The sequence below is a fragment of the Ideonella sp. sgz306126 genome, assembly GCF_056032705.1.
Genome location: NZ_JBVYWP010000005.1, coordinates 1 through 56,916 on the forward strand (window position 1 = coordinate 1; position 56,916 = coordinate 56,916).

General features: G+C 67.3%; 53 protein-coding genes and 1 tRNA gene (1 of these 54 only partly in view). 15 read left to right on the top strand and 39 right to left on the bottom strand.

Annotation, left to right across the window (positions count from 1 at the left end; all coding sequences use genetic code 11):
- From AC0N04_RS15145 to AC0N04_RS15195, 11 genes are all read left to right on the top strand, one after another.
- Positions 1–2,940: Ig-like domain-containing protein (locus AC0N04_RS15145; RefSeq protein WP_474283084.1), on the top strand; the 2,940-nt coding region annotated here is incomplete at its 5' end.
- A gap of 392 nt (positions 2,941–3,332) precedes the next feature.
- Positions 3,333–4,790 (top strand): tyrosine-type recombinase/integrase, encoded by a 1,458-nt coding sequence (locus AC0N04_RS15150; RefSeq protein WP_474283085.1) that lies wholly within the window; start codon positions 3,333–3,335, stop codon positions 4,788–4,790.
- 664 nt (positions 4,791–5,454) lie between these two features.
- Positions 5,455–5,757, top strand: coding sequence for a helix-turn-helix transcriptional regulator (locus AC0N04_RS15155; RefSeq protein ID WP_474283086.1), 303 nt, complete (start codon positions 5,455–5,457; stop codon positions 5,755–5,757).
- Between the two features lie 611 nt (positions 5,758–6,368).
- Complete coding sequence (locus AC0N04_RS15160) at positions 6,369–6,632, top strand: hypothetical protein (protein ID WP_474283087.1); 264 nt, start codon at positions 6,369–6,371, stop codon at positions 6,630–6,632.
- A gap of 49 nt (positions 6,633–6,681) precedes the next feature.
- Positions 6,682–8,949, top strand: a complete 2,268-nt coding sequence (locus tag AC0N04_RS15165; RefSeq protein ID WP_474283088.1) for an AAA family ATPase — start codon at positions 6,682–6,684, stop codon at positions 8,947–8,949.
- Between the two features lie 643 nt (positions 8,950–9,592).
- On the top strand, positions 9,593–9,775 hold the full coding sequence (locus tag AC0N04_RS15170; RefSeq protein WP_474283089.1) for a helix-turn-helix transcriptional regulator: 183 nt from the start codon (positions 9,593–9,595) through the stop codon (positions 9,773–9,775).
- The gene (locus AC0N04_RS15175; protein ID WP_474283090.1) at positions 9,772–9,975 is read left to right on the top strand and encodes a hypothetical protein; all 204 of its coding nucleotides are present in this window, start codon (positions 9,772–9,774) and stop codon (positions 9,973–9,975) included. The genes AC0N04_RS15170 and AC0N04_RS15175 overlap by 4 nt, the downstream gene beginning before the upstream one ends.
- Positions 9,972–10,268 (top strand): hypothetical protein, encoded by a 297-nt coding sequence (locus AC0N04_RS15180; protein WP_474283092.1) that lies wholly within the window; start codon positions 9,972–9,974, stop codon positions 10,266–10,268. Before AC0N04_RS15175 ends, AC0N04_RS15180 begins: the two co-directional genes overlap by 4 nt.
- Before the next feature lie 228 nt (positions 10,269–10,496).
- Entirely contained in the window at positions 10,497–10,835 is a 339-nt protein-coding gene (locus AC0N04_RS15185) for a terminase small subunit (RefSeq protein WP_474283094.1), read from the top strand.
- Positions 10,832–11,383: an HK97 gp10 family phage protein gene (locus AC0N04_RS15190; RefSeq protein WP_474283096.1), complete on the top strand. Its 552-nt coding sequence runs from the start codon at positions 10,832–10,834 to the stop codon at positions 11,381–11,383. Before AC0N04_RS15185 ends, AC0N04_RS15190 begins: the two co-directional genes overlap by 4 nt.
- Positions 11,376–13,751 (top strand): phage tail length tape measure family protein, encoded by a 2,376-nt coding sequence (locus AC0N04_RS15195; RefSeq protein WP_474283098.1) that lies wholly within the window; start codon positions 11,376–11,378, stop codon positions 13,749–13,751. The genes AC0N04_RS15190 and AC0N04_RS15195 overlap by 8 nt, the downstream gene beginning before the upstream one ends.
- A gap of 26 nt (positions 13,752–13,777) precedes the next feature.
- Here AC0N04_RS15195 and AC0N04_RS15200 read toward each other — a convergent pair whose 3' ends face one another.
- The 11 genes from AC0N04_RS15200 to AC0N04_RS15250 all read right to left on the bottom strand — a co-directional run bounded on the left by AC0N04_RS15200 (position 13,778) and on the right by AC0N04_RS15250 (position 23,082).
- Complete coding sequence (locus AC0N04_RS15200; RefSeq protein ID WP_474283100.1) at positions 13,778–14,299, bottom strand: hypothetical protein; 522 nt, start codon at positions 14,297–14,299, stop codon at positions 13,778–13,780.
- A gap of 230 nt (positions 14,300–14,529) precedes the next feature.
- Positions 14,530–14,606: transfer RNA gene (locus AC0N04_RS15205), tRNA-Pro, on the bottom strand.
- Positions 14,607–14,641: 35 nt separating this feature from the next.
- Complete coding sequence (locus tag AC0N04_RS15210; protein ID WP_474283102.1) at positions 14,642–15,085, bottom strand: MerR family transcriptional regulator; 444 nt, start codon at positions 15,083–15,085, stop codon at positions 14,642–14,644.
- Positions 15,086–15,119: 34 nt separating this feature from the next.
- On the bottom strand, positions 15,120–15,449 hold the full coding sequence (locus AC0N04_RS15215; protein ID WP_474283300.1) for an integration host factor subunit alpha: 330 nt from the start codon (positions 15,447–15,449) through the stop codon (positions 15,120–15,122).
- Between the two features lie 107 nt (positions 15,450–15,556).
- The gene (pheT, locus tag AC0N04_RS15220; protein WP_474283104.1) at positions 15,557–17,980 is read right to left on the bottom strand and encodes a phenylalanine--tRNA ligase subunit beta; all 2,424 of its coding nucleotides are present in this window, start codon (positions 17,978–17,980) and stop codon (positions 15,557–15,559) included.
- Positions 17,981–18,014: 34 nt separating this feature from the next.
- Positions 18,015–19,070, bottom strand: a complete 1,056-nt coding sequence (gene pheS, locus AC0N04_RS15225; protein WP_474283105.1) for a phenylalanine--tRNA ligase subunit alpha — start codon at positions 19,068–19,070, stop codon at positions 18,015–18,017.
- Between the two features lie 111 nt (positions 19,071–19,181).
- Positions 19,182–19,538 (bottom strand): 50S ribosomal protein L20, encoded by a 357-nt coding sequence (gene rplT, locus AC0N04_RS15230; RefSeq protein ID WP_474283106.1) that lies wholly within the window; start codon positions 19,536–19,538, stop codon positions 19,182–19,184.
- Between the two features lie 26 nt (positions 19,539–19,564).
- Positions 19,565–19,768: a 50S ribosomal protein L35 gene (rpmI, locus tag AC0N04_RS15235; RefSeq protein WP_144734192.1), complete on the bottom strand. Its 204-nt coding sequence runs from the start codon at positions 19,766–19,768 to the stop codon at positions 19,565–19,567.
- A gap of 111 nt (positions 19,769–19,879) precedes the next feature.
- The gene (gene infC, locus AC0N04_RS15240) at positions 19,880–20,431 is read right to left on the bottom strand and encodes a translation initiation factor IF-3 (protein WP_474283301.1); all 552 of its coding nucleotides are present in this window, start codon (positions 20,429–20,431) and stop codon (positions 19,880–19,882) included.
- Positions 20,432–20,514: 83 nt separating this feature from the next.
- Positions 20,515–22,434, bottom strand: a complete 1,920-nt coding sequence (thrS, locus tag AC0N04_RS15245) for a threonine--tRNA ligase (RefSeq protein WP_474283108.1) — start codon at positions 22,432–22,434, stop codon at positions 20,515–20,517.
- 186 nt (positions 22,435–22,620) lie between these two features.
- Positions 22,621–23,082: an outer membrane lipoprotein gene (locus AC0N04_RS15250; protein ID WP_474283110.1), complete on the bottom strand. Its 462-nt coding sequence runs from the start codon at positions 23,080–23,082 to the stop codon at positions 22,621–22,623.
- Positions 23,083–23,455: 373 nt separating this feature from the next.
- Between AC0N04_RS15250 and AC0N04_RS15255 the strand changes: the two genes are divergently transcribed.
- The 4 genes from AC0N04_RS15255 to AC0N04_RS15270 all read left to right on the top strand — a co-directional run bounded on the left by AC0N04_RS15255 (position 23,456) and on the right by AC0N04_RS15270 (position 27,267).
- Positions 23,456–24,808 (top strand): NAD(P)/FAD-dependent oxidoreductase, encoded by a 1,353-nt coding sequence (locus tag AC0N04_RS15255; RefSeq protein WP_474283112.1) that lies wholly within the window; start codon positions 23,456–23,458, stop codon positions 24,806–24,808.
- A gap of 79 nt (positions 24,809–24,887) precedes the next feature.
- Complete coding sequence (locus AC0N04_RS15260) at positions 24,888–25,721, top strand: MipA/OmpV family protein (protein WP_474283114.1); 834 nt, start codon at positions 24,888–24,890, stop codon at positions 25,719–25,721.
- On the top strand, positions 25,718–26,473 hold the full coding sequence (locus AC0N04_RS15265; RefSeq protein ID WP_474283116.1) for a lysophospholipid acyltransferase family protein: 756 nt from the start codon (positions 25,718–25,720) through the stop codon (positions 26,471–26,473). The genes AC0N04_RS15260 and AC0N04_RS15265 overlap by 4 nt, the downstream gene beginning before the upstream one ends.
- Positions 26,470–27,267 carry a glycosyltransferase family 2 protein gene (locus tag AC0N04_RS15270; RefSeq protein WP_474283117.1) on the top strand — a complete coding sequence of 266 codons (798 nt, stop codon included), beginning with the start codon at positions 26,470–26,472 and terminating at the stop codon, positions 27,265–27,267. Before AC0N04_RS15265 ends, AC0N04_RS15270 begins: the two co-directional genes overlap by 4 nt.
- 69 nt (positions 27,268–27,336) lie before the next feature.
- On the opposite strand, the gene fabG is transcribed toward AC0N04_RS15270, so the two are convergent.
- The 28 genes from fabG to AC0N04_RS15410 all read right to left on the bottom strand — a co-directional run.
- The gene (gene fabG / locus AC0N04_RS15275) at positions 27,337–28,068 is read right to left on the bottom strand and encodes a 3-oxoacyl-ACP reductase FabG (protein ID WP_474283119.1); all 732 of its coding nucleotides are present in this window, start codon (positions 28,066–28,068) and stop codon (positions 27,337–27,339) included.
- Positions 28,065–28,553: a hotdog family protein gene (locus AC0N04_RS15280; RefSeq protein ID WP_474283121.1), complete on the bottom strand. Its 489-nt coding sequence runs from the start codon at positions 28,551–28,553 to the stop codon at positions 28,065–28,067. The genes fabG and AC0N04_RS15280 overlap by 4 nt, the downstream gene beginning before the upstream one ends.
- Positions 28,553–29,398: a beta-ketoacyl synthase chain length factor gene (locus AC0N04_RS15285; protein WP_474283122.1), complete on the bottom strand. Its 846-nt coding sequence runs from the start codon at positions 29,396–29,398 to the stop codon at positions 28,553–28,555. The genes AC0N04_RS15280 and AC0N04_RS15285 overlap by 1 nt, the downstream gene beginning before the upstream one ends.
- A complete protein-coding gene (locus tag AC0N04_RS15290) occupies positions 29,395–30,609 on the bottom strand; it encodes a beta-ketoacyl-[acyl-carrier-protein] synthase family protein (protein WP_474283124.1) in 1,215 nt (404 codons plus the stop codon). The genes AC0N04_RS15285 and AC0N04_RS15290 overlap by 4 nt, the downstream gene beginning before the upstream one ends.
- Positions 30,606–31,487 (bottom strand): polysaccharide deacetylase family protein, encoded by an 882-nt coding sequence (locus tag AC0N04_RS15295; protein WP_474283125.1) that lies wholly within the window; start codon positions 31,485–31,487, stop codon positions 30,606–30,608. The genes AC0N04_RS15290 and AC0N04_RS15295 overlap by 4 nt, the downstream gene beginning before the upstream one ends.
- Before the next feature lie 68 nt (positions 31,488–31,555).
- Positions 31,556–33,943, bottom strand: a complete 2,388-nt coding sequence (locus tag AC0N04_RS15300) for an MMPL family transporter (protein WP_474283126.1) — start codon at positions 33,941–33,943, stop codon at positions 31,556–31,558.
- The gene (locus tag AC0N04_RS15305) at positions 33,940–34,524 is read right to left on the bottom strand and encodes a LolA-related protein (protein ID WP_474283127.1); all 585 of its coding nucleotides are present in this window, start codon (positions 34,522–34,524) and stop codon (positions 33,940–33,942) included. The genes AC0N04_RS15300 and AC0N04_RS15305 overlap by 4 nt, the downstream gene beginning before the upstream one ends.
- Positions 34,508–35,452 carry an LpxL/LpxP family acyltransferase gene (locus tag AC0N04_RS15310; protein ID WP_474283128.1) on the bottom strand — a complete coding sequence of 315 codons (945 nt, stop codon included), beginning with the start codon at positions 35,450–35,452 and terminating at the stop codon, positions 34,508–34,510. The genes AC0N04_RS15305 and AC0N04_RS15310 overlap by 17 nt, the downstream gene beginning before the upstream one ends.
- Entirely contained in the window at positions 35,449–35,781 is a 333-nt protein-coding gene (locus AC0N04_RS15315) for an ApeI family dehydratase (protein ID WP_474283129.1), read from the bottom strand. Before AC0N04_RS15315 ends, AC0N04_RS15310 begins: the two co-directional genes overlap by 4 nt.
- Positions 35,778–37,175 (bottom strand): AMP-binding protein, encoded by a 1,398-nt coding sequence (locus tag AC0N04_RS15320; RefSeq protein ID WP_474283130.1) that lies wholly within the window; start codon positions 37,173–37,175, stop codon positions 35,778–35,780. Before AC0N04_RS15320 ends, AC0N04_RS15315 begins: the two co-directional genes overlap by 4 nt.
- A complete protein-coding gene (locus AC0N04_RS15325) occupies positions 37,172–37,813 on the bottom strand; it encodes a COG4648 family protein (protein WP_474283131.1) in 642 nt (213 codons plus the stop codon). Before AC0N04_RS15325 ends, AC0N04_RS15320 begins: the two co-directional genes overlap by 4 nt.
- A 6-nt stretch (positions 37,814–37,819) precedes the next feature.
- Complete coding sequence (locus AC0N04_RS15330; RefSeq protein ID WP_474283132.1) at positions 37,820–38,128, bottom strand: phosphopantetheine-binding protein; 309 nt, start codon at positions 38,126–38,128, stop codon at positions 37,820–37,822.
- Positions 38,129–38,189: 61 nt separating this feature from the next.
- Complete coding sequence (locus AC0N04_RS15335; protein ID WP_474283302.1) at positions 38,190–40,631, bottom strand: Tex family protein; 2,442 nt, start codon at positions 40,629–40,631, stop codon at positions 38,190–38,192.
- A 78-nt stretch (positions 40,632–40,709) separates the two neighbouring features.
- The gene (locus AC0N04_RS15340; protein WP_474283133.1) at positions 40,710–41,615 is read right to left on the bottom strand and encodes an SDR family oxidoreductase; all 906 of its coding nucleotides are present in this window, start codon (positions 41,613–41,615) and stop codon (positions 40,710–40,712) included.
- On the bottom strand, positions 41,612–42,124 hold the full coding sequence (locus AC0N04_RS15345; RefSeq protein WP_474283134.1) for a GNAT family N-acetyltransferase: 513 nt from the start codon (positions 42,122–42,124) through the stop codon (positions 41,612–41,614). Before AC0N04_RS15345 ends, AC0N04_RS15340 begins: the two co-directional genes overlap by 4 nt.
- A 52-nt stretch (positions 42,125–42,176) precedes the next feature.
- Positions 42,177–43,199, bottom strand: coding sequence for an NADP-dependent oxidoreductase (locus AC0N04_RS15350; RefSeq protein WP_474283135.1), 1,023 nt, complete (start codon positions 43,197–43,199; stop codon positions 42,177–42,179).
- 13 nt (positions 43,200–43,212) lie between these two features.
- Entirely contained in the window at positions 43,213–43,644 is a 432-nt protein-coding gene (locus AC0N04_RS15355; RefSeq protein WP_474283303.1) for a PaaI family thioesterase, read from the bottom strand.
- Between the two features lie 102 nt (positions 43,645–43,746).
- Positions 43,747–44,538 carry an SDR family oxidoreductase gene (locus tag AC0N04_RS15360; protein WP_474283136.1) on the bottom strand — a complete coding sequence of 264 codons (792 nt, stop codon included), beginning with the start codon at positions 44,536–44,538 and terminating at the stop codon, positions 43,747–43,749.
- Positions 44,539–44,613: 75 nt separating this feature from the next.
- The gene (locus tag AC0N04_RS15365; RefSeq protein ID WP_474283137.1) at positions 44,614–46,446 is read right to left on the bottom strand and encodes an acyl-CoA dehydrogenase; all 1,833 of its coding nucleotides are present in this window, start codon (positions 46,444–46,446) and stop codon (positions 44,614–44,616) included.
- Positions 46,447–46,592: 146 nt separating this feature from the next.
- Positions 46,593–47,768, bottom strand: a complete 1,176-nt coding sequence (locus tag AC0N04_RS15370) for an acetyl-CoA C-acyltransferase (RefSeq protein ID WP_474283138.1) — start codon at positions 47,766–47,768, stop codon at positions 46,593–46,595.
- Between the two features lie 142 nt (positions 47,769–47,910).
- Positions 47,911–50,007 carry a 3-hydroxyacyl-CoA dehydrogenase NAD-binding domain-containing protein gene (locus AC0N04_RS15375; protein WP_474283139.1) on the bottom strand — a complete coding sequence of 699 codons (2,097 nt, stop codon included), beginning with the start codon at positions 50,005–50,007 and terminating at the stop codon, positions 47,911–47,913.
- Positions 50,008–50,185: 178 nt separating this feature from the next.
- Positions 50,186–50,881: an ABC transporter ATP-binding protein gene (locus AC0N04_RS15380; RefSeq protein ID WP_474283304.1), complete on the bottom strand. Its 696-nt coding sequence runs from the start codon at positions 50,879–50,881 to the stop codon at positions 50,186–50,188.
- An 8-nt stretch (positions 50,882–50,889) separates the two neighbouring features.
- Positions 50,890–51,678 (bottom strand): ABC transporter ATP-binding protein, encoded by a 789-nt coding sequence (locus AC0N04_RS15385; protein WP_474283140.1) that lies wholly within the window; start codon positions 51,676–51,678, stop codon positions 50,890–50,892.
- Entirely contained in the window at positions 51,675–52,937 is a 1,263-nt protein-coding gene (locus AC0N04_RS15390) for a branched-chain amino acid ABC transporter permease (protein WP_474283141.1), read from the bottom strand. Before AC0N04_RS15390 ends, AC0N04_RS15385 begins: the two co-directional genes overlap by 4 nt.
- 19 nt (positions 52,938–52,956) lie before the next feature.
- The gene (locus AC0N04_RS15395; RefSeq protein ID WP_474283305.1) at positions 52,957–53,928 is read right to left on the bottom strand and encodes a branched-chain amino acid ABC transporter permease; all 972 of its coding nucleotides are present in this window, start codon (positions 53,926–53,928) and stop codon (positions 52,957–52,959) included.
- Between the two features lie 152 nt (positions 53,929–54,080).
- Entirely contained in the window at positions 54,081–55,319 is a 1,239-nt protein-coding gene (locus AC0N04_RS15400; protein WP_474283142.1) for a branched-chain amino acid ABC transporter substrate-binding protein, read from the bottom strand.
- 290 nt (positions 55,320–55,609) lie between these two features.
- Positions 55,610–56,347, bottom strand: coding sequence for an acetoacetyl-CoA reductase (gene phbB / locus AC0N04_RS15405; RefSeq protein WP_474283143.1), 738 nt, complete (start codon positions 56,345–56,347; stop codon positions 55,610–55,612).
- A gap of 90 nt (positions 56,348–56,437) precedes the next feature.
- A protein-coding gene (locus AC0N04_RS15410; protein ID WP_474283144.1) for an acetyl-CoA C-acetyltransferase crosses the window boundary here: on the bottom strand, positions 56,438–56,916 show its final stretch. Its footprint extends 700 nt past the window's final position; 479 of the gene's 1,179 nt are visible here — the last part of the coding sequence; the start codon falls outside the window, past its right edge; the stop codon is at positions 56,438–56,440.

The following is a 56,916-nucleotide window of genomic DNA, read 5'->3' on the forward strand; positions in this document are numbered from 1 at the left end:
AACAACGACGGCTTCATCAACGCCGCCGAGCAGGCCACGCAGGTCGCCGGCCACGATGCGGTCTCGATCGGCCTGCCCGCCGGCGCCCAGGTCGGCGACACGCTGACCATCACCGACGGCGTCACTCCGCAGACCCATGTGCTGACTGCCGCCGACCTGACGGCCGGCGTCTATGTCACTAGCTTCGCCGAGCCGGCTCAAGGATCGACCCTCACCGTCAGTGCCACGCTGACCGACGCTGCCGGCAATGTCTCGGCACCGGGATCGGACTCGGCCGTGATCGACACGGTGTCGCCCACCATTGTCGTCAGCAGCAATGTGACGCAATTGAATACCGGTGGCACCGCCACCATCACGTTCACGCTGTCGGAAACCAGCACGACCTTCAACGCGAGCAAGGTCACTGTGACTGGAGGAACCCTGAGCAACTTCAGCGGCTCCGGCACCACCTACACGGCGACCTTCACACCCGACGGTACGAACCCGACCGGCACGATCATCGTGCCCAGCTACGCCTTCACCGATCTGGCCGGCAACGCCAACACGGACGGTGCCGACGCGAACAACTCCGTGACCTTGTCCGACAACGTGGCGCCCATCGTCTCGGGACCGGTCACTGGCAGCGGTATTGAAAACCAGGCGGTTCCGAGCACCCTGAACTTGCTGGCCAACGCCACCGACGTCAATGGCGATGCCTTGAACGTCGTGGCAGGCTCGGTGACCTACGCGGTGAATGGCGTAGCCAGCGGTCTGCCGGCAGGCGTGACGCTCAACGGCAACTCCCTAACGATCGATCCCAACAACCACGCCTTCGACCCGTTGGCCGTGGGTGAAGTGGAGACCATCACCGCGACCTACACGATCAGCGACGGCCGCGGAGGCACCGTCACGGAGACCGCCACCTACACCGTCACCGGGATCAACGACGCACCGGTCTTCACTGGCAGCGCGTTTAACACGTCGGCTGGCGACGGAACCCCGTTCTCTGACACAGTGCAGTTGACCACCTACAGCGGAAATGTGAACGGCGCCAAGGCGACGAACGAGATGACGGTGTCCGACAGCGGGATCACCGGCAGTGGCTTCTACATTGCTGCCAACTCGGGTTCCAACTGGGGCAATTATTGGAGCTCCGGCGGCATCTTGATGGCGAACGTCCCTGCCAACACGCCCACCGGCAATACCGTCAGCTTCGCCTTCAACGCCAATGCCCAGTCGTCCAATCATGTGACTTTCACCATCAACGACATTGACGGTGGCGGTGCGGGCAACGCAAACGGCAACTACCAGGACTGGGTCCTGATCACGGCGGTGGACACCAAGGGCAATGCGCTGCCGAGCTCGGCATTCAGCTACACCGTGCTGGTCAACGGCTATCTCACCAGCACGCCGACGACCAACGGCCTTGCCTTGCACGGGATCAAGCCCGCGGGTGCGATCGGCGACCTGGATCCGACCTACATCACGGTCGACTGGGCCAATCCGATCGCCAGCATGAGCATCAAGTACTACACCCCGGCCGGTAGCACCGTAGCGACCGGCGTCATCGCAATCAGCCCGATTTCCATCTCGGCCGTTGGACAGAACTTCGGCAACTTGACGACCTTCCTGCCCAGCGTCACCGACATCGACCACGGCAGCAGTGTGAAGGGCTACGCCTTCACCAGCGCGGGCGCCGACGCGTCAGGACACCATTGGCAATACAGCGCCGATGGCGGCACCACCTGGGTCAACATGGACAGCGCCTCCACGACCGCCGCACTCTTCCTGGCCCCAACCGACCTGATTCGGTGGTCCGGAGCCAAGGGCAGCAACACGCCCTTGTCTGTGGTCGCCGTGGACAACACCTCGACCGCAGCTTACGACACCACAGGCACCGGGCATCTGAACGTCAGCACCACCGGCGGCAGCACGCCGTACAGTGCGCCGGTGACCTTGGCCGCCAACATGGCACCGGTGGTGCTGGACATGAACCATGACGGTCATATCAGCTACACCACACAGCTGATGGACGTACAGGGCAACGGTCACCTCTACAGCACCGCCTGGGCAGGCAGTGGCGACGGTGTGCTCGTGTGGAACGAATATGGTGATGGCCGTCTGCACAACAGCACCCAATTCGCCTTCAGCCAATACGGCGCCCTCGGCAGCACCGACCTTCAGGGCCTGGAGGCCAAATTCGACACCAATCACGACGGCAAGCTGAGCAGTGCCGATGCACAGTTCAGCCAGTTCGAAGTCTGGGTTGATGCCAATCACAACGGCGTGGCCGACCCTGGCGAAATGCATACCCTGACCAGCCTGGGGATCACCTCGATCAACCTGACCAGCGACGGCGTCGTGAGTCACCCCTTCGCGGGTGTGACCGAGGCCGGTACCAGCAGCGCCACGCTTGCCGACGGCAGCAGCATGGTGGTGGCCGATGCCAGCTTCAGCTACACGACCCCGACGTCGTCATTCGATGCCTCGGTAGCGCCTGCATCGCATACGGTGGACGTGGCCTCGGGCAATGCCCACCTGACAGGCTCTGCCTTGGGCGCAGCCGGTGCCGACGTGTTCGCCTGGCATCTGGGTGACGCGGGTGGTGCAGGAACGGCTCACACCGCTGCGGTGATCACCGATTTCAATACGGCGTCGGTGTCCGCTGGCGGGGATGTCCTGGACCTGCACGATCTGCTGCAAGGCGGCGTACACGGCAGCACCGATGTGGGCAATCTGGATCACTATCTGAGCTTCCAGACCGTCGGTCAGGACACGGTGATCCACATCAGTTCGACCGGCCAGTTCAACGGCAGCAACACGACAGCAGTCGAAGACCAGACGATCACGCTGAGCCACGTGAACCTGGGCGCGGCCTTCGCCATGCCTGGTGCCAGCGATGCACAGTTGATCCAGGCACTGCTCGATCACGGTAAGCTGATCACCAGTACCCACGGCTGACCCATACGAGGTGCGGTGGCACCTCGCTTGAATCGAACCAAGCGGTGCTCTCTCGAGCACCGCTTTCGACACCCTGAGAAGCCGCAACGAAGTCGGCAACTTCCAAGCAAAAAGCCCGGTGTCTTGTGGACACCGGGCTTCAGCTGTTTTTGGTCGGGGTGGCGGGATTCGAACTCGCTACCCCTTGCACCCCATGCAATAACTTATAGCAGCACATAGGGTTTCTACTGACTACATAGAAAGCAGAAATCCATTGTAAATCAACGACTTATAAAAACTTAGCTCCAGATAAGACCGCCAAGATACACTCGCAGCTAGCAACATACGGGCACCGAACGGGCACCAGACGGGCACCGGTGCCCGTTTCTCGCGGTTCTAGCAAAGGGGTAGCGGTGGCGATCATCTCCGACAAGGCGATGCAAGCGAAGCCAGGCGCGAGCGACGTTTGGCTGATCGAAGACGGCGCGCGGGGGGCCGGGCGATTGGTGGGCCGGATCTCACCATCTGGCGCGCGATCGTTCTACTACCGCTATTCAGCCGCGGGTGGCGCTCGCGTGCGCCTGCCGATCGGTTCCTACGATGCCCGCGGCGACGGCCGTGCGACGTTCACAGTGGCGCAGGCACGGGACAAGGCGCGAGACCTGTCGGCTTTGTACCGATCGGGGGTCAAGAACCTGCGCGAGTATTTCGACCAACTGCGCGCCGACGCTGCCGCGGCCGAAGCGGTCACCCGGCAGGCCGCAGAGAAAGCCGCCAGCGTGGCAGCGCGCCGGCTGACGGTGCGCAAAATGTTCGACCAGTGGCGAGCTACCGACCTGAAACCGTCCACCTTGGCAGACGGCACGCGGCGGGGACGCAAGGACGGCGGCCAGTACGTGGCAGAACAGTTTGAGCGCCATGTGTTCCCCTCGATCGCGGATCGCGCGATAGAAGACGTGCGCAAAGCTGACCTGCTGGCACTGATCGATGCGCAGAAGGCCAAGGGGCAACTTCGCACGGCGGCGGTGCTGCTTTCCGACCTGCGCCAGCTTTGGAACTTCGCATTGGACCGGGAGATCGTCACCAGCAACCCGCTGGCCAGTCTCAAGAAAAGCCGCACGGTCGGGGCGGCTGCAGAACGCACGCGCGCGCTCACGGAGGACGAGATTAAGTCCCTGGCCGGCGCACTTCCTCGTGCGCGTATGAACCCGCGCAGCGAGGCCGCCATCTGGATCGTGCTGGCGACCGGGGCGCGGGTGGGGGAGTTGATGGGTGCGGTGTGGAGTGACGCCCTGCCCTCCGACGCGCTCCAAGCCCGCGAGCGCCTGGCCGAACTGCAGGCACAGGCCGCAGGGGACGGCGCCAAAGTCGGCATCGTCAACCTGACGGGCCGCACCTGGCACCTGCCCGACACCAAGAACCAACGAAGCCACACCATCCACCTGTCCGACTTCGCACTCGCCCAATTCAGACGATTGGGTCAGTTGCGCGCGACGTTGCCCGACTCTGACACTCTGTCACCCTGGGTGTTCCCCGCGCGGGACACTGCGCACCCGGTCTGCGTCAAGAGCTTCGGAAAACAACTCGCGGACCGTCAGAGACCGCCCGAACGCCGCATGTCGGGACGAAGCAAAAACACTGACTCCCTGAGTCTGACCGGCGGCCGGTGGACTGCGCACGACTTGCGCCGGACCGCGGCGACCCTCATGGCCAGGCTGCGCGTGCCGTCCGACGTGGTCGACGAGTGCCTGAACCACAAGATCGAGTCTCGAGTGCGCCGCACCTACATTCAGGACCGGCGCGAGGACGAACAGCGGCAGGCCTTCGACACGCTCGGCGCACACCTCGCGCGACTGGTGGGTGACCAATGAAGCCAACGCTCCCGGGACCCGGCGCGGGTTCCGCATGGGTCGAGGCGCCCGCCGTCCAACGTGCCGACCGGCTCAAGGCCGTTGTGGAGCTACGCGCAGTGGGATTGGCGCCTCTTGAGATCCGCCGTCTGCTGCGACGCATCGCCGTCGAGGCCACTGCAGGGCGTGTGATGGCTGCGTGGCCCACTGTGGCGCAGGACCGAGCCACGCTCCAGGCCGCGGCCGGCATGGCGCGCGATCTGTCCAAAATGCTACGCGACGCGTCGCCCCGTGCTTTGGCAGAGATGGCCACGGGGGCGCTGCAAGGGCTGGGAGACGTGAGCTACCCCAGGCGCGCCGCGGGGGATCTGGCGAAGTTCGCGGTCGCTTTGCAATCGCGCGTCGAAGCCATGCCGGCTCAGAGCCGAAGGGGGGCACCTACAGGCGTGCTGCGAGGACTTCTGAGCATAGCGGGGCACAAGCTGGGCGCTGCGACCACCTGGCCCGAGTCGCATTTTCGTCGTGCCGCCGTGGCGGCGTTCACGCTGGCGGGCACCCCCGGCTCGCCCGATCGAGCGATCAAGCGGCTGAACGATAGGGCAGCGGGAACCGCAGGCAAACGGCCTTAGACCGCCGGGGTGTTGCGCGGAATAGTGCGAGGCATCGACACCGCATGAGACCGCAAATGACCCCCCAAACGCACATACCCGCAGCGCTGCAAGACGTGGCCCTGATCGACGGCCCAACCGCCGCCGCGGTGGCCGACATGAGCGTATCGCAGTGGCGCCAGATGGTGGCAGATGGTTCCGCCCCGGCCCCGTTCGTGCGCCGGTCCAGGTTTACTCGCTGGCGGGCGGCGGACGTGCGCGCATGGATTGAGGGACTCCCCGGCGCGCTGCCTGCAGACCCCAGGGTAATTGACCGGGCCAAACTCGGTCGGGACGCAGCCAAAAGAAAGCGCGAAGAAAACCCTAATGGTACGTTTTAACGTACTGCCTCGGATTACCACCCCATAACGCAACGATACCACGCTTAGCGCCATTGGTGAACGCGCCAATGGTGGGCCGCTGCATCGCCTGAGATAGTAATGCCAACGCAACCGAAGGAGAGAATATGCACATCGGCACACCGACTGCCCACGGGTGGTATTTGGGGTCGACCTATCGAGCCGGCTCGGTTCCGCCCGAGCCCACCACCGCGAGATACTGGGACGGCCGCCGGTTGTCCGCCCCCATCGACGTGCGCGACATGGGCGACCCGGTGCGGCTGGATCGCGCCAAGAATACGCCCTCCGAAACGCGGAGCCGCAGGTGGGCGTTCGCATGGGGTCGGCGCTTGGAATTGCCCACGGTTGCGCACCAAAACCAGTGAATCTCAGCGCCTGTCAGTAATGGCCCGCCATGTGCGGGCCTTTTTGTTTCTGGTCTGACGCATTTACAAATTGTTACTTGTAACGAAACCGTCAACGGCGCGGCCCCTATTCATGCGGATTTCAGGGTTTCCATGTTGGGAATATGGCGAGATTGGGAAGATGACTTGACGACATCGTCAAGAATTATTCCGTAGGATGGCGTAATTCCATCAAGAGGAGTTCCAAATATGGCCCGCATCAAGGGATTCATCCCTGTGGAGGCGCATAGCTTTCACGGTCTACCCAATGAGGCCTTTATCTCCGCTGCGGAGTTGCTGGCGAGTGGAGTTTGCCCCTTCTCAGCCTCCCTGCTCGGGTATGTCTCGCCCAGGCGGTGGCCCCGTGCGCACACGTTCGGAAGTCGGCGGGCCTGGAGCGTGGGCGAGATCCGGGCGCAACTCGTCAAGGGCACCGGGCTGGAGCTGGTCGAGGCCGAGGACGACGACGAATGAAAACGGCGCTCAGGGTACGCACCTGAGCGCCGAATTGAGGAAACAAATGATGCAAGAGAATTCTATAGCCAACGCCAATGGCGTGCAATACGGCCCTCACTCGGTCGCCCTGTATAAGCGCGCAACGGGGAGGAGCGGCCATCTTGTCAAAGCGTGGACCGCGCCCGATGAGGCGAAGCGAGTGGCCGAAGCCCTGAAGGCCAAAGGTGCCACGGGATCCACTCACCCCCTGCCCTTTCATTACGAAACTGAGCTTCGAAGCGTCGCCACACCGGACGATCTGGTGCGCTTGCTTGACGAGCTGGCCGACCGTGACGACGTGGCGCTTGTGCTGGGCGAGGAGCCCCGCCCTGCGGTCAGTGGTTCGGGCCACGTTCAAAGGGGCACGGGACACAGCGACGAGCGCAAAACGTGCCTGATGCCGTTTGATATCGACGCGGCCGAATTGCCCTTTGATCCGCTGAGCCAATGGCACAAGTGCTGCGAATTCGTAGCAGGGTTTATCGCTGGAGCACTGGGGGGCTGCGACGTGGTGTTCACTCCCACGGGCAGCGCGGGCAGTCCGCACAAGGATCGCAGGCTTGCGCGGATGCGTGCGTTTGTCGTGCTCGATGAGCCCGTGTGGCTGAGCCAGCAGGGCGCGTTTGCCGCGTTGCTCCCACCCTCGCTGAAGTTGGACCGGGGCATATACGGCCGAGCGCGAGCCCTGTTCGTGGGCCGCCCCGACACGTCGGGCGCTATCGACCCACGGGTTTACGAGCGCGCGGGGCTCGCACCCATCGCGGCCACGCCCTTACCGGATCCGTTCGCCCACCTGCGCCGCGCCTACGTCGTGCGGGGCGCCGGGAGGGTTTTGGCAAGCGCGGGGATCGTGATCGCGGCCAAACCTGAAGCCCGCGCACGGGAACGGGCCAGCGGGGCGCCGGGTGGCGATCTGCCACTGGTGCAGGCTCTCTACGCCGCCGGCATGGTAAAGGGGTTCGATGAGCGCGGGCGGCTCAATATCGTTTGCCCGTGGGCCGAGCGGGGCGACATGCCGCACGACGAGACGCACGACGACGACGGCCCCGACACCGATACGCAAGTCGGGCTCCCCGAGTGGGAAGGTCGCAAGGCGGGCGCGTATTCGTTCAGTTGCTTTCACGGCAAGTGCTCGGGCCGCGATCGAGGCGTGCGCGACTTGTTCACTCGTCTCTATCTCGACGGGCACGAACCGTGGGGGCACATCCCCTTCGGCGTCGAGGCTGTGCAAACGCAGGTAGTTGGCACGGCCGCCAATGCGCCGCGCTTCCAACTGCTGAAGCCGGCCGACCTTATGGGGCGGCCCGTCGCACCGTGGCGCATCAAAGGACTTCTGCCCCAATCGGGGATCTTTGCGATTTACGGTCCACCCGCCTGCGGCAAGTCTTTTCTAGGCCTGGACATGCTGGCGGCAGTAGCCAACGGCTCGCAGTGGTTCAGGCTCAAGACTCGCGCCACTCCTGTGGTCTACGTCGCGCTTGAGGGGGAAGGCGGGGTGCGTCAACGATTGGCGGCACTGGCCACGCGACGCCCGCTTGGTGACGGGTTTTCCGTTGTGCTGGGTCCGCTCGCGCTGGCAAGTGCGGCAGACGTGCAAGCGCTGGCCGCCAACATCCCGCAAGGGAGCGTGGTGCTGATCGACACCCTGAACGCGGCGAGCGCGGGCCTGGACGAGAACGCTTCGCGGGACATGGGGCAGCTGATCGACGCGGCAAAGCAATTGCGCGACCTGACGGGTGGTCTAGTGGGGCTGGTCCACCATGCCGGCAAGGATGGATCGCGAGGGCTGCGGGGGCACTCAAGCTTGCTCGGAGCGCTGGATACCGTGATCGAGGTTAAACGCACCACGGATGGCCGAGCCTGGTCGATCGCCAAGTCCAAAGACTCGGCGGACGAGTTCGGGAGCCCCTTTGAATTGCGCACCATACAGCTGGGCGTCGACGAGGACGGCGACCCGCTCACGAGTTGCGCCGTTGACGAGGTGTCGCACCGGGAAGCCGCGGCGATGGCAGGGGCGCGGGAGGCCATCGCGTCGCAGGGGGGAGGAGTGCGCCAAACCACGGCGCGGCGCATCGCGTTGGAGATGCTGAGCAAGTCGCCCGACGGCGTCGACTTCGCGGACCTCACGGTCGCCGTGGCCGTTGCGCTCACAAATATCGACTCACGGCGGAGAAAAACAGTCGCACGCGAAGCGGTCAATGGTTTGGTCGATCGTGGGGAATTTATAAATTTGGCGGGAAAAGTGTCTTTGCCATCGGATTGGGCACAAAGGACCGGAAAGACCGAACCCCCCTAAAGGGGGGGTGGTTTCGGTCCTTTTTCCGGTCCTCCATGAGTGCCGGAAAAGGACCGGATTCGGTCTTTCCGGTCTTTCCGGTCTTTCCGGTCCTCCTGCACCCCACCCAAATTAGTACATGCCGTTACATATCGGAGCGATAAAACATGACCTCACCAACCATCATCTTGTCCGGCGACCCGCGTGCCGCCCGGAAAATATGCCAGTCCTTCGGCTACCGCAGCGTGCGTGCCTTCCGACGAGCATCCCATCCGTCGGGCGTGTGGCGGCAGATCCCCGCCTGCCTTGGCGGTCGGCCCGTTGTAGTCACTGGCGAGCCACTGACCGCCGACGAGGTTGCGCCCGGGGTGTCTTTGTGGCGCGTCGGGTGGCTGAACGGCCACCCGCACGCCGTACACGTCAGCGGACCGGCGGGCGCGTTCGAGAGTTTGCTGCGAAAGCGGCTGAACCCGTAGCCACCCCCACGTGGCCGCCGAGCTCGAAAAGCCCCACCGGCCAGCACGGCCTGCCAGCGGCCACCTCGAGCACCACCGGCCAGCGCCACCACGGGCCAAGACGCCCAATGACTTCATCGAGCAAAGGAAAACACCTATTGCAATGAAGTCGTTTTCGGTATATTTCGGCAATCCGAAACGGAGGCCCAATGACCAACACCCCCCTGGACCCCGGCCCGATTTTTGAGCGTGCCGCCGAGCGTGCCGCGCGATTGGGCGTATCTGAGCGCACGCTGAGAAATTGGGTCGTCGCGGGGCTTCACCCGCCCCCCGTCAAGTTCGGATATCGCACCATCCGATTCCCCGTCCTGCCCGAGGTGCCGAAACCATGACCCGCCGCCCCAGCGACGCCACCCGCGAGTGGATCGCCTGCGTGTCCCGCGACGACTCGCTGCCCGTGGCGACTCGACTCGCCGCTTTAGAACTCGGGATCCTCGCCACGGCGGGCCGGCCCGATGACCCGGACCGAGCGCGCGTGACTTTCAGCGATGCCGATCTCGCGGCGGTGCGCGATCTGGAGCGCCATTCATGAGCCGCGGTGGCGCACGCCCCGGCGCCGGCCGGCCGAAGAAGCCCCCGCCGGGCATCGCCCCGACTGCCGACCCCGTCGCGTTCCTATCCGCGGTCTGGAATGACCCGGACGTGGCCATCGGCCTCAGGATCAAAGCTGCAGGGCTCGCCGCCGGCTACCTGAAGCAAAAGTTACCCGTCCTGAAGCCTGCGACGCAGAGGGAAGTGGACGCGCTGGACCTATCCAAGGCGCGCGAAAACGCACGGTTCACCACGACACGACCACCGCTGCGAGCGGTCGGGAACGGGTCGTGAGGCCCGCCCCCTCGGGTCAAGCCGCCCACGTATCGGCCGCGTTGCGATCGTGGCGCCACGGGCCGACAGCGGCCCGCGCTGGGGCTGCTGCGGAGGGGGGTAAGGGGTCGCATCGTACGGGCGAAACGGTCATTCAACACGCAGGTCCACACGCAGACTTTTAAAACTGTTCGGCTTTTGGTCCAGCGGATTTCATGCCCTACGTTTTGACGAATTCTTGTTAACCAAATGCACTTCGTTGACGCGTACTTACGAGAACCGAACGGGGCTCAGGCCGCAATCGCGGCCGGCTATTCCGAGAAGGGCGCGAAGGTAGCAGCGAGCCGATTGTTAACCCACCCCCACGTGGCCGCCGAGATGGTCATCGCCAAGGTCAAGCCACCGGAGGGGGTAAGGGGGTCGCATCGTACGGGCGAAACGGCCATTCAACACGCAGGTTTCCCGTTACGGACCGCGCCGTCTCGGGGCGATTCCAAAAATCAGACGCGCCATGTTGAGGTGGCGCGGACGCAGCCAGGAATTCAAACGCCGCACCCCGACGCCAGGCAGTACCGAGGGGTCGCATGAGCGATATGGAGTTCACGCTCGACCTCGGGCAACTGCGTGAGTTCCAGGCCGAACTGAGAGCCCTGCCCGAACTGCTGCAAACGCGTGTCGTCCGCGGCGCAGTGGCCACCGGGGCGAGCGTCGTCCGCAACGAGGCGAAGCGCCTCGCCCCGGTCGGAGTCCACTTCGAAAAGTGCGTGGGGTGGACGCCCGAGCGGCTGAAAAATGCCATCTATCAGGTGCGCATGCCCGACAAATGCACCTCGACGCTTGAGGTGTTCAAGGTCGACGTTCGCCTGACCGGCCCGAACGGCGCCTGGTACGGACCGCTGGTCGAGTTCGGCCACTTCGCCCGGGTGAGCCGGAAGGAAGGTGCCACGCGGCGCCAGCGTCGCGCCATCGCGCAGGCCGCGGGCAAATGGGTTCCGGCGAAGCCTTTCATGCGGCCCGCTGCGGACGGCACACGCGCTGCGGTGCGCGCTGCGATGCAGGCCTATCTGGACGAGCGCATCGCAGACGCCACCGTCGCAACCAAATTCTTCAACGCCACGAGGATCCTGCATGGCTGACATCTCCGTAAAACTCGGCCTCGATACCACCTCGGGGCAGGTATCGGTCACCAACCTCGCGACCGTGACCGAGCGCGAGATGGCGCGGGTCCAGCGCAGCCTGCGCGACGTGAACGCGCTTCTCAAGCAACAGGCCGGCGCGCAGAAACTCGCAACGGACGCCGCGACGGGCATGGGCGAGGCGGCGCGGCACATGGAGCGGTTCAGTTTTGGCACCGCTGCGGCAAAGCGTGAGCTCCTGGTGCTTGCTCACGAGGCGAGCCAGGGGCGGTGGAAAAACTTTGGCTCAAGCCTGCTTGTGCTGGGTGAGCGCACCGACGCACTCGGGGCCGTCATGAGCGCGACGGGCCTCGCCGTGGGGGCCACCGCGGCGACGGTCGGGCTTCTCGGATACGCGGCCGTGGAGGGCGCGCGCCATCAAGAAGCCCTGGCTCGCGCGCTCAAATTCACCGGCAACGCGGCCGGCGAGACGCAGGACAGTCTGCGCCAGGTGGCTGCACAGGCGGCCTTGACCACAGGTGCGAGCCAAAGCGCTGCAGGCGACGTGGCGCGAGGCCTGGCTGGGTCGGGCGCGTTTCCAGCCGCTGTGATCCAGAAGGCGACCGAGGCGGTTTTGAACTACGCACGGGCGACAGGCACGACGGCTGACGAGGCGTCCGCGCATTTTGAAAAGATGCGCGACGGCGTGACCAAGTGGGCACTGGACGCCGACCGGGCGGCGCATTTTTTGACGGCGAGCCTGTACGAGCAGATCCGCGCGGCTGAAAAGGCGGGCGATTCAAACACTGCCATGGCGCTGACCCTGGATGGGCTCAAAAGCCACACCGACCCAGCCGCTGCATCGGCTGGCTACCTGGCGCGCGCGTGGCGCGCCACTGCGGATGCGATCGACTCGGCCAAGCGTGCCGCGATGCACCTCGGGGAGGCCGACACGCTGGGCGACAAGATCGTCGCTCAGCAGTCGCGTATCCAGGCGAGCAAAGAAGCCTTGATGCGCCAGGCCGGCAACGCGCAGGCCGTCGCCAATATCCAGGCCCTGCTGATCCAGCAGCAAAACGAGATGACCCGGCTGCAGAGCGCGGCCGCGGCCGAGTCGACCAAGGCGGCGGCCGACGGCAAGGCGGCGGAAGTGAACGGCCGAGCCGTGGCGGCGCGTGAAGGGCTCGACGCGCAGTTGGAGCGCATCAAGAACACCCGGAACATGTCCGCCGCGCTGGCGGATCTGAAGCGCAAGTTCGACGATGCCGCCGCGGGCGGAAAGGCATTTACCGCAGCGGAGAAGGCCGCACTGATCCAGGAAACACGCGACAAATTCACGCCCAAGACCAAGGCGGATCGATACCCGCTCACCGCGATTCGAGATGCCTCGATGGAGCAGCACCACCTGTTCGTGGTCAGCGAGATCGCCGCCTACGGGCAGATCGACAAGGCGGCGAAGGAGTCCGCCGCGGCCGAGGCGAAGCACGCCGAGCAACTGACGGCGCGACTGCAAGGCCAGGGGTCCGCGACGGACAAATTCATCGCCGGACTGCAAGCGCAGACGCAGGCGACAAAGCTGGACGCGACCGCCCGCGCCGTGCTCAATGAGCAGCTTCGCATTGAAGCCGAGCGCCGGCAGACTATCGCAAGCCTCGGCGCGCGCCCCAACACGGCGGACGTGGACCGCGTCAACGCACAAGCCGCGGTGGATGCTGCCCGCGCCAAGCAAGCCGGCGACGAAGCGAGCCGGCGCATGTCTACTCCGGGGTTCGGTGCGACGCAGGCCACCATGAAGTGGATTGACGATGCCACCAATCAAGCCGCCAACGCCGCCAAGCTGACCGACACGTTCTTGAACGGTACGGCCGACGCGATCGACAAGTTCGTCCGCACCGGCAAGGGCAGCTTCCGCGACTTGTGGGCGACGATGGCCGACGAGTACCTCAAGCAGTTCATTCGCATGGAGATGGCAAGCATGATGCCGTCCGGCGTTGGCAGCAGCGGCGGGGGTGGCGGTGCCGGTTTCCTGGGAACCCTGTTCGGCATGTTCTCGGGCACCGGGTTTGCGAGCCCCACGCTGGCCGCCGGCGTTGCAGCCGTCGCGGGCGCCCCGGCGCGTGCTGCGGGCGGCAACGTCAACGCGGGCGGGGCGTACTTGGTGGGCGAGGCTGGCCCCGAGTTGTTCAACCCCACCGGCAGCGGAACGATCATCCCCAACTCGGTCTTGTCGGGCGGCGCCGGCGGTGGGCACGCCTTCGACTTCTCGCACCAGACCATCAACGTTGGCCAGGGCGTCTCGCGCGGTGAGGTGCAGGCCGCCGTCGTGCAGGCCAACGCGCAGACCGTGGCGGCCATCCGGCGCTCGATGAAGCAGGGGACATTCGCGTGAACATCTACCCCTGGCCGACTGCGTGGCTAACGGCTCATGATGACTGCGGCAACCTTGCCTGCGTCGACGTGGACAAGCTTCATTAACGCCCCGCCCTGCTGCTCGTTATCGACTACCCATTGGACGGGGACGAAGACGTAGTAGTCGCCCTCGGACAATGCGTCAAACGAGAACCGCCCCTGCGAATCGCAGCTTGATTGCCGGGATGTGGAAAGGTACTCGGGCGGATTGGGGACAAACAGCAGGTTCGGCGAGCGCGAGATGAAACCGTCGGTCGACCCTTGCCCGTAAATGTGGCCGAGACGTTCACGCGCATAGGCGGTGGCCGGGATTAGGGACGCTACGTTTCCGGCGCAAGTGACTACGCCGCCACCTCTTTGCCGCATAAACGCGTTCCCCGATATAGCCGACACACCTGGCGCCAGGCGGCGTGCCGCTTCGGCCTGATCGTAGGGTGCGGAAATTGTGACTTGCTGCGGCGGGGCCGGCGGCGCGATGACGCACCCCGAAAGAATCACAGCGGCGCAAGTCAAGAGCACTCGTTTCATCTAGTCCCCCTTTGTTGCGACCACGATAGCACCGCAACGGGACGATCGCCCCCGACTCGGCCTTGTCGGGCTGCGCTGTGGTTCTGGCGGCTCGCGCCCGCGTGCGATCGGCCGCCGAGAAACGGGCACCGAACGGGCACCAGATCGGGCACAGGGCGGAAAGTGGGGACGGAAACGAAGAACGGGTTAGGCCTTGTGAGACCTAACCCGTTGATTTCTCTAGCTATTTTTGGTCGGGGTGGCGGGATTCGAACTCGCGACCCCTTGCACCCCATGCAAGTGCGCTACCAGGCTGCGCTACACCCCGACGAAGCTCGCAGTATACATCGAAATCATCTCTACTCAGAGGCTCAGCAACTCACGAATGACCAGCAATTCATGCCGAACGTGCGACGAGTTCAAGGGGCCGTTCGACACCGGTACACGCAGCTCGGCCGTGCCACTGTTGGCCTGCGCCGCGGCACTGGCCAAGGGTTGATCGAGGGGTTCGACCGCATCGGCAAAAACCTCGACCACGGGATTCGCCGCATCGGACAACCGATTCCGGGCGCCGCTGATGGTGAAGCCCTGGTCATAGAGGAGTTCCCGGATGCGCCGGATCAACAGCACTTCATGGTGCTGGTAGTACCGGCGATTGCCGCGGCGCTTGACTGGCCTGAGTTGGGTGAATTCCTGTTCCCAGTAGCGCAGAACATAGGGTTTGACTCCGCACAACTCGCTGACCTCACCGATGGTGAAGTAGCGCTTGACCGGAATCGGGGGGAGGCGTGCGTCGCCTTCTTCCATTGGAATCAATGTCCTTGGGCAGAGTATTCAGACTTTACTCGAACTCTTCGTCCGACGGGACATCGCCCTGCACCACGGACTTCAGCTTGTGGCTGGCGTGAAAAGTGACCACGTTGCGGGCCTTGATCGGGATGGCTTCGCCGGTGCGGGGGTTACGGCCTGGCCGCGACGCCTTGCGTCGGATGGCGAAATTGCCGAAACCGGACAACTTCACGTCCTGGCCCCGGACCAGTTCGTCGTTGACGATGTCGAAAAAAGCCTCGACCATGTCCTTTGATTCGCGCTTGTTCAGACCCAGCCGCTCGAACAAAAGTTCTGCGAGCTCGGCCTTGGTCAAGGTCGGCGTTTCAAGCGACGGCAACATGATGCCGCTGTGCGCTGCGCCGGGAGTCGCGGGAGTCTCGTCGTCATCGATCGATTCGATCGTCATGGTGTTGTCTCTTCGCACCGTCATGGCCTCATCTACGCCGCTCAACCGCGCAGGCGTGCGCCCAGCGCAGCCTGGACCCGCCTCACGGCGGCTGCAACCGTGGCGTCAATGCGCTCGTCGGTCAGTGTCGCCGTGTCGTCCAGCAATTCCAGGCGGACCGCCATGCTACGCTCGCCCGCCGCAAGATCGGTCGATCCTGATTTGGGCTTGTACACATCGAACAGCGTCGCGTTTCGCACCAGCGATTGCTCGTCGGCACACAAGACCTTCATCATCGCGTCGTGCGTGACGCCCGGCGGCACCACCAGGGCCACGTCTCGCGTCACGGCCTGCTGGCGCTGAATCGGACGGGCCTGTGGGACCTCGCGCTGCTGCACGCAGGCCAGGTCCAGCTCGAACAACATGGGTGACTGCGGCAAATCGTAGGCCTGGCGCCACTTTGGATGCAGTTCACCCAGATGGCCGACGATCCGGCCATCCAGCCGGACGGCCGCGCAACGTCCCGGGTGCATGGCTGGATGATCCGCCGCGACGAACTCCGGCCGACGCGGCGCAAGCAGCGCCTCCACCTCGCCTTTGACATCGTAGAAATCGACCGCCGCGTCTGGCGCCAACCATTGCAAAGGTTGCGCCGGTCCATAGGCCAGGCCGGCCACCCGCATCGGCTGGTCCACGCCCCGGACCGCGGACACGGTCGACGTCACCGCGGGATCGCGGCGGAACACGCGCCCGATCTCGAACAAGCGCACTCTGGACGCCTTGCGCGCCAGATTGTGTTTCAGCACCTGGATCAGGCTGCCCACGAGACTTGAGCGCATGACCGCAAGCGGTGCCGCGATCGGGTTCAACACCCGGATCGGGTCGGCGTTGCCCGCCAACTCACGTTCCCAGCGCTCTTCGACGAAGCTGAAATTGATCGTCTCCTGGTAGCCCAACGCGGCCACCGCGTGGCGCACCGAATGGACGCTCCGGCTGGATTCGACCCGGATGCGTGCGGTGACCGGCGCCAACGGCGGACTCGCCGGTAGGCGGTTGTAGCCCAGCACCCGAATCAACTCTTCGATCAGGTCTTCCTCGATCGCCAGGTCGAAGCGCCAACTGGGCGGCGTGACGGTCAGGACGCCCTCAGTCTCGGTGATTTGCAGCCCCAAGCGCCGCATGACGCCGGCACACTCCGACTGGGTCAGCGGCATGCCGATGACCTTGACGGCGCGCGCCACGCGCAGCATCACCGGCGTGCGTACCGGCATCGCGGGCTGCTGGTCGTCAATCGGGCCGGCTTGGCCGCCGCAGATGTCGATCACCAAGCGCGTGATGTGCTCGATGTGCTCCACCGTACCCTGCGGATCGACACCGCGCTCGAAGCGATGGCCGGCATCGGTCGAGAAGTTGTAGCGGCGCGAGCGCCCGGCCACCGCCGCAGGCCACCAGAACGCGGCCTCGATGTAGATGTTGCGCGTGTCGTCCGACACCGCCGTGGCGTCGCCGCCCATGATGCCGGCCAGCGATTCGACGGCCTGGTCGTCGGCAATGATGCCCACCTGAGCGTCCAGCGTCACCGTGTTGCCGTTGAGCAGTTTCAGCGTTTCGCCGGGCCTGGCCCAGCGCACTTGAAGGCCGCCGTGGATCTTGTCCAGGTCGAAGATATGCGACGGTCGACCGAACTCGAACATCACGTAATTCGAGATGTCCACCAGCGGGCTCACCGCTCGCTGGCCGCAGCGCGCCAGGCGCTCGACCATCCATGCCGGGGTGGTGGCCCGGGGGTTCACGCCGCGCACGATGCGGCCCGAGAAGCGGCCGCACAAGTCGGTGGCGTCCACCTTCACCGGCAGGCGCGCATCGTGCGCCGGCAACACGGCAGCGATGGCCGGCGACTTCAACGGCGCACCAGTCAGGGCCGACACCTCGCGCGCGATGCCCTGCACGCTCAGGCAGTGCGCCAGGTTGGGCGTGAGCTTGAGCGTGAACAGCGTGTCGTCGAGGTTCAGGTGGGCACGGATGTCCTGACCCACCGGCGCGTCGGCCGCCAGCTCCAGCAGACCGCCATGGTCTTCGCTGAGCTTGAGCTCGCGCGCCGAACACAGCATGCCGAAGCTGTCCACCCCCCGAAGCTTGCCGACCTTGATCTGAAAGGGCTCGCCATCGTCGCCGGGCGGCAGCTCGGCGCCGACCAGCGCCAGCGGCACCTTGATGCCGGCACGGGCGTTGGGGGCGCCACAGACGATTTGCAGCGGGCCGTCCTTGGAATGCTCGCCGGCATCGACCTGGCACACCCGCAGACGATCGGCGTTCGGATGCTGCACGGCTTCGAGGATCTCGCCGACGACGATGCGGCTGAAGGCCGGCGCCACCGGACGCAGCTCTTCGACCTCCAGGCCGGCCATGGTCAGCAGTTCGGCCAGTTCGGCGGTGGTGAGGGGCGGATTGCAGAACTCGCGTAGCCAGGATTCGGGAAATTGCATGATGAGACTCGGATCGGATTCTTCGAAAGGCGGCTCAGCGGAACTGCGAGAGAAAGCGCAGATCGCCGTCAAAGAACAGGCGCAGATCGTTCACACCGTAGCGCAGCATGGTCAGCCGGTCGGGGCCCATGCCGAAGGCAAAGCCGATGTAGCGTTCAGGGTCCAGCCCGAAGTTGCGCACCACGTTCGGATGCACCTGGCCGGAGCCGGCCACCTCCAGCCACCGCCCCTTCAGCGGACCCGAGGCGAACGCGATGTCGACCTCGGCCGACGGTTCGGTGAACGGGAAGAACGACGGGCGGAACCGGATGGTCAGGTCGTCCGACTCGAAGAAGTTGCGGAAGAAATCGGTGAACACCGATTTCAGGTCCTTGAAGCTGACGTTCTCGCCGATCCACAACCCTTCGCACTGGTGGAACATCGGCGAATGAGTGGCGTCGCTGTCCACCCGGTAGGTGCGTCCCGGCGCGATCACGCGGATCTCGGGCATGGCCTCGCCGGCAGCGATCCTCGCAGCATGCTGATTGACATGCTGCATCGCGTAGCGCACCTGCATCGGGCTGGTGTGAGTGCGCAGCAGCTGCCCTCCCCCGTCCGGGGCCGTCGTGTCGACATAGAAGGTGTCGTGCATGGACCGGGCGGGATGGTCCGCAGGGGTGTTCAACGCCGTGAAATTGAACCAGTCTTCCTCGATTTCGGGGCCATCGGCGACGTCGAAACCCATCGAGCCGAAGATGGCCTCGATGCGCTCCATGCTTCGCGAGACCGGGTGCAGGCCGCCAGCGCCACGCTGCCGACCTGGCAGCGTCACGTCGAGCGCCTCGGCCTTCAACTGCGCCAGCAACTCGGCATCGGCCAGCGCCTGACGGCGCTCACTCAGCAGCGTCTCGACGCGCTGCTTGGTCTGGTTGATCTCCGCACCGCGAGTCTTCTTCTCGTCGGAGGGTAATCCGGCCAGACCTTTGAGCAGGTCGGTCACCCTCCCGGCCTTGCCCAGGTAACGCGCCTTGGCGTTTTCCAGCTCGGCCGGCGTGGCCGCCGCGGCGAATTCCGTCCGCGCCGTTTCCACCAGAAGATCGAGGTCGTTCATGAGTCAAATGCAGGAAAATGAAAAAAGGCCGCACCCCAGGGTGACGGCCTTCGAGTGCCTGAACAGGTTGCGACTGCCTGCGCAAGCAGGCAGGAACTCCCTCCAAGCGGATCAGCTCAGCTGGGCCTTCACCTTGTCGACGATGGCAGCAAAAGCGGCCGGATCGTGAATCGCCATGTCCGACAGCACCTTGCGGTCCATGTCGATCGAAGCCTTTTTCAGGCCGGCGATGAACTTGCTGTAGGTCAGACCCAAACCGCGCGACGCCGCGTTGATACGGGCGATCCACAGCTGACGGAACACGCGCTTCTTGGCACGGCGGTCACGGTAGGCGTATTGCCCAGCCTTCATCACCGCCTGCTTGGCGATGCGGAAGACATTCTTGCGACGGCCGCGATAGCCCTTGGCCAGAGCCAGGATCTTCTTGTGACGAGCACGAGCGGTAACACCACGTTTGACGCGAGGCATATGAGATCTCCTTCAGTCTTGGTGGATTACAGGCCGGCGAACGGCAGCATCTGCGCCATGTGACCCAGATTGGTCTCATGGACATTCACTGCACCCCGCAGGTGACGCTTGTTCTTGGTGGTCTTCTTGGTCAGGATGTGACGCTTGAAGGCTTGACCGCGCTTGACGGTGCCACCAGGACGAACGCGAAAGCGCTTTTTCGCGCTGCTCTTGGTCTTCATTTTGGGCATGACTGCTCCTTTTAAGTGACCTCTGCTGGGCGGCACCGCGGGTGCGATGCACTTGATGGCCTGCAGCGGCTTTTCTTCAATCCCGCAGTGACCGGACTGCGGGCTGAATTTCTACGACCTCTTCTTCGGCGCCAACACCATGATCATCTGGCGCCCTTCCAGCTTGGGCATGTGTTCCACGACGGCCACATCGGCCAGTTCATCGCGAATGCGCTCCAGCAGGCGAATGCCGATATCCTGGTGCGTGATCTCGCGCCCGCGGTAGCGCAGCGTGACCTTGCCCTTGTCGCCGTCCTCGGCGATGAAGCGACGCAGGTTGCGCATCTTGATCGCGTAATCGCCTTCATCGGTGCCCGGACGGAACTTGACTTCCTTGACTTCGATGACCTTCTGCTTGGACTTGGCCTCGGCGGCGCGCTTTTGTTCCTGGTACTTGAACTTGCCGTAGTCCATCAGGCGGCACACCGGCGGATCAGCCTGGGCCGCAATCTCGACCAGGTCGACATCCGCTTCGGCCGACATGCGCAAGGCATCCTGAATGCTGACGATGCCCAAGGGCTCGTTGTCCACGCCGTTCAGGCGCACATTCAACGCAGTGATCTCGCGGTTCAGTCGGTGCTTGCGCTCGACGTTAGGTGTCCGACGGTCAGCAAAGGTAGCGATGGTTCAAACCCCTCAAACAGGCCTTCAGGCAAGCGCAAGACCCAGAAACAAAACAATGGCACGCAAAAAACCGAGACCGCCAGTCAGATCTTGGCAGCGATGTCGGCTGCGAGCTTCGCTTGGAAGTCTGCGAGGGACATCGCACCCAGATCCTGGTTGCCTCGGGCGCGCACCGCAACGGCCCCGCTTGCCTTTTCCTTGTCGCCTACGACCAGGATGTACGGAACCTTTTGCAAAGAATGCTCGCGGATTTTATACGTAATTTTCTCGTTACGCAAATCAGCACTCACTCTAACTCCTTGTTTTTGCAGAGTTTTCACCACATCCTGGACAACATCTCGCTGTGCATCGGTGATGTTGGCCACCACCACCTGCACCGGCGCGAGCCAGGCCGGCAACGCCCCGGCGTGCTGTTCGATCAGGATGCCAATGAAGCGCTCCAGGCTGCCGACGATGGCCCGGTGCAGCATCACCGGGTTCTTGCGCGAGCTGTCCTCGGTCACATACTCCGCATCGAGACGCTGCGCCATCGAGAAGTCCACCTGCATCGTGCCGCATTGCCACTGCCGGCCCAGGGCGTCCTTGAGCGTGTACTCGATCTTCGGCCCGTAGAAGGCGCCATCGCCCGGCGAGATGACGTAGTCGCAACCGGAACGGCGCAGCGATTCGATCAGCGCAGCTTCTGCCTTGTCCCAGATCTCGTCGGATCCGATGCGTTGCTCAGGCCGGGTGGCCACCTTGTAGAGGATGTCGGTGAAGCCGAAGTCCTTGTAGACCTTTTGCAGCAGTGCGGTGTAGGCCACGCACTCGTCCAGGATCATGTCTTCGGTGCAGAAGATGTGGCCGTCGTCCTGCGTGAAGCCGCGCACCCGCATGATGCCGTGCAGACCCCCGGTGGGCTCGTTGCGGTGGCACTGCCCGAACTCGCCATAGCGCAGCGGCAGGTCGCGATAGCTCTTGATGCCCTGTTTGAAGATCAGGATGTGGCCAGGGCAATTCATCGGCTTGAGCGCGTAGTCGCGCTTCTCCGACTCGGTCGTGAACATGTTGTCGCGGTACTTGTCCCAGTGACCGGTCTTTTCCCACAGCGAGCGGTCCAGCAACTGCGGCCCCTTGACCTCCTGGTAGCCGTTATCGCGGTAGACGCGGCGCATGTACTGCTCCACCTCCTGCCACAGCGCCCAGCCCTTCGGATGCCAGAACACCGTGCCAGGCGAATGCTCGTCAAGGTGGAACAGGTCCAGTTCGCGTCCCAGCTTGCGATGGTCGCGCTTTTCGGCTTCCTCCAGCATCGTCAGGTACTGCTGCAAGTCCTCCTTGCTGGCCCACGCGGTGCCGTAGATGCGCTGGAGCATCTCGTTGCGGTGATCGCCGCGCCAGTAGGCACCCGCCACCTTCATCAGCTTGAAATGCCGGAGCTTGCCGGTGCTGGGCACGTGCGGGCCGCGACACAGGTCCTCGAACGCACCTTCCCGATAGAGCGAGACCTCCTGGTCCGCCGGAATGCTGGCAATGATCTCGGCCTTGTAGGCTTCCCCCAGCCCCTTGAAGTAGGCCACGGCCTCGTCGCGCGGCAGCACGCGGCGCAGCACCGGTTCGTCCTTGCGGGCGAGCTCGGCCATCTTCTTTTCAATTGCCTGCAGGTCCTCGGGCGTGAACGGCCGCTTGTAGGCAAAGTCGTAATAGAAGCCGTTGTCGATCACCGGCCCGATCGTCACCTGCGCCTCGGGAAACAGCGACTTCACCGCGTACGCCAGCAAGTGCGCCGTCGAGTGACGGATCAACTCCAGGCCATCGGCGTCCTTGTCGGTCACGATGGCCAGCGTCTCGTCGGCCTCGAGCCGGTGGTTCGTGTCCACCAGCCGAGCGGTTGCCCCACGCCCCACGCGCCCCCCCAGCGCCGCCTTGGCCAGGCCCGCGCCGATGGATGCAGCCACCTCGGCGACGGTCAGCGGACCCGGATACTGGCGTTGCGATCCATCGGGCAGCGTGATCGTGATCATCGGGAATCTCCAAATGCAAAAAGCGCGGCACATCAGGCCGCGCTTCGATATGAACAGGAACGGAAAAGGTCTTCAGCAGCCGCGGCCGACGTCAAAGCTCCGTGACGCAGTCGTGGTTCGCGGTGTCATAACCCGTGCTGCCTTTCCCGTTCTTGTGAAGTCAAACTGGCTCAGATTGTAGCGGGATCAATCCGGCTGCAACGCCTGCCCGACCACCCTGACCCGCATCCCCACCTGAAGCCCGTTGACCTGGCTGTCGTTGAAGCTGCGAACACTGCCGTCATCCATGCGGACCTGCACCCGCCAGCGCGCCGGCGTATGGTTCTGCTGCATCTCCACCTCGTTGCCGATCAACGCGCCGCCGACGGCACCCACGGCGGTGCCGGCCGCGCGGCCATTGCCGCTGTCGCCAAACTGGCGACCGACGATCGCGCCGACCACGCCGCCGATCAGCGCGCCCGCGCCCGACGTCGACTGTCTGGCCGCCACCGGTTCGATCGCCTGGACCACGCCGGTCTGCGCCGCCGGCAAAGTCTGCCCGGCATAGGTCGGACTCTCTTCGTAGGACGGGCCGCCCCGGTAGGCACAGGCACCCAGCATCAATGTCGCCAGACCGGCGACCCCCCAACGCATCAGCGTCGAATTCATCATCAATCCCTTTGCGAGCAGCGCACGACGCGCAACGTCGGTTTCAACGCGCCAGCGCGCGAACGGGTTGATAGCCCCCGCTGGGTTTACACAGATTCACGGCAGCCCGTCGGCCGGTGGCCCAGGCTTTCGCCCCCACCCGAAGGTCGACCGGAAGCCTCTGCGACCCTGGCGATAATCAGCTGATGGACGCCCTGCAGCCTTTCGTGAACGCTCCCACCGACCGCAGGTTCCCGCAAAACAGGGGCCGCCTGGACATTTCGAGGCGTCCCGGCAGCTTCGCCGGTCCGCACCAGGTCTTGGCCGGCTGCGTCGGCGAACGCATCGCATCGCACCGCCTGGGCCTGCCGTCGCGGGCAGGACGTCCCGCGGCATGACCTCTCCCCAGGCCCTCCGCCCCGGCCCCGTTGCCGACTCGTGCGACGTCCTGGTCATTGGCGGCGGGCCCGGCGGCGCGACCGCAGCGACGCTGCTGGCTCGTCAAGGGCGCCAGGTCACACTGGTCGAAAAATCCCGCCACCCGCGCTTTCATGTGGGCGAATCCCTGCTACCCGCCAACGTGGCCTTGTTCGAACAACTGGGGCTGCGCGAACAGGTCGAGCGAATCGGCATGCCCAAGTGGGGTGCCGAATTCGTCTCGCCCGACCATGCGCATCGGAGTTCTCTCAGGTTCGCCGACGCGTGGGACAAGAGCATGCCTTACGCGTGGCAGGTTCGCCGCTCCGAACTGGACGAGCTGCTGTTCCGGAACGCACAGCGGTCGGGTGCCGTCGCGGTCGAAGGCTGCCAGGTGCATGACGTGCAATTCGACGCCGATGGCGCCGACGTGCGAGCGCTTGCCGACGACGGGACCGAGCGTCTTTGGCGCGCCCGCTTTGTGATCGACGCCTCGGGACGCGACACGTTGCTGGCCGGAAAGCTCGGCACCAAATCCCGGAACCGGCGCCACAACAGCGTCGCGCTGTTCGGTCACTTCGTGGGCGCGCAACGCCTGGCGGGACGGGAGGAAGGCCATATCAGCATCTTCTGGTTCGCACACGGCTGGTTCTGGTTCATTCCGCTGCGGGACAACACCACCAGCATCGGTGCGGTGTGCTGGCCGCACTACCTCAAGACGCGCGACAAACCTCTGCGAGAGTTCTTCGCCGACACCGTCGCCCTGTGCCCAGGCCTGCAGGAGCGGCTGCGGAACGCCACGCTGGTCGACGATGCGGTTCACGCCACCGGCAACTATTCGTACAGCAGCAGCCGGTGCACGGGCGACCGTTTCCTGCTGGTCGGCGACGCCTACGCCTTCGTCGATCCGGTGTTTTCCTCCGGCGTCTTCCTGGCCATGAAGGGCGCTGCCGAAGCCGTCCATGTCGTCGCAGCCCGGCTCGATCGCCCGCACCTGGCAGCCCGGGCCCGCGCACGCTACGAAGCCATGATGCGCAAGGGCCCGCGAGAATTTTCCTGGTTCATCTATCGCGTCACCAACCCGGTCATCCGCAAGCTTTTCATGTATCCCCGCAATCCCCTGAGGGTTCAGGAAGCCCTGCTCTCCTTGTTGGCAGGCGACATCTTCGGCCAGACCCCCATCTGGGGTTCGCTGCGTATCTTCAAGGTCATCTACTACCTGTCCCAGTTGGCCAACCCGCGCATGGCCGTCGCGGCATGGCGGCATCGGCGTCTCAACATCCGGGACGTCGGACCGCTGCAGGGCGAGAACCTACAGGAGTCCAAATGAGCACCACCGCCTTCGCCGCCGCGGCCTGCGGGCGGGTCGCCACCCTGGCCCATGCGTCGACGCAGGAACGCCTCGCCCCATGATTCAGCGTCGCTGTCGCCCTGAGTTCGCGCTGCTGATGTCCAGCCTGGTGTTCGCGACCACCGCTCGCGCCCAGGACCTGCCCCTGTGGGAACTGGGTCTCGGCGTCGGCGCACTGCGCCTGCCCGACTACCGCGGTGCTGACCAGGCGCACCACTGGCTTGTTCCGGTGCCCTACCTGGTCTATCGGGGCAGGTTCCTCAAGGCCGACAAGGAAGGCGCCCGGGCGGTGCTGCTGGACACGCACCGCGTCGAGCTGAACCTGAGCCTGGCCGCCAGCGCCCCCACCCGCAGCCAGGACGATCGAGCCAGGGCCGGCATGGCCAATCTGGCCCCGACCCTCGAACTGGGCCCCAACCTCAACGTCGCGTTGGAGCAGGGGCCAGGCTGGCGCCTGGATCTGCGTCTGCCCGTGCGGGCCGCGCTGACCCTCGAATCGCACCCTCGCGCGATCGGCTGGACGGCATCGCCCAACCTCAATCTCGATCGCCCAGTCGACGGCTGGAACCTGGGCTTGCAGACCGGCCCGGTCTTTGGCGATCGGCGCTACCACGCCTACTTCTACGACGTCGCTGCGGCCGACGCCACCGCCTCGCGACCGGTCTATCGGGCACCGGGCGGGTATGCCGGATGGCAGGCCACGACCGCGCTGTCACGCCGCTTCGACAAGCAATGGATCGGACTGTTCGTGAAGCTCGACCGCTTGAACGGCGCAGCCTTCGAAGCCAGCCCGCTGGTGCGCCAGCGGCAGCAATGGTCGGCGGGTATCGCGCTGTCATGGATCTTCGCCCAGTCCTCCCGCAACGCCCCGCCCTCACTTGATCCGCCGTGAATCACTGGTTGTTGACCCCCTTCATGCTGCTGACGATGTATCTGCTGCTGCTGACCCTGGGCCTGCTCTCGCTGGCCTGGAACCTGGTGGCGAGCGTGCTCTATCCGGTGTTGCCGCGCCAGCGTGGCCTGGCGATAGGCCGCGCGGCCATCGCCCATGTCTACGCCATTTTCTGGGCCCTGGCGCGCCGCGCGGGCATGCTCAAGATCGACGCCGCCGCGCTCGACCCGCTGCGCGACGTGCCCGGCCTGGTGCTGGTGGCCAACCATCCCAGCATGCTGGACGCGCTCATCCTGGTGGCGCGCCTGCCGCGCAGCGCCTGCGTGATGAAGGCCAGCCTGATGAAGAACGTCTTCCTCGGGCCCGGCGCCCGGTTGGCCCGCTACATCCGCAACGATTCGGCCCGCGGCATGATCCGCTGCGCGGTCGATGACCTGAAGGCGGGCGGCCAGCTCGTGTTGTTCCCCGAAGGAACCCGCACGACCACCGACACCGTCGATCCGTTCCGCCCGGGGTTCACGCTGATCGCCAAGCTCGCCGGCGTGCCCATCCAGACGGTGTTCATCGACACCCGCTCGCCCTACCTCGGCAAAGGCTGGCCGCTGTGGCGCCTGCCGCCGCTGCCGATCGAGTTCTCGGTCAGGCTGGGCCGGCAGTTCCAGCCCACCGCCGACGCCGACGCCTTGCGCGCCGAGATCGAAACCTACTTCCGCCAAGGCGTTCGTCCGCGCACCGAACGAACGGCATCATGACGACGCCCGCCCCCGCCTCCCCCGCCCCGTCGGCCACCCACCTGGTCCTCATCCCCAGCTACAACACCGGGGCCACGTTGATCGACACGGTGCGCGCCGCGCGAGCCCGGTGGAGCCCCGTCTGGGTCGTGATCGACGGCAGCACCGACGGCAGCGCTGCCGCCCTTCAGGCGGCATTCGACGGCGACACCGGCCTGCGCATCGACGTCTTGCCGGCCAACCGCGGCAAGGGTGCCGCGGTGCTGCAGGGCCTGCGCGCCGCGCAGGCGGCGGGCTTCACGCACGCGCTGACCATGGACGCCGACGGCCAGCATCCCGCTCGGTTGATCCCGCGCTTCATGGCGCTGTCTCAGGCCCGGCCGGAAGCGATGATCCTGGGTCGTCCGATCTTTGCCGCCGACGCGCCCTTGCTGCGCGTGCGCGGTCGCAAGATCTCCAACGGCTGGACGGATCTCGAGACGCTGGGTGCCGGCGTAGGCGACTCGCTGTACGGCTTTCGCGTCTACCCCGTCGCGGCGCTGGTGGCGGTGATGGACCGCCAACGCTGGATGCGGCGCTTCGATTTCGACACCGAAGCGGTGGTTCGGCTCGCCTGGCGCGGCGTCAAGCCCATCAACGAGGACGCGCCGGTGAAATACCTGCGAGCCGACGAGGGTGGCGTCTCGCACTTTCGCTATGGCCGCGACAACCTGTTGCTGACCTGGATGCACCTGCGCCTGATGGTGGAATTCACGCTGCACCTGCCGGCGCTGGCATGGCGCCGCGCCACTCGTCGCGCGCCGTTCCAGCCCTGAATCGCCCGCACGGCGGGCGGCCCCTGAAGAGCACCGACCGCCTCGCCGGAACGCGGCCGCGCCGCGGTCTCAGCACATGCCGCCGTTGATCGAGATGATCTGGCCGGTGATGTAGCCCGCTTCGGGTCCGGCCAGAAAGGCGGCCAGCGCGGCAACCTCGTCCGGCGTGCCCGCCCGCCGCGCCGGCACCGATTGGGCGATCGCCTGGGCGTCGAAGACCGCATCGGCCATCGGCGAGCTGATGATGCCGGGGGCGATGGCGTTGACGGTCACGCCGCGTCCCGCGACCTCCAGCGACAAGGCCTTCGTCGCACTGTTCAGGGCCCCTTTGGCGGCCGCGTAATTGACCTGGCCCTTGTTGCCCATCAGCGCGGCGATGGACGAGATGTTGACGATCCGCCCCCAACGGGTTCTCAGCATCGGCAACAGCAGCGGCTTGGTGACATGAAAGAAGCCGTCGAGCGAGACGTCGATCACCCGATGCCACTGCGCCGACCGCATGGCCGGGAACACCGCGTCGTCGTGCACGCCCGCGTTGTTGATGACGATCTGCACCGGCCCGTCTTCCAGCATCTGCTCGCAGGCCGCCAGACTGCCGGCCTCGTCGCCGAGATCGAAGACGTGGCAGCGGGCCCGCCCGCCCGCCGCGCGAATCTCGTGCGCCAATTGCTCGATGGACTCGGGTCGCGAATGGGCATGCAGCAGCAGTTCTGCCCCGTCCTTCGCCAGGCGCCGCGCCATGGCCGCGCCCAGCGCGCCGCTGGCGCCGGTGATCAAGGCTCGTTTGCCGTTCAAGGTCATGGTGATGTCGGGGCGGCTCGCCCCAGCGGAGTGTTCAGGATCACCGTGGCCCGCCCTTCGGCGAGCCGCTCGCCGTCGCCGTCGGTGACGTCGAATTGATAGATCAGCTGCCGCTCGTCGCCGGCGAAGCGCCGGGCGCCGATGCGCAACGGGCCGGTCCGCTCGTCCAGCCGCCAGCAAGCCAGCTGCACGCCCCGCGCGCTGACCAGGAAGCCGGGCGTCGCGCCGTGCTCGGCACCGGCGGCGCGGGCCCGCAGCGCGCCGTGCAAGGCCATGGCCTGCGCCGCATACTCGATGGCGCAAGCGCTCGACAGGCCCGATCGCGTGCGCAGGGGATGGGCCGGATCACGATGCCCCGTGGCCCGGCAGACGATCTCGGCGTCCGACCACGCCAGCAGGCCGTCCAGCAGGCACATCGTGCCGCTGTGCGGAATCAGGCTCGCGATCTCCGCACGCCCCAGCAGCAGCGCGTCCGCCGCGGGCATCACGAGGCCGGCCCCGCGTCCAGTTCGACGGCCAGATGCAAGCCGTCAAAGCCTTCCAGCAGCAGCTTCGTGGACGCGCCGCGGGCCAGCGCCTGCAGCAGCGGCAATCCCTTCGCCGCGGGCACGGTGCGGCGCAAGGCCTCCAGGCCCGCCTGGTCGCAGACCGACAAGGCGTCGCCCGCGACGGCGGGTCTGGTTCGAAGGCGCAGCCGGGGTGTCGTCCCGTCGGCCACCGGGTCGCCGGACACGGCCGTCAACAACAAGGCCATGCCGAACAGGTCGGGAAGCGGCCTCAACGCGGCGAGCGGCTCCGGATAGGGCAGGTCGGAGGCGACCAGCAAGACCGGCCCCTGGCGACTCACGCTCTGGACCACCGCTTCCAGCAGACCGGCGGCCAAGCTGGCGTCGTACCCGCACAGGCTGGTGGACGGCGCCCGCGATTGCGTGGCGATGTGCCAATAGCCCGCCGTGGCGTTGTGGACCGAATTGGTGAAACGCGTCGGCGACACGACGCGGTCCGGCGCCGCCAGCGCCTCGCACAAGCTGTGGCAATTGGCCGTGTCCCCGCTCGACGAGGTGAACACCGTGGCCACTTGCCGCAGATCGACCGCCGGGACGGCCATCGCGCAGGCCTGGTCCGCCACCGCCAGAGACAGCCTGACCATCGCGCCGCTGCGCCGCCGCTCGGCCGGCGGCAGACGGGCCGGCGCCGGCAGCACCACCGGTGCGTTCGCCCAGTTCGCCGGTCCGCGCAACGACAGCCGGCCCTGCACCCAGTCCGGCAATCCCGGGCCCAACACCCCGACGCCCAGCACCCGCACGGCCAGCGCCTCGTCCCCGCTCACGATGCGGCTCCGAAAATGAGGCAGGCATTCGAGCCCCCGAAGCCGAAGGAATTGCTCGCCACCACGCGCAGGGGCGCGTCCTGGTTGCGGCGCAGATAGGCCGCCTGCAAGCTCGGATCCTGCGCCTGCAGCGTCACGCCGCCCGGCATGAAGCCGTGCTGCATCGCCAGCATCGCGATGCCCGCCTCGAGCGCGCCGGCCGCGCCCAGCGTGTGGCCGGTCGCGCCCTTGGTCGAACTGCACGGCCGCTGGCCGAACACCGCCACCACCGCCCGGTCTTCCGCGGCGTCGTTGCTGGGCGTTGCCGTCCCGTGCAGATTGACATAGTCGACCTGATCGGCGGTGAGTCCCGCCTGGTCCAGCGCCTCGCGCATGGCCTGCATGGCGCCGGCGCCCTCGGGATGCGGGCTGCTCATGTGGTGGCCGTCGCTGCTTTCGCCGGCACCCAGCAACCAGGCCAGCGGCGCCGCGGCGTCGCGTTCCAGCAAGGCGAACGCGGCGGCCTCGCCCAGGGACAGACCGTTGCGCGCGATGTCCCAGGGGCGGCAGACCTCGGCCGACAGCAACTCCAGCGACTTGAAGCCGTACAGCGTCGTGAGGCACAGGCTGTCGACACCGCCGACCACCGCCGCATCGATCACCCCGAGCGACAGCATGCGGGCCGCCGCACCGAACACCTTGGCCCCGGAGGAACAGGCGGTCGAGATGGCGACGACCGGGCCGGCCAGCGCCAGCGCCTGCCGGACAAAGCACGCCACCGACGCGACGTTGTGCGTCTGGCCGTAATGCAGCGAGGCCGGCAGCGCTCCCGTGTTCGCATCACGGTGGCGGTAGGCCTGCTCGGTCTGCAGGATGCCGGAGGTGCTGGTGCCGACGAACACCCCCACGCGATGGGCACCATGGCGCTCGGCGGCCTGGCGCACGGCCGCCGCAAAGCCATCGGCTTGCAGGCCCAGCCAGGCCAGCCGGTTGTTGCGGCAATCGAAGTCCGCCAGCGCGGCCGGCAGAACCACCTCGTCCACCCCCTCGACCAGGCCCAGGCAGCTGTCGATCTCGGCGGTTTCGAAACGCTGCCGGCGCAATCCCGTCCGACCCGCCCGCAGCGCCGTCAGCGTGGCCTGTCGGCCGCTTCCCAACGCACTGGTCACGGTGTGGGTGACCACGGCGCACGCGGGCCGCGCCAGACCGTCGCGCAGGGCGGATCGCGTCATGTCCCCGACTCGCCGGTTCCGAGCGCCGCACGGGCCGCCGCCATCGGGACGGGCAAGGCGTCGCACAGGCGCACCGCGCGCAGCCCGGCGGCACGGCAGCGCGCCAGCAGCGCGGGCAGGACCGCCAGGATCACCGCGTGCCCGTCGGGTGTGCGCCCTGCATGGCCGTCGTGCAACAGAAGAATGTCGCCCGCCGCCAGACGGCGGCACAGGCGCGCCAGCACCGGGCGGGGATCGCCGTGCCGGGTGTCGAAGCCACGCCGCGTCCAGCTGACCAGGGTCAGGCCCTGGCGGTGAAGCACCGGGTCCAGGAAGCAGTTTCGAAAGCCGGCCGGTGCCCGGAAGAAGGCGGGACGGCCCCCCGTCACCTGCTCGATCGCGCGCTGGGACCGGCTCACTTCGGCCTCGTAGCCACGCGGCCCGAGCAGCGAGAAGCTGTGGCGATGATGGAAGGAATGGTTCTGGACATCGTGCCCGCGCGCCAGCATCTGGCGCACCAACTCGGGATGCCGAACGACGCGCTCGCCGATGCAGAAAAAGGTGGCGCGAACCCCGGCGGCCTCCAGCAGATCGAGCACCCTGGGCGTCACCTCCGGATCGGGACCGTCGTCGATCGTCAGCGCGATCTCGCCGCGCCGCACCGAGGCCGGCGGCAGGCGCACCACATTGACCCCGAGCCAGCCGCTGCGCGGCCACAGCGTCGCGCCCGTCAGCGCGAGATGGTTCAGCAGCACCGCGGCCAGCGCCCAGGCGGCCCGTTCAGGCTGAAGCATCCACGCCGCGGCCGCCAGCCCATGACAGGCCAGCGTGGCCCTCAGCAGGGGCGGCATCTGCCAAGCCGACGAACCTGACGAGGGATGATCTGCGGTGAACGACATGGTCTGGCGGAGGCAGGCCGACCCGCGGTCTGCAGGGGGACATCGGCCTCAACGTGGGAGGCCGATTTTCACACACCGGGGCGCGCGTTCCGGGGGCCGACAAAGGCGGCGGCCAGCCACAGCGACAGCAGCGCGCCGGGGGCGACCACGCGGCCGATCGCCGACAGCGCGGGGATGCCCGAGCAGGCGATCAGGCCGAACGAGGTGACGGTGGTCAGGTTGGCCAGCATCAGCGACGCCAAGGTGTCTTCGTCCGGCGGCCCGCCGCGCGCGTGGTCGAAGAACAAGGCGTAGTTCGAGCCCACCGCGACCACCAGCAGCAGTCCCACCAGGTGCAGCACGCCCGGCGCGACGTGCATCACGGCCAACGCCCCCAGGCACAGGATCACGGCCAGCATCAACGGCAGGCAGACCGCCAGCACCCGCCGCCAGGAGCGCAGCCACAGCGCCAGCAAGGCCACCACCGCCAGCGCGCCCAGCAAGGCCTGGATCCTGGCGCTCGACAGATAGCGGGCGTACAGCTCGTCGAGCTGGCGCCTGAGGTCCAGCACCTGGGCGCCGGGAACGTCCTGCACCAGGCGTCCGAGCGCGGGCTCGTCCAGCGGGTGGCCGCTGGCCGGGTACAGGGGCAGCAGCGCGGTCACGCCGCCCGCCCGCAGATCGGCCAGCAGCAACCCATTCACCAGCGGCGCCAGCGGCGTGCCCTGCAGATCGGCACGGGTCAGCAGCGGCGCCTGACGCTGGCGCGCCACGTCGTCGAGGAACGGGGTGAGCGACGACGCCGCCAACGGGCTGCCTCGGGCGGCTTCGGTCAGCCGCTCGGCCAGGACCTGGCGCGTGGGCAGGCTGTCGCGCCGGGCCGCCTGCGTGGCCTGACTGGGCAGCCAGCGCGACGGCGTGTCGTAGCCGCCGAGACGCCCGACATCGACCCAGCGGTCGAGCCGGGCGGCGACGGCTTCGGCCCCTTGCAGTGCGGCCTCGGCATCGGCACCGTGCACCAGGACCAGGCTGCCCCCGTCGCTGGCCGAGAGATCGGCACGCAGCTGGGCATCCAGCGCCATCGCGGCGGCGGGCACCGGACTGAGCGATGCCAGGTCGCCGCGCCACAGCGACGCGGGTGAGCACCCCAGGTAGACCAGCGTCGCCGCCGCCAGGCCCAGCGCCAGCCCGCGCGCCTTCGGCAGCGATGCGAGCGCACGGCCGCTAACCCGGGCCAGCCGAGCCCGCAGCCCCCCGCCGGGGGCGCCGTCCGGCATCAGGCGCGGCAGCACGAAGCGCGCGGTCAACGCCGCGGCCACCAGACCGGACATCGAAAACACGCCGAGCTGCGCCAGGCCGGGGAAGTCCGACAAGGTCAGCGCGGCGAATCCGCACAGCGAAGTCAGCAGGCCCAGCCGCACGGTCGGCCAGCTGCCGCGCCGCCAGCGTTGCCAGCCGTGCCCCGGCAGATCGCCTGCCAGGGCCCCGGCCCGCGCCTGGATCAGGTAGTAGATCGCGTAATCGACCGCCTCGCCGATCATCGTGCTGCCGAAGCCCAGGGTCATGCCATGCACGCTGCCGAAGGCCAGGCTGACCGCCGCGATGCCGGCGAGCACGCCCGCCGCCACCGGCAAGGCAGCGACCACCAGGGCCCGCAGCGAGGCGAACGACAGCCACAGCAGCAGCCCCATCGCCACCCCGCCGGCCGCGCTCAGAAAGCGCACTTCGCGCTCGATCCGGGCCCGGCTGGCGACCGCGAAGACCGGCCCCCCGCTCCATTGCAGGCGCAGCCCCGGCAGCGCCAGCGCCTTGAACTCGGCCTGGATGCGCGTCAACGCGATCGCCTGGGCATCCAGATCCGAACCGGCCGCTCGCGTGCCGAGCAGCAGCACCGCCCGGGGCGCCTGGCGCGAGACCCACACCCCCTGCTCGCTGCGCGGAGCCTGGGCGGGGATCAGGCTCTCGGCGATGCGCCGGGTCTCGCCGGTCGGGTCGCGGCTCAGCAGCGGCTTGATGCCGGCGCCTTCCGGTGTCCCCAGCAAGGCCAGGGTGTCGTCGATCGCGCTGCGCAGGCCCTCGACCGTGAACCGCGACGGCGTGACCGCCGGGCTGAGCTCATAGCGGTGCGCCACCAGCCACGCGCCCACGTCCTGCCAGGTGTCGCGCTCGCCGTTCTGCACCTGCTCGAACAAGCCGCTGGCGCGCAGCGCACGGGCCAGCCCGCGCGAGGCTTGTGCGCGCTGCTCGGCCGTGCCGCCGACGATCCCCAGCAGCACGGTGCGGGCCGGCAGGCCGCTGCGGATCTGCTCGACCAGCAGCCGCTGTTCCGGGTTCGGGCTGGCCGGCAGAAAGGCCGACATGTCGGCGGTGAAGCGCGTGTGCGCGATCACGCCGCCGCACACCGCCAACGCGGCCAGCCACAACCCCAGCACCCAGGCGTTGGCGCCGCCGGCCAGCCGAGCCATCAGGCCGGTCACTGCGCAGGACGCTCCGCGATGGGTTCGATCACCATCTGCGAGCGGTCGCCGTCCGCCATCATCACCTCGACGCTGCGCACTTCACCGCGCTGCCCGCCGATATTGATCGCCCGCACCTGGCCGGCCAGTTGTGGATCCAGCGGCGCCATGCGCACTTCCCACCGTGCCAGGGTGCCGCTCACCTGCGGCTGGAAATGGCGCTCCAGCGCCGCGCCGTCCCCGGTCAGCGTGCCGCGCACCGCGTCGACCACCGCCGCCATCTCGGGCACCGAATCCAGCGCCATGCGGCGGCTGCGGCCGTCGCGGGTCAGCGTCACGGTGTTGCCGTCGACGCTCATCGCTTCGGCGCGCGGCGCCTCGGTCACACGGGTGAAGCGATCCGGCGCCGCAAAGCTCAGCGTGCCGCTGGCCCGCAGCGGCCGGACCAGGCCCTGCACGAAGCGCTGCTCGACAAAACGGGCCTCGCCCGCGCGCGTCTGCGCCAGCAGGCCCATCACCTCGGACAGTTCCAAGGCCTGGGCCGTCGTGGCCAGCGCCATCCAGGCCGATGCCACCAGCCAGGCCTTAGGCGCGATCTTCATCCCAGAAATCATGGAAGTTGAACCAGTTGTAGGGCGACTCGCGGCACAGGGCCTCCAGCCGCGTGGCATAGGCCTGCACGGCCGACTGGAGGCGGCGTTCGCGTTCAGCCGGATCGGCGATCCGCTCGCTGAAGTCGGCCAGCGGCTCAAACAGAACCCGGTACGAATGGCCGCCATTGTAGAGACCGGCCATGAAGATCACCGGCCGCCGCAGCAGCTGCGCGAGGCGGAACGGCCCGTCGCTGAACCGCGCCTCGACGCCGAGAAACGGCACGCTGACACGGCTGTCGCGCTCGGTACTGCCGGGCAGCGTGCGATCGGCCAGCACGCCGACCAGCCCGCCGCTGTCCAGCCAGTCGCGAATTTCCAGCATCGATCCGCGCCGCCCCAGCGCGATGATGTGAACCGGTACGCCCGGCGCGATCGCGTCGAGCGTCGCGCCGATCAAGCGCGCATTGTCGGGATACATCACCATCGCGATGCGCTGCCCCGGCACCTGCCGGCCGGCCGCGCTCAAGGCCTCGAAGCTGCCCAGGTGGGCCCCGACCAGAAACGCTCCTTGCCCGCTCGACAGGCTGGCGCGAAGGTGCTGGCTCCCGCTCACGTCCAGGTCGAAGCGGCCCGCGCCATCCCTCAGGAAATAGACCCGGTCCAGCACGGTCGACGCGAACCGGTGGACATGGCGCCAGCGGTCCTGCCACGTGACGCGGCGGCCCAGCGCACGCTGCAGGAAGCGGCCCGACTGGCGGCGCGGCCCCGGCGCGAAGGCCAGGAAGTACAGCGTGATCGGCACCAGCACGGCGCGCGCCGCGCGGCGACCGCAGCGGACCGCGATCCAGCTCATCAAGCGCAGCGCGAAGCGATTGCTGCGCTCGGTGGCGCGGCTCCAATCGCTGCCTGCGGGCGCGGAAGGCCGGTCGAGAGTCATGGCGCCGGCGCGGCGCGAAGCTGCCCGCGGGCGGCCACGGCGCCGGCGTGCAGGACCTCGAAGTCCGCGCCTGCCGTCCGCGGCGTCAGGACGACGGTCAGCTCGATTGCGGCGCCAGCGTCGGGCCGGACCGGCGTCAGGAACTTGACGTTCTCGACCCGGGGCCGTGGCCCCAACAGCGCCGCCAGCGACGGCAGGTCCTGCGCCGCCTCCAGCACCTCGGCCAGCAGGCACACGCCCGGCAGCACCGGCTGGCCCGGGAAATGGCCGGCCAGGGCCGGGTGAGGCAGCCGCAGCGCCCTCGGAATCCGAGATTCGGAGCCGCTCATGCCGCCCCCGGCGATGGCGCGGCAGCGCTCTGCAGATGGGCCTGTGCAAAGGCGCGCAAGGCCTGTGTCGTCAGCTTGCCGGTGGCCTCGCGCGGCAGCGCTGACACCCGGACCAGCTTGCGCGGCACGAAGGCAGGCTCCAGCAGTTGGCGCAAGGCCAGGGTGATCTGGCGCACGGTCAGCTCGGGCGCGACCACGAAGGCCACCGGCCGCACGATCCCTTCGACGATCTCGTCGGGCATCCAGAAACAGCCGTCCTGAACGCCCGGGATGCGGTTGAGCTGGAAATTCAGGTGGGCCAGCGAGCTGCGCTTGCCGGCCACATGGATCAGGTCGTTGGCGCGCCCCAGGAGGCGGAAGCGGCGATCGTCCTGCAACTCCAGGATGTCGGCCAGCGCGGTCGGCTCGGCCACGTGCCCACCTTCGACCCAGAAGGCTTCCTGCCCGTCCTGGACCTGGCGGCCGAGGCGGAGTTCGCCCAAGGTCTGCCAGATCTCGCCGGCGCAGGTGCGGCGGCTGGCCACCTGGCCGGCCTCGGTGCAGCCATAGATCTCGATCAGCACGCCGCCGAACGCCGCCTCGGCCTGCTGCGCCATCTGGGGCGACAGCGGCGCCGTGGCGCTCAGCACCAGGTCCACCGGCGGCAGCGCGACGCCCGAGCTCAGCAGCGCTTTCAGGTGGAACGGCGTGGTGATCAAGGCGCGCGGTCGCGGCACGTTGGCCAGCGCCGCCGCCACGTCGGCCGGGTAAAAGGGGCGACCGCTGTCCATCGCCGCCCCGCCCAGCAGCGCGAGCAGCACGCTCGATTCAAAACCGTAGCTGTGCTGCGGCGGCACGGTCGCGACCAGGGTCACGCCGTTCAGATCGCGACGCCCCAGGCTGTCGGCCAGGCGCCGGGCCTCGGCCTCGATATTCCGGACCAGGTCACCCCAGCGCTTGGCGTGGGGCTGCGGCACGCCGGTCGAACCCGAGGTCAGCAAACAGGCGGCCGGAAAATCCGCCGCGATCGCGGGCACCTCCAGGCACCCGCCTGGATCGCCGTCGTCGTCGCCCAGGTCATCGATCACCTTGACCGGCCAGTCGCCGGCGACCGTCGTCGACGCGTCCGCCAGCACGAACAGCGTAGCGCCCTGCCCGGCCAGCAAGGCCAGGGTCTGCGGCAAGGCATTGGGCGGCAACAGGCACGGCAGGCCACGCCACCAGGCCGCCGCCAGCGCCACCGCGAACAGGTAGCGATCGCCGCACAGGTTGACCACCCGGCCCTGCGAGGGCAGTTCGGCCGCCAGCGCGCAGACCTGCGCCAGGAAGCGTCGCGCACTGACCGGGCGGCCGGCACGCCAGGCCAGCGGGGCGTCGGGATCGCGCGGAGCCAGCAGCGGCAGGGACGCGTTCATCGCGCCGGCGCCGCCGCAGGCTGGCGAAACGCCCGCATCGCGGCCGCAATGCTCACCCGTTCGAACTCGGGATGCAGGCGATAGCGCAACCTGTGCTCAGCCAGCAGCAACGCCGTCATCGCCAGCGGCGTCGCCAGGTTGGCGAAGGCCGACCAGCCCGCCCACGGCGCCCACCGGTACAGACCCAGCGACAGCGTCGCCATCAGCAGGAAATACGTCACCCACGCCTTCGTGACCTGGCGCGTGTAGGCCCGCATGGTCGGCGTCAGCTCCCCACCGTGCAGCCGCAGCGCCAGCTCGGTGATCGTCGAGACGGCCCCCGGCCGCAGCGACGAAGCGAAGGTCCAGCCCAACACCAGGTGCACTCCCACGTGCTGAAGCAGATAGAGGCGGTGGACGTTGCCGACGCCGCCCCGTACCGCGATCCCGATGATGAGCGCCCACCCGGCGACGGTCAGCGCGACGGTCAGCCACTGCCGCCGCGCCAGCGCCACGGCGCCGGTCATCGAGATCAGCGGCCCGAGCAGCACCACGATGGCCCACGGCGACGCCGCTTGCCTCAACATCAGCCATTGGGACAGCACGGCATAGCCGATCACCGCCAGAGCCGAGGCCGCCAGGCGCCACATGCCTGCCACCGCGGCTCAGCGGGTACGGTGGGTCGCCACGTGGACGGCCAGCGTGCGCAGCGACTGAAAGATCTGGTGGTTCTTCTCGTCGTCGGAGCGCAGCTCGAAGCCGTAGCGGCGGGACACCTCGAGCGCCAGCTCGAGAATGTCGATCGAGTCCAGGCCCATCTCGTCCCCATACAGAGGTGCCGCAGGATCGATCTCGTCGGCCGACAATTCCAGATTCAACGCGCTGATGCACAGCGCTGCCAGCTCGCGCTCCAGCGGTTCAAGATCGGATGGAGCCGCGGCATTCTGATTCGCGGTATGGAGTTCGGTGGACACGTATTCCCCTGTCGGACGCCCGTCTTTGTGAGCTTTCCATTCTACCGGGCAGCCCCCCGGCTCAGCGCTTTTGCAACTTGGCGAAGGCCGCGGCCATCGCGCTCTGGCCGCCCGCCGCCGCCGGGGCGCCACCCGCGCGTGGGCCGGACGGGCGCTCGCCGCGCGCCGCCGGCCGATAGGTGTTGTCGCCCCCCTGGCCCTTGGCCGGCAGCGCGGCATCGAGCTTCATCGTCAACGAAATGCGCTTGCGCGCCAGGTCGACCTCCAGCACCTTGACCTTCACCACGTCGCCGGTCTTCACCACTTCGCGGGCATCGTTGACGAACTTGTTCGACAGCTGGCTGACGTGGACCAGGCCATCCTGGTGCACCCCCAGGTCGATGAACGCACCGAACTGCGCGACGTTGCTGACCGTGCCTTCCAGGGTCATGCCGGGCTGCAAGTCCTTGATGTCGGCGACATCGTCGTTGAAGCGCGCCACCTTGAAGTCGGGACGCGGGTCGCGGCCGGGCTTTTCCAGCTCGGCCAGGATGTCCTTGACCGTGATGGCGCCGAACCTGCCGTCGGCAAAGGCCTCGGGCCGCAGCTTGCGGATCACGTCCGCATGGCCGATCAGTTCGTGCATCGGCCGGCCGACGCTGGCGATGATCTTCTCGACCACCGGATAGGTCTCGGGGTGCACGCCCGACAGGTCCAGCGGGTTGTCGCCGTCGCGGATGCGCAGGAAGCCCGCCGCCTGCTCGAAGGTCTTGGCACCCAGGCCGGCCACGTCCAGCAACTGCTTGCGGTTGCGGAAGGCGCCGTTGGCATCGCGCCAGCGCACCACCGCCGCGGCCACCGCGTTCGACAGGCCGGAAACCCGCGCCAGCAGCGGCGCCGAGGCGGTGTTCAGGTCCACGCCGACCGAGTTCACGCAGTCTTCCACCACCGTGTCCAGCGTGCGGGCCAGCTCGCTCTGGTTCACGTCGTGCTGGTATTGGCCCACGCCGATGCTCTTGGGATCGATCTTCACCAGCTCGGCCAGCGGATCCTGCAGGCGGCGCGCGATCGAGACGGCGCCGCGCAGGCTCACGTCCAGCTCGGGCAATTCCTTGCTGGCGAACTCGCTGGCCGAATACACCGACGCCCCGGCCTCGCTCACCACCACTTTCTCGATGTGGGTGCCGGGGGCCAACTGTTGTATCCGCTTGATCAGGTCGCCCGCCAGCTTGTCGGTCTCGCGGCTGGCGGTGCCGTTGCCGATCGCGATCAGGTTCACGCCATGCGTGGCCGCCAGGCGACCCAGCGTGTGGAGCGAGCCCTCCCAGTCGCAGCGTGGCTCGTGCGGGTAGACGGTGGCGGTGTCCAGCACCTTGCCGGTGTCGCTGACCACGGCCACCTTGACCCCCGTGCGGATGCCGGGGTCCAGCCCCATCACCACGCGCTTGCCGGCCGGCGCGGCCAGCAGCAGGTCGCGCAGGTTCTCGCTGAAGACCTTGATCGCCACTTTCTCGGCCTCTTCGCGCAGGCGGCCGAAGAGGTCGCGCTCCAGGCTCATGCTGAGCTTGACCTTCCAGGTCCAGGCGATGGTCTTGCGGATCAGCTCGTCGCCGGCGCGAACCGGCACCCCCACGCTTGCGGCGCTCGGTGCCCCCCGGGGGGGCTGGGCATGAACTGGCGAAGCCAGCTTCACGCCCGCATGGCGCCAGCCCAGGTGGCTGGCGATGCGGCCTTCGGCCAGCGTGGGTTGGCCGGGCACGATCTCTTCGTCCAGCACCAGCTTGGCGTCGAGGATTTCCTGCGTGCGGCCGCGGAACACCGCCAGCGCGCGGTGGCTGGGCACGGTGCGGATGGGCTCGTCGTAGTCGAAGTAGTCGCGGAACTTGGAGACGTCGGCGTTGTTGACGTCCTTGCCGTCCATCAGCTTGGAACGCAGCAGGCCCTCGGCCCACAGCCATTCGCGCAGCTTGCCCACCAGCAGCGCATCTTCGGCCCAGCGCTCGCTGAGCAGGTCGCGCACGCCGTCCAGCAGCGCGTGGGCATCGGCGAAGCCCAGCTCGCCCAGCTTGGCGAAGCCACCCTCGACGCTGGCGGCAAAAGCCTGGGCCGTCGCGATCGGGTCCAGCGTGGGGTCGGCGAAGAGCCGGTCGGCCAGCGGCTCCAGCCCGGCTTCCCGGGCGATCATGCCCTTAGTGCGGCGCTTGGGCTTGTAGGGCAGGTAGAGGTCTTCCAGTTCCTGCTTGGTGGGCGCGGCATCCAGCAGCGCGCGCAGCTCGGGGGTGAGCTTGCCTTGTTCATCGATGCTCTTGATCACCGCGGCGCGGCGGTCCTCCAGCTCGCGCAGATAGACCAGGCGGGCTTCCAGATCGCGCAGCTGGGTGTCGTCCAGGCCCTCGGTGGCTTCCTTGCGGTAACGGGCGATGAAGGGCACGGTGGCGCCTCCATCGAGCAGCGCGACCGCTGCGTTGACCTGGGCCGGCCGAACCTGGAGTTCGGCCGCGATTTGCAGAAGGATCTTGTCCAGCACGTGTGAGCAGAGTGAGTTGCCGTGAAGAGCGCGGGAGTGTGCCAGAAGTGGCCTCCCGTCCTCCCGGCCGCCGGATCAGCCGCGCAGTTGCTCGCGCAGCCGGATGCCCAGTTCCGGCCGCTCCTTGAACGGATCGGTGGGGTTGCGCAGCATCAGGATGTCCTCCATGCGCACCTGCACCCCGCCCAGCGCATGCGGGTGGCTGAAGATGTAGAAGCGGCGCGCGGCCATGGCGTCGAACACCTTCTGCGCCACTTCGGCCGCGCTGACCTTGCCGCTGGTCACCGCCTTGTCGCTCATCGCCTGCGCGATCAACTGGCTCTTGGTGGCCTGGCCGGCCTCGTCCTTCATGTCCGCCGGCCGGTTGCGCTCGCTCTGATGGATGCCGGTGGGCACGAAATAAGGGCACAGCACGCTGGCGCTGATCTGGTCGGTGACCAGCGACAAATCCTGGTACAGCGTCTCGCTCAGGCTGACCACGGCGTGCTTGGTGACGTTGTAGACCCCCATGTTGGGTGCGTTCAGCACCCCGGCCATCGACGCGGTGTTGACGATGTGGCCTTCGTAGTCCGGGTCGGCCCGGGCCGCGGCCAGCATCATCGGCGTGAACACGCGCACCCCGTGGGCCACGCCCATCAGGTTGACGCCGACGACCCAGTCCCAATCCTTGCGGCTGTGCTCCCAGATCAGCCCGCCCGCGCCGACGCCCGCGTTGTTGAACACCACGTGCGGCGCACCGAAACGCTGCTCGGTGGCCACCGCGAGGGCCTCGATCTGTTCGGGCTTGGAGACGTCCAGCCGATACGGCAGTACCTTGGCGCCGAGCGCCGACATCTCGGCGGCGGCCCGATCCAGCGCGTCGGCCTGCACGTCGGCCATCACCAGGTTCATGCCTTCGCGCGCGGCGATGCGCGAGGTTTCCAGGCCGAAGCCCGAGGCGGCGCCGGTGATCACGGCCGTGCGGCCTTTGAAGGTTTTCATGGGGTGTCTCTCAGGGTGGGGGGCGATGGCGCGGCGGCGCCGGGCTGCCGGACCATTTGCAGGTGGGGAATCTGGTCCTCGAGGTAGATCTCCGAACGGGGTTCGAAGCCGAAACTGCCGTAGAAGGCGGCCAGATGGGCCTGGGCGCTGATGCGGATGGCCTGGCCGGGAAACTCCGCCTCGCAGCGCCGCACGCCTTCGCCGACCAGCCGGGCGCCCAGGCCCTGGCCGCGCAACGCGGCGTGGCTGACCACGCGGCCGATCGACGGCTCGGGATACTTGATCCCGGGGTCGACCAGACGCAGGTACAGCACCAGGTCGCCGGCTGCCAGCTCGCCATGCGGCCGGGCCAGCCGCCCCAGCAAATGCCAGCTCTGCCGGTCCATGCCGTCGGGGTCCAGGTAAGGCCCCTGCTCCAGGATGAACACGCGCGCGCGCAACTGCAACGCGTCGTACAAATCGTTCAGCGACAGGTCGTCAAACCTGCACCAGGTCCAGTGAACGTCCATGCTCGGTCGGCGTCGTGGCGCGGCAGCGACGCTGCGGCGCCGCGCGCGCACCTCAGTCGATCAGCTTGACCAGCTGCTTGCCGAAGTTCCTGCCCTTGAGCAGCCCCAGAAAGGCCTCCGGGGCGCTGGCGATGCCCTGTGCGACCGTCTCGCGGTACTTGAGTCGGCCGGTGGCCACCATCGTGCCCAGCTCCTTCAGCGCCTCGGGCCACACCTCCATGTGCTCGCTGACGATGAAGCCTTCGAGCTTCATGCGGTTGACCAGGATCAGCGACGGGTTGGTCATCGGAATCGGTGCACCGTTGTAGCCCGAGATCATTCCGCAGAACGCGATGCGGCTGAAGGCATTGCAGCGCAGCATCACGGCGTCGAGGATCATGCCGCCGACGTTCTCGAAGTAGCCGTCGATGCCGTCGGGACAGGCGTCCTTCAAGGCCTTGGACAGCGACTTCAGATCCGGATGCTGCTTGTAGTCGATGCAGGCGTCGAAGCCGAGCTCGTCCACCACCTGGGCGCACTTCTCGGGGCCGCCGGCCAGGCCCACCACCCGGCAGCCGCGCGCCTTGGCCAGTTGCCCGACGACCCCGCCCACGGCCCCGCTGGCGGCGCTCACCACCACGGTCTCGCCGGCCTTGGGGTTGATGATCTTGACCAGGCCGTACCAGCCGGTGACGCCGGGCATGCCCACCGCGCCCAGGTAGGCCGACAGCGGCACCCGGGTGGTGTCGACCTTTTGCAGCGCGCCGCGCTGGCCGGCCGACACGCGCTGGTAGTCCTGCCAGCCGCCCATGCCGACCACCTTGTCGCCGGGCTTGAAGGCATCGTTGCGGCTTTCGACGACCTCGCCCACCGTGCCGCCGATCATCACTTCGTTCAACGGCTGCGGCTGGGCGTAGCTCTTGCTGTCGTTCATGCGCCCGCGCATGTACGGGTCGAGGCTGAGGTAGTGGTTGCGCACCAGCACCTCGCCGTCCTGCAGCGGGGCGACCGGGGTCTCGACCAGCTTGAAGTTGTCGGGGGTGGGCTCGCCTTCCGGACGCGAGGCCAGCAGGATTTGGCGGTTGATCAGGCTCATGGTGGGCAGGCTTTCAGGAGGAGGTGCCGGGCGCCGTGGCGTCCGCGCGTTGCAGGGCCTTGAGGGCGCGGCCCCTGGAGGGCAGCGCCCGCAGGTACTTGAAGGTGCCCGTGGCGTGGGCGCAGATCTGGTCGTCGCTGTTCAGCACCTTGGCCTCGCAGAAGGCCATCGTGGCGGTGCGGTGCAGCAGAACGCCCAGCGCGCGCAGGCGGCCCTCGCCGGGCCGAAGAAAACTGGTCTTCATCTCGATGGTCGCGCAGCCCGGCCCGTCGAGGTGCTGGCTGCGCGCCGCCATGGCCATGACGACGTCGAGCATGGTCATCAGCACACCGCCGTGGGCCACCTCCCAGGAGTTCATGTGGGCGTCGTCCAGATCCAGCCTGAGCTCGGCGTGGCCGCCGGCACAGGCGTGCAATTCCAGGCCCAGTGTCTCGATGAACGGGATGCGGACCGGAAACGCCAGGGTGGGCTTCTTGGTGTTCATGGCGTCATCATGCCTCGCTCGACGCGGTGCTGAACGCCCGGTCGCCGGCTGCGGCGGACACCGTCACGCGCCGTGGACGGCGCTCACGCCGCCGTCCACCGCCAGGATCTGGCCGGTGATGTGCTTGCCGGCGTCGGACGCGAACAGCAGCGCGGCGCCCTTCAGGTCGTCGTCGTCGCCGATGCGGCGCAGCGGCGCGTGGGCGGCCATGGTGTCGGCGCCCAGCTTGTCGAGCAGGCCCTTGGTCATCTTGCTGGGGAAGAAACCCGGCGCCAACGCGTTGACGGTGATGCCGTACGCGCCCCACTCGCCGGCCAGCGCGCGCGTGAAGTTGACCACCGCCCCCTTGCTGGTGTTGTAGGCGATGGTCTTCATGGTGCTGGGATTGCCGCTCAGGCCGGCGATCGACGCCACGTTGATGATGCGACCGTGGCGGCGCTGGATCATGCCGGCACGGGCCACCGCCTGGCTGATGACGAACAGGCTGCGGACGTTCAGGTTCATCACCTTGTCCCAGGCTTCCAGCGGGTGGTCTTCGGCCGGCGCGCCCCAGGTGGCGCCGGCGTTGTTGACCAGGATGTCGATCTGCCCCAGGCGTTGCAACGCGTCGTCCACCATGCGCCGGGCGTCGTCGGGCTGGCTGGCGTCCGCCGCCACCCAGCGGGTATCGATCCCCCTGGCCTGCAGGTCGGCCGCGGCTTCCTCCAGATCAGCCGCCTTGCGCGAGCACAGCAGGATCCTGGCACCGGCCTCGCCCAAGGCTTCGGCGATCTGCAGGCCCAGGCCGCGCGAGCCGCCGGTGACCAGCGCGGTGCGGCCGCTCAGGTCGAAAAGTTTCTGGATCGGGGTGCTCATGGCGTTGCGTCTCCTTCAAAAATCGTCCTTCACCTCCGAACCCGGGTCGCAGCCCACAGGGCCTGGGGGCCGGGTTCAGAACCACGCGTCGTTCATCTCGCGGCAGACCGCCTCGCGCCGGCTCACCACGCCCAGCCAGGCGCCGATCTTGGGCAGTTCGTAGGCATGGAAGTAGCGCAGCGCGGCCAGCAGGCCGGCGTGGCGGTCGCGCTCGTCGTCGCTGCGCGCCGGGGTGGAGTGCACGGCCAGGCCCAGCTCCAGCCAGATCCAGGCCAGCACCACATGGCCGAACGCCTGCAGGTAGGGCGTCGCGTTCGCCAGGGCCTCCTCGGGCACGCCGGTGGACCAGGCGGCCCGGGTCGCTGCGCCCAGCGCTTGCAGGGCGGCGTCCAGACCGGCAGCGTGCTCGGCCAGGCCGCTCACCGGCCTGGCGCGGCGGATGCTGTCGTCGATGCGGGCCGCCAGGAGTTGGAGGCCGGCCCCGCCCTGCATCACCACCTTGCGTCCCAGCAGGTCCAGCGCCTGGATGCCGTGCGTGCCTTCGTGGATCATGTTCAGCCGGTTGTCGCGCCAGTACTGCTCCACCGGGAAGTCGCGCGTGTAGCCATAGCCGCCATGCACCTGGATCGCCAGGCTGTTGGCCTCCAGGCACCACTCGCTGGGCCAGCTCTTGGCGATCGGCGTCAACACCTCCAGCAGCAGGCCGGCTTCCTTCGCGGCATCGGGCGGGCCGGTGCGGGCCTCGTCCACCAGGCGGGCGCAATACAGTTCCAGTGCCAGCGCGCCCTCGCTGTAGGCCTTCTGCGCCAGCAGCATGCGCTTGACATCGGCGTGCTCGATGATGGGAACCTGCGGCTTTGCGGCGTCCTTGCCGCCCTCGGCCATCGGCCGGCCCTGAGGCCGCTGCCGGGCGTAGGCCAGTGAGGCCTCGTAACCCGCCATGCCCAGCATGGCGGCGGCCATGCCGACGTTGATGCGGGCCTCGTTCATCATGTGGAACATGCAGCGCAGTCCGTCGCCGGGCTGGCCCACGCGGTAGCCGATGGCCCCCGCGGCACCGCCGGGCTGGTGCTTGCCCTCGCCGAAGTTCAGCAGCGTGTTGGTGGTGCCACGCCAGCCGCACTTGTGGTTCAACCCGGCCAGCACCACGTCGTTACGCTGGCCGGTCAACCGGCCCTGCTCGTCCACCAGGTGCTTGGGCACGACGAACAGCGAGATGCCCTTGACGCCGGGTACCGGCTTGCCGTCGGGCCCCGGAATCTTGGCCAGCACCAAGTGCACGATGTTCTCGGTCAACTCGTGCTCGCCAGCGCTGATCCACATCTTGTGGCCGGTGAGGCGGTAGCGCGGACCCAGCGGGTCGGCCTCGTACGCCGCGCCATCGGGAACGGCCCGGGTCGCCACGTCCGACAGGCTGGAGCCGGCCTGCGGCTCCGACAGGCACATCGTGCCCGACCACCGGCCGCTGAATTCGTTGAGCGCGAACACGCGCCGCTGCAGCTCGGTGCCGTGCACCATCAGCAAATTGGCATTGCCGGTGGTCAGCATGCCAGCGCCGATGCTCACCGAGGCCTTGGCGAAGAAGCCGTTGGCCGCCGCCTCCACCGTGTAGGGCAATTGCATGCCACCGATCTCGTAGCTCTGCGCGGCGCTGAGCATGCCACTCTCGGCATAGGCCTTCCAGGCGTCGTGGGTGGCCTGGGGCAGAGACACCTTCTCGCCGTCGAAGCGCGGCTCTTCCACGTCCACCAGGCGGTTGAACGGCGCGTACTTGTCGCGCGCCATCCGTTCGCAGGTGTCCAGCACCTGGGCGAAGGTCTCAGGGCTGTGGTCGGCAAAGCGCTCGCGCTCGGTGAGCGCAGCCACCTTCAGCCAGTCATTCAGCAGGAAGTCGACGATCGGACGCATGTGCCCTCCGTATCAAGCGGCAGAAAGCGCACCTCAGGCGGCGCTGGCGGGCGACAGCGCCATCGTGGCGAGAGCGGCGGTCATCAGCATGACCGTCCCTCCCTCCACCGAGCCTGCACCCGCCTCGGCGATCCTGCCCTGCGACATCACAGGACCTCGAACACGCCGGCCGCGCCCATGCCGCCGCCGATGCACATCGTGACGCAGACGCGCTTGGCGCCGCGGCGCTTGCCTTCGATCAGCGCGTGGCCGGTCAGGCGTTGGCCCGACACGCCGTAGGGGTGCCCGACCGCGATGGCCCCGCCGTTGACGTTGAGCCGGTCCATCGGGATGCCCAGGGTGTCGGCGCAGTACAGCACCTGCACGGCGAAGGCCTCGTTCAACTCCCACAGGTCGATGTCCTGCACCGTCAGGCCCAGCTTCTTGAGCACCTTGGGCACGGCGAACACCGGTCCGATGCCCATCTCGTCGGGCTCGCAGCCGGCCACGGCAAAGCCCAGGAAACGACCGAGCGGCTTGAGGCCCTTTTGCTGGGCGTAGGTGTCGCTGACCACCACGCAGGCGCCGGCCCCGTCGCTGAACTGGCTGGCATTGCCGGCCGAGACCACCCCGCCCGGGAGCGCGGTGCGGATGCCGCGCACGGCTTCAATGGTGGTTCCCGGGCGGATGCCCTCGTCAGCGCTGATGGTGACTTCCTTGGTGCGCAGGCCCATCACCTTGTCGACCACGCCGGCGGTGGTGGTGACCGCGACCATCTCGTCGTTGAACTTGCCGGCCTCCTGCGCGGCACAAGCCTTTTGCTGGCTGGCGGCGCCGTACGCGTCCATGCGCTCCTTGTCGATCTGGTAGCGCTTGGCCACGTTCTCGGCCGTCTGCAGCATGTTCCAGTAGATCTCGGGTTTGTGGGCCTTGAGCCAACTGTCTTGCAGCATGTGGGTGTTCATCTCCTGCTGCACGCAGGAGATGCTTTCCACGCCCCCGGCCACGAACACATCGCCCTCGCCCGCGATGATGCGTTGCGAGGCCATCGCGATGGTCTGCAGCCCGCTGGAGCAGAAACGGTTGATGGTCATGCCGCTGACGCTGATGGGCAGACCGGCGCGCAGCGCGATCTGCCGCGCGATGTTGGCGCCGGTGGCGCCCTCGGGGTTGGCGCAGCCCATCAGCACGTCCTCGACCGCACCGGGGTCGATGCCCGCGCGCTCGACGGCGGCCTTGACGGCGACGCCGCCCAGCGTGGCGCCATGGGTCATGTTGAAGGCGCCCTTCCAGCTCTTGGCGAGCGGCGTGCGTGCGGTGGAAACGATGACGGCGTTGCTCATGAGGAAACTCCTTCGGGCAGCAAGATTCGGTGTTCGGTGCGGGGCCCCGTCCAGCGACAGCCGCGGAACCGGCTGTGCCGGGCCGCTCGCCGCACCCCGGTGAGGCGCGACGGCACAGCCGCTGCGACGGGGGTCAGGTTCTTCAGCTGAAGCTCTTGCCTTCGGCCGCCAGCTTCGCCAGCAGCGGCGCCGGCTGCCAGAACTCGGCGTCGTCCAGCGGGTTGGCGGCGAAGCGCTTCATGGTCTGCACCACGTTGTACAGGCCCACGGTGTCGGCATAGCACATCGGACCGCCGCGGTGCAGCGGGAAGCCGTAGCCGGTGAGATAGACCATGTCCACGTCGGAGGCGCGCTGGGCAATGCCCTCCTCCAGCAGCCGCGCGGCTTCGTTGACCAGCGCGTAGACCAAGCGATGCACGATCTCGTCGTCGCCGATCTGGCGCGGGGTGATGCCCAGCGCCTTGCGGTGGTCGACGATCATCTGCTCGACCACGGCGCTGGGAATCGCGTCGCGCTTGCCCTTGACGTAGTCGTACCAGCCGGCGCCGGTCTTCTGCCCGAAGCGGCCCATCTCGCACAGCAGGTCGGCGGTCTTGGAGTAGCGCAGGTTCGGCTTCTCGACGTAGCGGCGCTTGCGGATGTACCAGCCCACGTCGTTGCCGGCCAGGTCGCCCATGCGGAACGGGCCCATCGCGAAGCCGAACTTCTCGACCGCCTTGTCCACCTGGGCCGGCGTGCAGCCCTCCTCCAGCAGGAAGCCGGCCTGGCGGCTGTACTGCTCGATCATGCGGTTGCCGATGAAGCCGTCGCAGACGCCCGAGACCACGCAGGTCTTCCTGATCTTCTTGCCCAGCTGCATCACGGTGGCCAGCACGTCCTTGGCGGTGGCGGCGCCGCGCACCACCTCCAGCAGCTTCATCACGTTGGCCGGGCTGAAGAAGTGGGTGCCGATGACATCCTGCGGGCGCCGGGTAAACGCGGCGATCTTGTTGACATCCAGCGTCGAGGTGTTGGTCGCCAGGATCGCGCCGGGCTTCATCACGCGGTCGAGCTGCTCGAACACGGCCTTCTTGACCTCCAGGTCCTCGAACACGGCCTCGATCACCATGTCGGCGTCGCCGATCGCGTCGTAGCTCAGCGTGGTGCTCAGCAGCGCCATGCGCTCGGCCAGCTTTTCGGGCTTGAGCTTGCCCTTCTTCACCTGGGCCTCGTAGTTGCCGCGGATGGTGGCCAGGCCGCGGTCCAGTGCTTCCTGCTTCATCTCCAGCATCACCACCGGCACGCCGGCATTCAGGAAGTTCATCGCGATGCCGCCACCCATGGTGCCGGCGCCGATCACCGCCACCTTGTTCACCGGGCGCACCGGCGTGTCTTCGGGCACGTCGGCGATCTTGCTGGCCGCGCGCTCGGCGAAGAACGCATGCCGCAGCGCCTTGCACTCGGGGGTGAACATCAGCGCGGTGAAGATCTCGCGCTCGAACACCATGCCGGCGTCGAACTTCATGCTCACCGAGGCTTCCACCGCGTCCACGCACTTGGCCGGCGCCGGGAAGTTCTTGGCCATGGCCTTGACCGTGTTGCGGGCGAACTGGAAGTAGCCGTCGGCGTTCTCGTGGCGGACCTTCAGGTCGCGCACCAGCGGCAGCGGGCGATGGCCGGCCACCTCCTTGGCGAACGCGATGGCGGCGTCCAGCAGATCGCCTTCGGTCACCAGTTTGTCGAACAGCTTCTGGCCCGGCAGGCCGGCCAGCACCTCGCTCTTGACCGGATCGCCGCTGACGATCATGTTCAGCGCGGTCTCCACGCCCAGCACCCGCGGCAGGCGCTGGGTGCCGCCCGCGCCGGGGATCAGGCCGATCTTCACCTCGGGCAGGGCCACGCTGCAGCCCGGCGCGGCGACACGGTAGTGGCAGCCCAGGGCGAGCTCCAGGCCTCCGCCCATGCAGACGCTGTGCACCGCCGCGACGACCGGCTTGCTGCACAGTTCGCAGGCCCGGATCAGGTCGAGCAGGTTCGGCGCCGCGGTGGCCTTGGGCGAACCGAATTCCTTGATGTCGGCACCGCCCGAGAAGGCCTTGCCGGCGCCGGTCAGCACGATCGCCAGGACCGAGGCGTCCGATTGGGCCTGGTCGAGGCCCTCGGCAATGGCACGCCGGGTGTCGTAGCCCAGGCCGTTGACCGGCGGGTTGTTCAGCGTGATGACGGCAACGCTGCCGCGCACTTCGTAGCTGGCACTCATGGGGTGAAGTCCTTGGTTGGGGCGGTGGACGAAAAAAGCACGATCGTTCGATTCTAAGAAGATTGCAAGCCCCCAGCCTGTCCCTGCGGCGACAACCCGTCCTCAGGGAAAACACCAGGACCCCATCCCGGCGCGCCCGGTCTGCGCCCACCGGGCGCCCTCGATGCGCCCGGCAGGCTCAGACCTCGAGCCACTCCTTGCGGACGTCCGCCTGGTGTCGCAAGTCGGCGGGCGTGCCTTCGAACACGATGCTGCCGTGGCCCATCACCAGGCAGCGCTCGGACACTTCCAGAGCGATCGTCAGCTTCTGCTCGACGAGCAGCACCGAAATGCCGCGGCGCTTGAGCTCGCGCAGGTATTGGCCGACCTGCTCGACGATCTTGGGGGCCAGGCCCTCGGTGGGCTCGTCGATCATGATCAGGTCAGGATCGCCCATCAAGGTCCGGCACAGCGTCAGCATCTGCTGCTCGCCGCCCGACAGCACCCCGGCCTCGACGTTCTGGCGCTCCTGCAGGCGCGGGAACATCCGGTACATGTCGTCAAAGCTCCAGCGCGGCTTGCGACCGGACCGCTTCTGTCCCAGCATCAGGTTCTGGTGGACGGTCAGCCGCGGAAAGATGTCTCGGTTCTCGGGCACATAGCCCAGGCCCAGATGCGCGATCTCGAAGGCCTTGCGGCCGATCAGTTCCTGCCCTCGAAAGCGTGCCGAGCCGCTGGCCTGGACCAGGCCCATCAAGGCCTTGACCGTGGTCGAGCGGCCCGACCCGTTGCGCCCCAGCAGGCTGACGATCTCGCCCTCGCCGACCTGCATCGACACGCCGTGCAGCACGTGGCTCTTGCCGTAATAGGCGTGCAGGTCATCCAGCACCAGCATCGGGGCGCTCATCCGATGGCTCCGGTTTCCGCGACCACGCTGCCCAGATAGGCTTCCTGCACCCGTGGATTGGCCCGCACGGCTTCGGGTGTGTCGAAGGCGATCACCTCGCCATAGACCAACACCGCGATGCGGTCGGCGAGGCCGAACACCACGCCCATGTCGTGCTCCACCGTGAGCAGGGTCTTGCCCGCGGTCACGGTGCGGATCAGGTCGATGAAGTGCCGGGTCTCGCTGCGGCTCATGCCGGCCGTGGGCTCGTCCAGCAAGATCACGCTGGCACCGCCGGCGATGGTGATGCCGATCTCCAGCGCGCGCTGCTCGGCATAGGTCAGGTTCATCGCCAGGTCGTCGCGGCGGGCATCGAGATGGATCATCGACATGATCTCCTCGGCCCGCTGGTTGACCTCGCGCAGATTGGACAACAAGCGCCAGAACACATAGCGCTGGCCGAGCGCCCACAGGCAGGCGCAGCGCAGGTTCTCGAACACCGACAAGCGGGTGAACAGGTTGCTGACCTGAAAGCTGCGCGCCAGGCCGCGGCGGTTGATGTCGTAAGGGGCGAGGCCATCGATGCGCTCGCCATGAAGCCGGATCTCGCCGCTGCTGAGCCCGAAACGCCCCGAGATCAGGTTGAACAAGGTGGACTTGCCGGCACCGTTCGGGCCGATCAGCGCGACCCGCTCGCCGGGTCGCACCTGCAGCGTGGCGCCGCGGATGATGGGCGTTTTGCCGAAGCGCTTGTGCGCGTCCAGCAGTTCCAGCGCAAAACCGGCTCCGGCAGCGGCCTGCGTCATGCGGTCTCCTCGCGGTGCCCACTGCCGTCGCCAGTCTCGTGCGCCTGGCTCCACTGGCGCTGGAAGTGGCGACGGCAGAGCTCAAAGAACGCCGCACCGGTCAGGCAGACCAGGGCCGAGCCCACCCAGCTGTCCATGTTGCGCACGTCGAGCGACGCCCCCAGCACCGTGACCGCGGAGCCCATCGCGTCGTCGAGTTGCAGGTGGTAGAGCATCTCGATCATCGCCGAGCTGCCCAGCAGCACCGCCAGCGCGGCTCCCCCCAACGCGAGGTAGCCGACCCACAGGCGGCGCAACTCGCCACGGGCCGCGAGCCGGACGTTCATCATCACCAGGCTCGCGAATCCGCCGGGCGCGAACATCACCATCAGCAGGAAGGTCAGGCCCAGGTACAGCAACCAGGCCTTGGTCAGTTCGGACAGCAGGGCCAGGGCCACCACCATCAGCACCGCGCCGATGATGGGCCCGAAAAAGAAGGTGGAGCCGCCCAGGAACACGAACAGCAGGTACGCCCCGGAGCGCGCCGCGCCCACCACCTCGGCCGTGACGATCTCGAAATTCAACGCGCCCAGGCCGCCCGCGATCCCGGCGAAGAAGCCCGAGATCACGAAGGCCAGGTAACGCACCCGACGGGTCGAATAGCCGATGAACTCGACCCGCTCGGGGTTGTCGCGCACGGCGTTGAGCATGCGCCCCAACGGCGTCAGGGTCAGCGCATACATGGCGGCGGTGCAGACGAAGCAATACAGCGCGATCAGGTAGTACAGCTGAATCTGCGGCCCGAAGCTGATGCCGAGCACCGGATGGCCGCTCACGCGATCGCCCGACACGCCGCCTTCGCCGCCGAAGAACTCCGGCAGCATCAGCGACATCGACCACACCAGTTCGCTGATGCCCAGCGTGATCATCGCGAACGTGGTGCCCGACTTCTTGGTCGTCACCCAGCCCAGCACGGCGGCAAACGCCAGGCCGCCGAGGCCGCCCACCAGCGGCACCAGGCTGACCGGCAGCGGCCATTGGCCGGCGGAAATCCGGTTCAGCGTGTGCATCGCGACAAAGCCGCCCAGGCCGCTGTACACCGCGTGGCCGAAGCTGAGCATGCCGCCCTGCCCCAGCAGGATGTTGTAGGCCAGGCAGGCGATGATCGCGATGCCGATCTGGCTGAGCATGCTTTGCGCGAAATCGCTGGTCCAGATCCAGGGCGCCACCAGCAACACTGCCGCGAACCCGCCCCAGATCCACATCGAACCTCGGCTCATGAAACTCCGATGCACCGATTCAGCCTTCACGGGTACCCAGCAGGCCCTTGGGCCGGAACACCAGCACCAGCACCAGCGCCAGGTAGGGCAGCGTCGGCGCGGCTTGCGACAAGGTGATGCGCAGCACCGGCCAGCCGAAGCTGCTGTCGCTCACATGGCCGCCCAGGCGGTTGATCAGATCGGCGGTCGACGCATCCACCGTCAACGGCAGGGTCTGCAAGAGCCCGACCAGCAGCGAGCCGACAAAGGCGCCGACCAGCGAGCCCATGCCGCCGACCACCACCACCACGAAAATGATCGGACCGACCACCGCGGCCATCGCGGGCTCGGTGACGAAGGTCACCCCACCGATCACCCCAGCCAGCCCGGCCAGGGCACAGCCGCTGCCGAAGACCAGCATCAACACCCGCGGCACGTTGTGCCCCAGCGCCTCGGCCATGTCGGGATGGGTCAACGCAGCCTGGATCACCAGGCCGACCCGGGTGCGGGTCAGCAACAGCCACAGCGACAGCAGCATGGCCAGCGCGATCAGCATCATGAACGCCCGGGTCATCGGGAAGCGCGAGCACTGGGCCGCAAGGTCGCCGGCCGCCTGGCACATCTGGGCCGGCGCCGCCCCGGCCACCACCGTCAGACCACGAGCCGACTTCACGAAGGTGAACGCGGCGCCTTGCAGCCAGGCCGGCGGGTCGAACTGCAGCGACGTGCGGCCCCAGATCAGTTGGACCACCTCCAGCACCACGTACGACAGGCCGAAGGTGATCAGCAACTCGGCGACATGGCCGTGGCGATGCACCCGGCGCAGCGCGAAGCGCTCGAAGCCGGCGCCCAGCACGCCCACCAGCACGGGCGCCAGCAGCAGCGCCGGGGTGAACCCCATCCAGGCCGTCAGCGCATAGCCCAGGTACGCGCCGAGCATGTAGAAGCTCGCGTGGGCGAAGTTCAGCACGCCCATCATGCTGAAGATCAGCGTCAGGCCGGCACTGAGCATGAACAGCAGCAGCCCTGAACTGACGCCGTTCAGCAGATTGATCAGGATCTGGTCCACAGGGGCTGGCGCAAGGACGAAAAAATGGAGGAAACCGGCTCAGGGCCGGCAAGCCGCGCCAGGGCAGCCGGCCGCCGTTTCAGCAGTTGCCGCACTCAGGGCCGCTTCATCTGGCACGAGGTCGGCGTGCTGGCCACGTAGGGCTCGTAGTACTTCACCGGCGCGAAGGTGTAGCCGGTGTTCTCGACACTGTACGGGTACTTGGCGTCGGCCTTCTGCCACAGCGAAATGTAGAGCCCCTGCTGCAGTTGGTGGTCGGACTTGCGCATCTCGACTTCGCCGTTGAAGCCTTGGAACTTCATGCCCTCCATCGCGGCGGCCACCTTCACCGGATCGGTCGACTTGGCCTTCACGAAGGCATCGGTCAGCATCTGGTACTCGTTGTAGATGTCCTGCGTGTAGAGATCGTCGTTGAAGCGGGCCTTGAACTCGTTGGCCAGCTTGCCCATCAGCCCGGGCATGTTGGAGTGCCCGTAAGCCACCATGTACACCCGGCCGGCGGCCGCGGCGCCCAGTGCGGTGGGCGTGCCGCTGACCGAGGCGTAATAGGTGTAGAACTTGGCGTTCAGGCCGGCATCGGCCGCCGCCTTCACGAGCAGGGTCAGGTCCGACCCCCAGTTGCCGGTGATCACCGTGTCGGCCCCGGAGGCCTTGATCTTGGCGATGTAGGGCGCGAAGTCGCGCACCTGGGCCAGCGGATGGAGATCGTCGCCGACGATCTTCACGTCCGGACGCTTGCGCGCCAGCAACTCCTTGGCGTACTTGCTGACCTGGTGGCCGTGCGAGTAGTTCTGGCCAATGATGTAGACCTTGTGGATGTCCTTCTGGTCTTTCATGAAGGTGGTCAGCGCCTCCATCTTCATCGAGGTATCGGCGTCCAGACGGAAATGCCAGTAGCTGCACTTGCTGTTGGTCAGGTCCGGGTCGACCGCGGCGTAGTTCAGGTAGAGCACCTCTTTGCCGGGGTTGCGCTCGTTGTACTTGTTGACCGCGTCGACCAGCGCCGCCGCGACGCCCGAGCCGTTGCCCTGCGTGATGTAGCGGGCGCCCTGGTCGATGGCGGATTTCAGCGCGTTGAGGCTTTCGGCCGGGCTGAGCTTGTTGTCGATCGGAATGAATTCGAACTTCACGCCGGCCGGGTTGTTCTTGTTGAAGTACTCGGCGAGGAACTGGAAGGTCTTGACCTGGTTCTGCCCGACCGGGGCCATCAGACCGGACAAGGGATCGATCCACGCGATCTTCACGGTCTCGCCCTTCTGCGCCCAGGCGGCATGGCACGACAAGGCCAGTGTGGCGACCAGACTCAAACCCAATGCGCGGCGGTTGAACTTCATCGTGATGCTCCGGGATAGTGGAAGGTTGTCTCGATCGACCCCGTGAACGGTAGCGGAACGCACCGCACTGCGGTTCAGGGACTACCACTAATCTCTGTCGCACAAGGGACAACGACAGCGATGCGACCATGAAAAAGCGGCCCGCAGGCCGCTCGTTGGCATGTTCAATCCGGATTGGAACCTCTCGCAGAGCTCGGCCGCTTCGCGCTTCGCGCCGCCCCACGGTCTCGCTGAGCTCAACCGCTTCGCCAGGCGAGAAACAGTCGGCAGGGACTGTTTCTCGTCCGGGCTCAGCCCATGTGCAGGCCGCCGTTGCAGGAGAAGTCGGCACCGGTGGTGAAGCCGGAATCCTCGCCGGCCAGCCAGGCGACGACCGAGCCGATCTCTTCCGGCGTTCCCAGGCGCTTGACGGGGATGGTGGCGACGATCTTCTCCAGCACCTCGGGCTTGATCGCTCGCACCATGTCCGTGCCGATGTAGCCGGGGCTGACGGTGTTGACGGTCACGCCCTTGGCCGCGAGCTCCTGGGCCAGCGCCATCGTGAAGCCGTGCATGCCGGCCTTGGCGGCCGAGTAGTTGGTCTGGCCGGCCTGGCCCTTCTCGCCGTTGACGGAACTGATCTGGACGATGCGGCCCCAGCCCTTTTCCACCATGTCAGGCACGACCTGCTTGGTCACGTTGAACATCGAGTTCAGGTTGGTGTCGATCACCGCGTGCCAGTCCTCGGGGGTCATCTTGAGGAACATGCGGTCCTTGGTGATGCCGGCGTTGTTGACCAGCACGTCGATCGGGCCATGCTCGCTCTTGGCCTTGGCGAAGGCCTCGACGGTGGAGTTCCAGTCCGCGACGTTGCCCACCGAAGCGTAGAAGGTGTAGCCCAGCGCCTTCTGCTCGTCCAGCCACTTCGTGAAGTCGCGGCTCGGGCCGCAGCCCGCGATGACGGTGAAACCTTCCTTGCTCAGGCGCTGGCAGATCGCCGTTCCGATGCCGCCCATGCCGCCCGTCACGTACGCCACTTTCTTGCTCATGATGCTCTCCTCTGTCCGTTCCATTGATGGTGGTCCTGCGCTGTACATCATCGTGCAGCGCCGCGGGCTTTCCAGCCCGTACTTTCCCGTTCAGCGCTCGACGGTCAGCGCGACGCCCATGCCGCCGCCGATGCACAGCGAGGCGATGCCCTTCTTCGCATCGCGGCGCTGCATCTCGTGCAGCAGCGTGACCAGAATGCGGCAGCCGGACGCGCCGATCGGGTGGCCGATCGCGATCGCGCCGCCGTTGACGTTGACCTTGCTGGTGTCCCAGCCCATTTCCTGGTGCACCGCGCAGGCCTGGGCCGCGAACGCTTCGTTGATCTCCAGCAGATCCAGGTCGGCGGCCTTCCAGCCGGCGCGTTCCAGCGCCTTGCGTGCGGCCGGCACCGGCCCCATGCCCATGTAGGCCGGGTCCAGCCCGGCGCTGGCGTAGCTGGCGATGCGGGCCAGCGGCTTCAGGCCCAGCGCTGCCGCCTTGGCCGCGCTCATCACCATCACGGCGGCGGCCCCGTCATTGATGCCCGATGCATTGCCCGCGGTCACCGAGCCGGCCTTGTCGAAGGCCG

What these genes read in the sequence shown, in the direction of transcription:
- AC0N04_RS15155 (WP_474283086.1), top strand. Translation starts at nt 5,455, where the DNA reads ATGACCCCCCAAACGCACATACCCGCAGCGCTGCAAGACGTGGCCCTG.
- AC0N04_RS15160 (WP_474283087.1), top strand. Translation starts at nt 6,369, where the DNA reads ATGGCCCGCATCAAGGGATTCATCCCTGTGGAGGCGCATAGCTTTCAC.
- AC0N04_RS15165 (WP_474283088.1), top strand. Translation starts at nt 6,682, where the DNA reads ATGCAAGAGAATTCTATAGCCAACGCCAATGGCGTGCAATACGGCCCT.
- AC0N04_RS15170 (WP_474283089.1), top strand. Translation starts at nt 9,593, where the DNA reads ATGACCAACACCCCCCTGGACCCCGGCCCGATTTTTGAGCGTGCCGCC.
- AC0N04_RS15175 (WP_474283090.1), top strand. Translation starts at nt 9,772, where the DNA reads ATGACCCGCCGCCCCAGCGACGCCACCCGCGAGTGGATCGCCTGCGTG.
- AC0N04_RS15180 (WP_474283092.1), top strand. Translation starts at nt 9,972, where the DNA reads ATGAGCCGCGGTGGCGCACGCCCCGGCGCCGGCCGGCCGAAGAAGCCC.
- AC0N04_RS15185 (WP_474283094.1), top strand. Translation starts at nt 10,497, where the DNA reads ATGCACTTCGTTGACGCGTACTTACGAGAACCGAACGGGGCTCAGGCC.
- AC0N04_RS15190 (WP_474283096.1), top strand. Translation starts at nt 10,832, where the DNA reads ATGAGCGATATGGAGTTCACGCTCGACCTCGGGCAACTGCGTGAGTTC.
- AC0N04_RS15195 (WP_474283098.1), top strand. Translation starts at nt 11,376, where the DNA reads ATGGCTGACATCTCCGTAAAACTCGGCCTCGATACCACCTCGGGGCAG.
- AC0N04_RS15200 (WP_474283100.1), bottom strand. Translation starts at nt 14,299, where the DNA reads ATGAAACGAGTGCTCTTGACTTGCGCCGCTGTGATTCTTTCGGGGTGC.
- AC0N04_RS15210 (WP_474283102.1), bottom strand. Translation starts at nt 15,085, where the DNA reads ATGGAAGAAGGCGACGCACGCCTCCCCCCGATTCCGGTCAAGCGCTAC.
- AC0N04_RS15215 (WP_474283300.1), bottom strand. Translation starts at nt 15,449, where the DNA reads ATGTTGCCGTCGCTTGAAACGCCGACCTTGACCAAGGCCGAGCTCGCA.
- pheT (WP_474283104.1), bottom strand. Translation starts at nt 17,980, where the DNA reads ATGCAATTTCCCGAATCCTGGCTACGCGAGTTCTGCAATCCGCCCCTC.
- pheS (WP_474283105.1), bottom strand. Translation starts at nt 19,070, where the DNA reads ATGAACGACCTCGATCTTCTGGTGGAAACGGCGCGGACGGAATTCGCC.
- rplT (WP_474283106.1), bottom strand. Translation starts at nt 19,538, where the DNA reads ATGCCTCGCGTCAAACGTGGTGTTACCGCTCGTGCTCGTCACAAGAAG.
- rpmI (WP_144734192.1), bottom strand. Translation starts at nt 19,768, where the DNA reads ATGCCCAAAATGAAGACCAAGAGCAGCGCGAAAAAGCGCTTTCGCGTT.
- thrS (WP_474283108.1), bottom strand. Translation starts at nt 22,434, where the DNA reads ATGATCACGATCACGCTGCCCGATGGATCGCAACGCCAGTATCCGGGT.
- AC0N04_RS15250 (WP_474283110.1), bottom strand. Translation starts at nt 23,082, where the DNA reads ATGAATTCGACGCTGATGCGTTGGGGGGTCGCCGGTCTGGCGACATTG.
- AC0N04_RS15255 (WP_474283112.1), top strand. Translation starts at nt 23,456, where the DNA reads ATGACCTCTCCCCAGGCCCTCCGCCCCGGCCCCGTTGCCGACTCGTGC.
- AC0N04_RS15260 (WP_474283114.1), top strand. Translation starts at nt 24,888, where the DNA reads ATGATTCAGCGTCGCTGTCGCCCTGAGTTCGCGCTGCTGATGTCCAGC.
- AC0N04_RS15270 (WP_474283117.1), top strand. Translation starts at nt 26,470, where the DNA reads ATGACGACGCCCGCCCCCGCCTCCCCCGCCCCGTCGGCCACCCACCTG.
- fabG (WP_474283119.1), bottom strand. Translation starts at nt 28,068, where the DNA reads ATGACCTTGAACGGCAAACGAGCCTTGATCACCGGCGCCAGCGGCGCG.
- AC0N04_RS15280 (WP_474283121.1), bottom strand. Translation starts at nt 28,553, where the DNA reads ATGCCCGCGGCGGACGCGCTGCTGCTGGGGCGTGCGGAGATCGCGAGC.
- AC0N04_RS15290 (WP_474283124.1), bottom strand. Translation starts at nt 30,609, where the DNA reads ATGACGCGATCCGCCCTGCGCGACGGTCTGGCGCGGCCCGCGTGCGCC.
- AC0N04_RS15295 (WP_474283125.1), bottom strand. Translation starts at nt 31,487, where the DNA reads ATGTCGTTCACCGCAGATCATCCCTCGTCAGGTTCGTCGGCTTGGCAG.
- AC0N04_RS15305 (WP_474283127.1), bottom strand. Translation starts at nt 34,524, where the DNA reads ATGAAGATCGCGCCTAAGGCCTGGCTGGTGGCATCGGCCTGGATGGCG.
- AC0N04_RS15310 (WP_474283128.1), bottom strand. Translation starts at nt 35,452, where the DNA reads ATGACTCTCGACCGGCCTTCCGCGCCCGCAGGCAGCGATTGGAGCCGC.
- AC0N04_RS15315 (WP_474283129.1), bottom strand. Translation starts at nt 35,781, where the DNA reads ATGAGCGGCTCCGAATCTCGGATTCCGAGGGCGCTGCGGCTGCCTCAC.
- AC0N04_RS15320 (WP_474283130.1), bottom strand. Translation starts at nt 37,175, where the DNA reads ATGAACGCGTCCCTGCCGCTGCTGGCTCCGCGCGATCCCGACGCCCCG.
- AC0N04_RS15340 (WP_474283133.1), bottom strand. Translation starts at nt 41,615, where the DNA reads ATGAAAACCTTCAAAGGCCGCACGGCCGTGATCACCGGCGCCGCCTCG.
- AC0N04_RS15345 (WP_474283134.1), bottom strand. Translation starts at nt 42,124, where the DNA reads ATGGACGTTCACTGGACCTGGTGCAGGTTTGACGACCTGTCGCTGAAC.
- AC0N04_RS15350 (WP_474283135.1), bottom strand. Translation starts at nt 43,199, where the DNA reads ATGAGCCTGATCAACCGCCAAATCCTGCTGGCCTCGCGTCCGGAAGGC.
- AC0N04_RS15360 (WP_474283136.1), bottom strand. Translation starts at nt 44,538, where the DNA reads ATGAGCACCCCGATCCAGAAACTTTTCGACCTGAGCGGCCGCACCGCG.
- AC0N04_RS15365 (WP_474283137.1), bottom strand. Translation starts at nt 46,446, where the DNA reads ATGCGTCCGATCGTCGACTTCCTGCTGAATGACTGGCTGAAGGTGGCT.
- AC0N04_RS15370 (WP_474283138.1), bottom strand. Translation starts at nt 47,768, where the DNA reads ATGAGCAACGCCGTCATCGTTTCCACCGCACGCACGCCGCTCGCCAAG.
- AC0N04_RS15375 (WP_474283139.1), bottom strand. Translation starts at nt 50,007, where the DNA reads ATGAGTGCCAGCTACGAAGTGCGCGGCAGCGTTGCCGTCATCACGCTG.
- AC0N04_RS15380 (WP_474283304.1), bottom strand. Translation starts at nt 50,881, where the DNA reads ATGCTGGTGCTGGATGACCTGCACGCCTATTACGGCAAGAGCCACGTG.
- AC0N04_RS15385 (WP_474283140.1), bottom strand. Translation starts at nt 51,678, where the DNA reads ATGACGCAGGCCGCTGCCGGAGCCGGTTTTGCGCTGGAACTGCTGGAC.
- AC0N04_RS15390 (WP_474283141.1), bottom strand. Translation starts at nt 52,937, where the DNA reads ATGAGCCGAGGTTCGATGTGGATCTGGGGCGGGTTCGCGGCAGTGTTG.
- AC0N04_RS15395 (WP_474283305.1), bottom strand. Translation starts at nt 53,928, where the DNA reads ATGCTCAGTGCCGGCCTGACGCTGATCTTCAGCATGATGGGCGTGCTG.
- AC0N04_RS15400 (WP_474283142.1), bottom strand. Translation starts at nt 55,319, where the DNA reads ATGAAGTTCAACCGCCGCGCATTGGGTTTGAGTCTGGTCGCCACACTG.
- phbB (WP_474283143.1), bottom strand. Translation starts at nt 56,347, where the DNA reads ATGAGCAAGAAAGTGGCGTACGTGACGGGCGGCATGGGCGGCATCGGA.